This window comes from Novosphingobium guangzhouense (genome assembly GCF_002896965.1).
Taxonomy (GTDB): domain Bacteria; phylum Pseudomonadota; class Alphaproteobacteria; order Sphingomonadales; family Sphingomonadaceae; genus Novosphingobium; species Novosphingobium guangzhouense.
This window is the reverse complement of record NZ_LYMM01000014.1, coordinates 1-55,278: the sequence shown is the minus strand read 5'-3', so window position 1 is coordinate 55,278 and position 55,278 is coordinate 1. Positions and strand designations below refer to the sequence as shown.

The 55,278-nt window shown below is 62.6% G+C and carries 56 protein-coding genes, 1 tRNA gene and 3 pseudogenes (1 of these 60 only partly in view); 39 read left to right on the top strand and 21 right to left on the bottom strand.

Going from position 1 to position 55,278, the window contains the following annotated elements:
- The 19 genes from A8V01_RS04475 to A8V01_RS04385 form a co-directional block, all read left to right on the top strand.
- A protein-coding gene (locus A8V01_RS04475; RefSeq protein ID WP_103094744.1) for a TraE/TraK family type IV conjugative transfer system protein crosses the window boundary here: on the top strand, nt 1-148 show its final stretch. It extends 488 nt beyond the left edge of the window; only the last 148 of its 636 coding nucleotides appear in the window; its start codon lies beyond the left edge, outside the window; the stop codon is at nt 146-148.
- A complete protein-coding gene (locus A8V01_RS04470) occupies nt 132-908 on the top strand; it encodes a type-F conjugative transfer system secretin TraK (protein WP_103094743.1) in 777 nt (258 codons plus the stop codon). The genes A8V01_RS04475 and A8V01_RS04470 overlap by 17 nt, the downstream gene beginning before the upstream one ends.
- Complete coding sequence (locus A8V01_RS04465; protein WP_103094742.1) at nt 905-2,251, top strand: TraB/VirB10 family protein; 1,347 nt, start codon at nt 905-907, stop codon at nt 2,249-2,251. The genes A8V01_RS04470 and A8V01_RS04465 overlap by 4 nt, the downstream gene beginning before the upstream one ends.
- Before the next feature lie 24 nt (nt 2,252-2,275).
- Complete coding sequence (gene traV / locus A8V01_RS04460; RefSeq protein ID WP_103094741.1) at nt 2,276-2,884, top strand: type IV conjugative transfer system lipoprotein TraV; 609 nt, start codon at nt 2,276-2,278, stop codon at nt 2,882-2,884.
- Nucleotides 2,881-5,427, top strand: coding sequence for a TraC family protein (locus tag A8V01_RS04455; RefSeq protein ID WP_103094740.1), 2,547 nt, complete (start codon nt 2,881-2,883; stop codon nt 5,425-5,427). The genes traV and A8V01_RS04455 overlap by 4 nt, the downstream gene beginning before the upstream one ends.
- Nucleotides 5,424-5,753, top strand: a complete 330-nt coding sequence (locus tag A8V01_RS04450) for a hypothetical protein (protein ID WP_103094739.1) — start codon at nt 5,424-5,426, stop codon at nt 5,751-5,753. Before A8V01_RS04455 ends, A8V01_RS04450 begins: the two co-directional genes overlap by 4 nt.
- Nucleotides 5,750-6,103 (top strand): hypothetical protein, encoded by a 354-nt coding sequence (locus A8V01_RS04445; RefSeq protein ID WP_103094738.1) that lies wholly within the window; start codon nt 5,750-5,752, stop codon nt 6,101-6,103. The genes A8V01_RS04450 and A8V01_RS04445 overlap by 4 nt, the downstream gene beginning before the upstream one ends.
- Complete coding sequence (locus tag A8V01_RS04440; protein WP_103094815.1) at nt 6,100-6,336, top strand: hypothetical protein; 237 nt, start codon at nt 6,100-6,102, stop codon at nt 6,334-6,336. The genes A8V01_RS04445 and A8V01_RS04440 overlap by 4 nt, the downstream gene beginning before the upstream one ends.
- Nucleotides 6,337-6,355: 19 nt before the next feature.
- Nucleotides 6,356-6,964 carry a conjugal transfer protein TraW gene (locus A8V01_RS04435; RefSeq protein ID WP_103094737.1) on the top strand — a complete coding sequence of 203 codons (609 nt, stop codon included), beginning with the start codon at nt 6,356-6,358 and terminating at the stop codon, nt 6,962-6,964.
- Nucleotides 6,961-7,974, top strand: a complete 1,014-nt coding sequence (locus tag A8V01_RS04430) for a TraU family protein (protein ID WP_103094736.1) — start codon at nt 6,961-6,963, stop codon at nt 7,972-7,974. Before A8V01_RS04435 ends, A8V01_RS04430 begins: the two co-directional genes overlap by 4 nt.
- A 137-nt stretch (nt 7,975-8,111) precedes the next feature.
- Entirely contained in the window at nt 8,112-8,300 is a 189-nt protein-coding gene (locus A8V01_RS29110; RefSeq protein ID WP_245892322.1) for a hypothetical protein, read from the top strand.
- Nucleotides 8,297-10,228 (top strand): hypothetical protein, encoded by a 1,932-nt coding sequence (locus tag A8V01_RS04420; protein WP_103094734.1) that lies wholly within the window; start codon nt 8,297-8,299, stop codon nt 10,226-10,228. Before A8V01_RS29110 ends, A8V01_RS04420 begins: the two co-directional genes overlap by 4 nt.
- Complete coding sequence (gene traN, locus A8V01_RS04415; protein ID WP_103094733.1) at nt 10,225-11,319, top strand: conjugal transfer protein TraN; 1,095 nt, start codon at nt 10,225-10,227, stop codon at nt 11,317-11,319. Before A8V01_RS04420 ends, traN begins: the two co-directional genes overlap by 4 nt.
- A gap of 37 nt (nt 11,320-11,356) precedes the next feature.
- Nucleotides 11,357-12,181, top strand: coding sequence for a type-F conjugative transfer system pilin assembly protein TrbC (locus tag A8V01_RS04410; RefSeq protein WP_103094814.1), 825 nt, complete (start codon nt 11,357-11,359; stop codon nt 12,179-12,181).
- The gene (locus A8V01_RS04405; RefSeq protein WP_103094732.1) at nt 12,153-12,749 is read left to right on the top strand and encodes a S26 family signal peptidase; all 597 of its coding nucleotides are present in this window, start codon (nt 12,153-12,155) and stop codon (nt 12,747-12,749) included. The genes A8V01_RS04410 and A8V01_RS04405 overlap by 29 nt, the downstream gene beginning before the upstream one ends.
- On the top strand, nt 12,746-13,639 hold the full coding sequence (locus A8V01_RS04400; RefSeq protein WP_103094731.1) for a conjugal transfer protein TraF: 894 nt from the start codon (nt 12,746-12,748) through the stop codon (nt 13,637-13,639). Before A8V01_RS04405 ends, A8V01_RS04400 begins: the two co-directional genes overlap by 4 nt.
- Nucleotides 13,636-14,238 carry a hypothetical protein gene (locus A8V01_RS04395; protein ID WP_103094730.1) on the top strand — a complete coding sequence of 201 codons (603 nt, stop codon included), beginning with the start codon at nt 13,636-13,638 and terminating at the stop codon, nt 14,236-14,238. Before A8V01_RS04400 ends, A8V01_RS04395 begins: the two co-directional genes overlap by 4 nt.
- Nucleotides 14,239-14,284: 46 nt before the next feature.
- Nucleotides 14,285-15,724: a conjugal transfer protein TraH gene (locus A8V01_RS04390; protein ID WP_048939502.1), complete on the top strand. Its 1,440-nt coding sequence runs from the start codon at nt 14,285-14,287 to the stop codon at nt 15,722-15,724.
- Between the two features lie 8 nt (nt 15,725-15,732).
- Complete coding sequence (locus A8V01_RS04385; protein ID WP_103094729.1) at nt 15,733-19,488, top strand: conjugal transfer protein TraG N-terminal domain-containing protein; 3,756 nt, start codon at nt 15,733-15,735, stop codon at nt 19,486-19,488.
- On the opposite strand, the gene A8V01_RS04380 is transcribed toward A8V01_RS04385, so the two are convergent.
- Nucleotides 19,485-19,883: a hypothetical protein gene (locus A8V01_RS04380; protein ID WP_103094728.1), complete on the bottom strand. Its 399-nt coding sequence runs from the start codon at nt 19,881-19,883 to the stop codon at nt 19,485-19,487. The genes A8V01_RS04385 and A8V01_RS04380 overlap by 4 nt on opposite strands.
- Nucleotides 19,884-20,077: 194 nt before the next feature.
- On the opposite strand from A8V01_RS04380, the gene A8V01_RS28465 reads away from it, so the two are divergent.
- Together A8V01_RS28465 and A8V01_RS04375 are read left to right on the top strand one after the other, a co-directional pair.
- Nucleotides 20,078-20,248 (top strand): hypothetical protein, encoded by a 171-nt coding sequence (locus A8V01_RS28465; RefSeq protein ID WP_170065827.1) that lies wholly within the window; start codon nt 20,078-20,080, stop codon nt 20,246-20,248.
- A gap of 269 nt (nt 20,249-20,517) precedes the next feature.
- Nucleotides 20,518-20,874, top strand: a complete 357-nt coding sequence (locus A8V01_RS04375; RefSeq protein ID WP_103094727.1) for a hypothetical protein — start codon at nt 20,518-20,520, stop codon at nt 20,872-20,874.
- Between the two features lie 517 nt (nt 20,875-21,391).
- Here the strand turns inward: A8V01_RS04375 and A8V01_RS04370 are convergent.
- A complete protein-coding gene (locus A8V01_RS04370; protein ID WP_146037180.1) occupies nt 21,392-21,781 on the bottom strand; it encodes a hypothetical protein in 390 nt (129 codons plus the stop codon).
- A 564-nt stretch (nt 21,782-22,345) separates the two neighbouring features.
- On the opposite strand from A8V01_RS04370, the gene A8V01_RS04360 reads away from it, so the two are divergent.
- Both A8V01_RS04360 and A8V01_RS04355 read left to right on the top strand, forming a co-directional pair.
- Nucleotides 22,346-22,675: a hypothetical protein gene (locus tag A8V01_RS04360; protein WP_103094813.1), complete on the top strand. Its 330-nt coding sequence runs from the start codon at nt 22,346-22,348 to the stop codon at nt 22,673-22,675.
- A gap of 309 nt (nt 22,676-22,984) precedes the next feature.
- Entirely contained in the window at nt 22,985-23,407 is a 423-nt protein-coding gene (locus tag A8V01_RS04355; protein WP_103094724.1) for a glycine zipper 2TM domain-containing protein, read from the top strand.
- 501 nt (nt 23,408-23,908) lie between these two features.
- Here A8V01_RS04355 and A8V01_RS04350 read toward each other — a convergent pair.
- Both A8V01_RS04350 and A8V01_RS04345 read right to left on the bottom strand, forming a co-directional pair.
- Entirely contained in the window at nt 23,909-24,724 is an 816-nt protein-coding gene (locus tag A8V01_RS04350) for a transglutaminase-like domain-containing protein (protein ID WP_103094723.1), read from the bottom strand.
- Nucleotides 24,718-25,668: a transglutaminase family protein gene (locus tag A8V01_RS04345; RefSeq protein ID WP_103094722.1), complete on the bottom strand. Its 951-nt coding sequence runs from the start codon at nt 25,666-25,668 to the stop codon at nt 24,718-24,720. Before A8V01_RS04345 ends, A8V01_RS04350 begins: the two co-directional genes overlap by 7 nt.
- Nucleotides 25,669-25,682: 14 nt before the next feature.
- Here A8V01_RS04345 and A8V01_RS04340 point away from each other — a divergent pair, with 14 nt between their 5' ends.
- The 3 genes and pseudogenes from A8V01_RS04340 to A8V01_RS04330 form a co-directional block, all read left to right on the top strand.
- Complete coding sequence (locus A8V01_RS04340; protein WP_103094721.1) at nt 25,683-26,036, top strand: N-formylglutamate amidohydrolase; 354 nt, start codon at nt 25,683-25,685, stop codon at nt 26,034-26,036.
- 36 nt (nt 26,037-26,072) lie between these two features.
- Complete coding sequence (locus tag A8V01_RS04335; RefSeq protein ID WP_103094720.1) at nt 26,073-27,269, top strand: IS256 family transposase; 1,197 nt, start codon at nt 26,073-26,075, stop codon at nt 27,267-27,269.
- A gap of 65 nt (nt 27,270-27,334) precedes the next feature.
- Nucleotides 27,335-27,832 (top strand): annotated as a pseudogene (locus tag A8V01_RS04330) (N-formylglutamate amidohydrolase); the annotation flags it as partial.
- Nucleotides 27,833-27,869: 37 nt separating this feature from the next.
- Here the strand turns inward: A8V01_RS04330 and nhaA are convergent.
- Nucleotides 27,870-29,249, bottom strand: coding sequence for a Na+/H+ antiporter NhaA (gene nhaA / locus A8V01_RS04325; RefSeq protein WP_103094718.1), 1,380 nt, complete (start codon nt 29,247-29,249; stop codon nt 27,870-27,872).
- Nucleotides 29,250-29,552: 303 nt separating this feature from the next.
- On the opposite strand from nhaA, the gene A8V01_RS04320 reads away from it, so the two are divergent.
- A complete protein-coding gene (locus A8V01_RS04320; RefSeq protein ID WP_103094717.1) occupies nt 29,553-29,939 on the top strand; it encodes a response regulator in 387 nt (128 codons plus the stop codon).
- A gap of 16 nt (nt 29,940-29,955) precedes the next feature.
- On the opposite strand, the gene A8V01_RS04315 is transcribed toward A8V01_RS04320, so the two are convergent.
- Genes A8V01_RS04315 through A8V01_RS04305 form a run of 3 tightly spaced genes read right to left on the bottom strand, consistent with a single transcriptional unit; the run spans nt 29,956 to nt 33,400 of the window.
- Nucleotides 29,956-31,098, bottom strand: a complete 1,143-nt coding sequence (locus A8V01_RS04315) for an ATP-binding response regulator (RefSeq protein ID WP_048939554.1) — start codon at nt 31,096-31,098, stop codon at nt 29,956-29,958.
- A gap of 2 nt (nt 31,099-31,100) precedes the next feature.
- A complete protein-coding gene (locus tag A8V01_RS04310; protein WP_004212641.1) occupies nt 31,101-31,526 on the bottom strand; it encodes a response regulator in 426 nt (141 codons plus the stop codon).
- Complete coding sequence (locus tag A8V01_RS04305) at nt 31,523-33,400, bottom strand: sensor histidine kinase (protein WP_159078589.1); 1,878 nt, start codon at nt 33,398-33,400, stop codon at nt 31,523-31,525. The genes A8V01_RS04310 and A8V01_RS04305 overlap by 4 nt, the downstream gene beginning before the upstream one ends.
- 589 nt (nt 33,401-33,989) lie before the next feature.
- Here A8V01_RS04305 and A8V01_RS04300 point away from each other — a divergent pair.
- Complete coding sequence (locus A8V01_RS04300) at nt 33,990-35,192, top strand: mechanosensitive ion channel family protein (RefSeq protein WP_004212638.1); 1,203 nt, start codon at nt 33,990-33,992, stop codon at nt 35,190-35,192.
- 328 nt (nt 35,193-35,520) lie between these two features.
- On the opposite strand, the gene A8V01_RS04295 is transcribed toward A8V01_RS04300, so the two are convergent.
- The 4 genes from A8V01_RS04295 to A8V01_RS04280 form a co-directional block, all read right to left on the bottom strand.
- Entirely contained in the window at nt 35,521-36,048 is a 528-nt protein-coding gene (locus tag A8V01_RS04295; protein ID WP_037491505.1) for an MgtC/SapB family protein, read from the bottom strand.
- Nucleotides 36,041-36,649, bottom strand: coding sequence for a DedA family protein (locus tag A8V01_RS04290; RefSeq protein ID WP_103094716.1), 609 nt, complete (start codon nt 36,647-36,649; stop codon nt 36,041-36,043). Before A8V01_RS04290 ends, A8V01_RS04295 begins: the two co-directional genes overlap by 8 nt.
- A gap of 106 nt (nt 36,650-36,755) precedes the next feature.
- The gene (locus tag A8V01_RS04285; RefSeq protein WP_004212633.1) at nt 36,756-37,052 is read right to left on the bottom strand and encodes a hypothetical protein; all 297 of its coding nucleotides are present in this window, start codon (nt 37,050-37,052) and stop codon (nt 36,756-36,758) included.
- 385 nt (nt 37,053-37,437) lie between these two features.
- Complete coding sequence (locus A8V01_RS04280; protein ID WP_103094812.1) at nt 37,438-38,046, bottom strand: flavodoxin family protein; 609 nt, start codon at nt 38,044-38,046, stop codon at nt 37,438-37,440.
- Nucleotides 38,047-38,152: 106 nt separating this feature from the next.
- Between A8V01_RS04280 and A8V01_RS04275 the strand changes: the two genes are divergently transcribed.
- A complete protein-coding gene (locus tag A8V01_RS04275; RefSeq protein ID WP_103094715.1) occupies nt 38,153-39,004 on the top strand; it encodes an SDR family oxidoreductase in 852 nt (283 codons plus the stop codon).
- A gap of 112 nt (nt 39,005-39,116) precedes the next feature.
- Nucleotides 39,117-39,383, top strand: a complete 267-nt coding sequence (locus A8V01_RS04270; RefSeq protein WP_103094714.1) for a DUF2171 domain-containing protein — start codon at nt 39,117-39,119, stop codon at nt 39,381-39,383.
- Nucleotides 39,384-39,428: 45 nt separating this feature from the next.
- On the opposite strand, the gene A8V01_RS04265 is transcribed toward A8V01_RS04270, so the two are convergent.
- Complete coding sequence (locus A8V01_RS04265; RefSeq protein ID WP_004212627.1) at nt 39,429-39,800, bottom strand: PRC-barrel domain-containing protein; 372 nt, start codon at nt 39,798-39,800, stop codon at nt 39,429-39,431.
- A 172-nt stretch (nt 39,801-39,972) separates the two neighbouring features.
- On the opposite strand from A8V01_RS04265, the pseudogene A8V01_RS29630 reads away from it, so the two are divergent.
- Nucleotides 39,973-40,092 (top strand): annotated as a pseudogene (locus A8V01_RS29630) (DUF6766 family protein); the annotation flags it as partial.
- Nucleotides 40,093-40,601: 509 nt separating this feature from the next.
- On the opposite strand, the gene A8V01_RS04260 reads toward A8V01_RS29630, so the two are convergent.
- Complete coding sequence (locus tag A8V01_RS04260) at nt 40,602-41,690, bottom strand: IS110 family RNA-guided transposase (RefSeq protein ID WP_103094713.1); 1,089 nt, start codon at nt 41,688-41,690, stop codon at nt 40,602-40,604.
- A gap of 166 nt (nt 41,691-41,856) precedes the next feature.
- On the opposite strand from A8V01_RS04260, the gene A8V01_RS04255 reads away from it, so the two are divergent.
- The gene (locus tag A8V01_RS04255; protein WP_004212625.1) at nt 41,857-42,144 is read left to right on the top strand and encodes a hypothetical protein; all 288 of its coding nucleotides are present in this window, start codon (nt 41,857-41,859) and stop codon (nt 42,142-42,144) included.
- 547 nt (nt 42,145-42,691) lie between these two features.
- Here the strand turns inward: A8V01_RS04255 and A8V01_RS04250 are convergent.
- Entirely contained in the window at nt 42,692-43,084 is a 393-nt protein-coding gene (locus tag A8V01_RS04250) for a hypothetical protein (protein WP_004212624.1), read from the bottom strand.
- 592 nt (nt 43,085-43,676) lie between these two features.
- Between A8V01_RS04250 and A8V01_RS28055 the strand changes: the two genes are divergently transcribed.
- Nucleotides 43,677-43,865 carry a hypothetical protein gene (locus A8V01_RS28055; RefSeq protein WP_146037179.1) on the top strand — a complete coding sequence of 63 codons (189 nt, stop codon included), beginning with the start codon at nt 43,677-43,679 and terminating at the stop codon, nt 43,863-43,865.
- A 196-nt stretch (nt 43,866-44,061) separates the two neighbouring features.
- On the opposite strand, the gene A8V01_RS04245 is transcribed toward A8V01_RS28055, so the two are convergent.
- Together A8V01_RS04245 and A8V01_RS04240 are read right to left on the bottom strand one after the other, a co-directional pair.
- The gene (locus A8V01_RS04245) at nt 44,062-45,063 is read right to left on the bottom strand and encodes an FUSC family protein (protein ID WP_170065826.1); all 1,002 of its coding nucleotides are present in this window, start codon (nt 45,061-45,063) and stop codon (nt 44,062-44,064) included.
- 265 nt (nt 45,064-45,328) lie between these two features.
- Complete coding sequence (locus A8V01_RS04240) at nt 45,329-46,552, bottom strand: HEPN domain-containing protein (protein ID WP_103094711.1); 1,224 nt, start codon at nt 46,550-46,552, stop codon at nt 45,329-45,331.
- A gap of 462 nt (nt 46,553-47,014) precedes the next feature.
- Here A8V01_RS04240 and ku point away from each other — a divergent pair, with 462 nt between their 5' ends.
- Together ku and A8V01_RS04230 are read left to right on the top strand one after the other, a co-directional pair.
- The gene (gene ku, locus A8V01_RS04235) at nt 47,015-47,917 is read left to right on the top strand and encodes a non-homologous end joining protein Ku (protein ID WP_103094710.1); all 903 of its coding nucleotides are present in this window, start codon (nt 47,015-47,017) and stop codon (nt 47,915-47,917) included.
- A gap of 3 nt (nt 47,918-47,920) precedes the next feature.
- Nucleotides 47,921-48,178, top strand: a complete 258-nt coding sequence (locus A8V01_RS04230) for a hypothetical protein (RefSeq protein ID WP_103094709.1) — start codon at nt 47,921-47,923, stop codon at nt 48,176-48,178.
- Nucleotides 48,179-48,182: 4 nt separating this feature from the next.
- Here A8V01_RS04230 and A8V01_RS04225 read toward each other — a convergent pair whose 3' ends face one another.
- On the bottom strand, nt 48,183-48,395 hold the full coding sequence (locus A8V01_RS04225; protein WP_103094708.1) for a KTSC domain-containing protein: 213 nt from the start codon (nt 48,393-48,395) through the stop codon (nt 48,183-48,185).
- A 148-nt stretch (nt 48,396-48,543) separates the two neighbouring features.
- On the opposite strand from A8V01_RS04225, the gene A8V01_RS04220 reads away from it, so the two are divergent.
- Genes A8V01_RS04220 through xth form a run of 3 tightly spaced genes read left to right on the top strand, consistent with a single transcriptional unit; the run spans nt 48,544 to nt 52,849 of the window.
- Nucleotides 48,544-49,485 (top strand): GNAT family N-acetyltransferase, encoded by a 942-nt coding sequence (locus A8V01_RS04220; protein ID WP_103094811.1) that lies wholly within the window; start codon nt 48,544-48,546, stop codon nt 49,483-49,485.
- A gap of 20 nt (nt 49,486-49,505) precedes the next feature.
- Nucleotides 49,506-52,025, top strand: coding sequence for a DNA ligase D (gene ligD, locus A8V01_RS04215; protein ID WP_103094707.1), 2,520 nt, complete (start codon nt 49,506-49,508; stop codon nt 52,023-52,025).
- Entirely contained in the window at nt 52,022-52,849 is an 828-nt protein-coding gene (gene xth, locus A8V01_RS04210) for an exodeoxyribonuclease III (protein ID WP_103094706.1), read from the top strand. The genes ligD and xth overlap by 4 nt, the downstream gene beginning before the upstream one ends.
- Before the next feature lie 71 nt (nt 52,850-52,920).
- Here xth and A8V01_RS04205 read toward each other — a convergent pair whose 3' ends face one another.
- Nucleotides 52,921-53,184, bottom strand: a complete 264-nt coding sequence (locus A8V01_RS04205) for a DksA/TraR family C4-type zinc finger protein (protein ID WP_004212606.1) — start codon at nt 53,182-53,184, stop codon at nt 52,921-52,923.
- A gap of 255 nt (nt 53,185-53,439) precedes the next feature.
- On the opposite strand from A8V01_RS04205, the pseudogene A8V01_RS29105 reads away from it, so the two are divergent.
- Nucleotides 53,440-54,492 (top strand): annotated as a pseudogene (locus tag A8V01_RS29105) (recombinase family protein); the annotation flags it as partial.
- A gap of 294 nt (nt 54,493-54,786) precedes the next feature.
- On the opposite strand, the gene A8V01_RS29100 reads toward A8V01_RS29105, so the two are convergent.
- Both A8V01_RS29100 and A8V01_RS04195 read right to left on the bottom strand, forming a co-directional pair.
- The gene (locus A8V01_RS29100; protein WP_245892320.1) at nt 54,787-54,984 is read right to left on the bottom strand and encodes a hypothetical protein; all 198 of its coding nucleotides are present in this window, start codon (nt 54,982-54,984) and stop codon (nt 54,787-54,789) included.
- 172 nt (nt 54,985-55,156) lie between these two features.
- Nucleotides 55,157-55,233: transfer RNA gene (locus A8V01_RS04195), tRNA-Met, on the bottom strand.
- Nucleotides 55,234-55,278 lie beyond the last annotated feature (45 nt).

Genomic DNA, 55,278 nt, shown 5'->3' with positions numbered 1-55,278 from the left:
GATTCTCGTGCCGGTCGAGAAAGTCCGCGTCATCGGCGGGGTGATCCGCAAATTCCGGGGCATTCTGCGGATCGGTTACCGGATCGAGAATGGCCGCTTCTGGCTGACCCGTCTTTCCGAGGAACAGTTCGATGCTGAAACACGCTGACCCCTGCGCGTCGCTGCGCCGCGCCCCGATGCTTTGCCTGCTGCTCCTGGCAGCGCCGGCATCGGCACAGGGTATCCAGGCTCTGCCGGACCAAACCAGCCATATCCGGCTCTCCAACCGCGACATCAATCATGTCGTGTGCGAAGGCGGCGAGATCGAGGACGTCAAGTTCTCGGCCGAGAAGGGGCTCGCCGTCGAGAAGGGCGGCGGCGACGCCTGGATCAAGTTCCTGACCCGCGAGGTCGACGATGCCGGCCAGGTCACGCGGACCTATGTGACCCAGCCTGCGGAATTCTTCGTCACCTGCAACGGCGCGACCTATCCGCTTTATGCCGAGCCCGCCGAGATCCCGGCGCAGACCGTGCTGCTTGTGCCCGGCGCGCGCCAGCGCGCGCAGGCGAACAGCGACCTGCTCGCCGCGCTCGCCGACGAGGACCGCGCGGTTTCGGTGACGATGGCGCTCCTCGACGATCATGTCCCGGCGACCTTCAGTGAGGTCGCGCCATCGGGCGTGGCGATACGGCTTGCGTCTCTGCCCGCCCTTTCGCTGACCGAGCAGCGCCGGATCGCCATCGAAGGCACCGGGCTCTCCGCGTCGGAATATCGGCTCCAGGCCGCCGCGCCGATCGTGCTCGACGAACGCCAGCTGGTCGATGCCAATCTCGGTGAGCGTATCTTCGCGATCACCCTCGACCGGGTGCGCCTGGCGGCCGGAGAAACCGCCCGCCTCGTGGTCGTACGCCGGGGAGCGGTCCAATGAACGGGCCGGACGACAGGGCGGCGGGCGCGCCGGATAAACACTCGGCCTACCAGGCGCACCTGGCCGAACAGGCCGTGCGCGAAGGCGAGGATGCGCTGGCCCGTGCCGGGATTGGCACAGCTTTTGGTCTCCCCAACTGGAAAACACAGTGGGAACGGCTGTCCGCGAAGCAGAAGCTGCGCGCGCGCCAGCTCGCGGTCGCCGCCGCCGTCGGTGCGCTCGGCTTCGCGCTCTACATGGCCTCGGGCCGTAAGGAAGAGGTGAAGAGCGCCGATCCCGCCGCCTCGCTCAACATGGGCGCGGGCCTACGCGGCGACAGCCTCGAGGTGAAGCTGCGCGGCGACCTCAAGAAAGTGCTCGACGGCCAGCAACTGCTCGGAGACCGCGTCAGCGCCATCGAGGAAGGCAAGGTGGTTCCCGGCAGCAAGTCGCCTACGGCTTCCCAGGGCAGCGATGGCGATCTGCCGCCCGCGCTGCCGGACACCGTCCCGGCCCTGCCCTATCCGCCCGAGACCGGCGACATTTCCGCGGACGCCGACAAATTGCCCGCACCGCCGACCGGTCCCGTATCTGTGGCGCCGCCCGCCCCGCCGGTCGAGAAGACGATCGGCGCGATCGGCTCGGCGACGGGTGCGATCGTAAGCACGGGCGGGCCACAAGGCGCGGCCGATGCCTCGGTCTCGTCCAAAAAAAAGAATCGGACGATCTATTTACCGCCTGGTTTCATGAAGGCGCGGCTACTGACCGGGATCGACGCGCTGGCGAGCCGGGACGCGACGAGCAATCCGGAGCCGATCATCGCGAGGGTCCAGGCGCCCGCAGTCCTGCCCAATGAGGTCAAGGCGAACCTTGCCGGCTGCTTCGTCATCGGCAACGCCACCGGCAGCCTCGCCAAGGAGCGGGTGGAAATCCAGCTCGTCTCGCTGTCCTGCGTCGATTTCGACGAGCATTCGGTGGTCGATCAGCCCGTCAAAGGCTTCTTCGTCGACACCGACGGCAAGAAAGGCCTCTCGGGCAAGGTTGTGACCCGCGCCGGCGCCACGCTCGCCCGTGCCTTCATCGCCGGCACCATCAGCGGCATTTCGCAATCGGTCGAGAGCACGTTCGGCAGCACGTCGACCTCCGCGCTGGGCTCGGTGCGCACTCTCGATGCCGCGGACGCCGCCAAGACCGGCATCGCCGGGGGACTGTCCAAGTCCTCGGACAAGCTCACCGATTTCTATCTCGATCTCGCCCGGCAGGCAGGCCCCATCGTCGAGGTCGGCGCCGCCAAGGACGTCGTCGTGGTGATCCAGGAGGGCGTCACCCTCGAGATCAAACCCGGCGCCGCCGCCAAATTCTGACCCTCGCCAACCGGAGACAGGAACATGACCATGCTACGTCCCGCATTGCTGGCTCTCCCCTTCCCCCTCATTGGCCTGTCCCTATCGGGCTGCGCGGCGGTCGGCTCGGTGATGTCGCCCTACAGCGAGAAGTTCTCCTGCAAGAACAGCGACCATGGCCAGTGCATCCATCCCGACCAGGCCTATGCCGACGCGCTGGCCGGAAGATCTTCCAAGTCCGATCCGGCCGTCACCAACGATCGCAAGCTGCTTCGGACCGGAAAAGCGTCAGGGGCAGCTGAGCCTAAGCGCCGCGATGCGAAGATCCCTGCCCTTGCCGAACCCGCTGCCACCAACATCGGCGCAGTGGTCGAGAGCCCGTCCTCGCCGATGCTGCGGCCCTCGCGAACGGTGCGCACGCTGATCCTGCCCTATGCGGACAAACAGCGGCCGGGTCGCCTCTACATGCCGCGCTACATCTATTCGATCGTCGACAGGCCCGCATGGGTCGTCGGCGACTATCTCGTCGAACCCGGCGGCCGGGTTCCCGCGCCGCCGGTGCTGCGCACCACGCGCGAAAGCGTCCCGGCAGGAAGCACTGAGCCGGCCGCCGGTGCACGCCACGACGCCCTCGAACCGGAGAGCCGGCCATGAGCGCGCGGGATGCCAGGGGCGGTCTCAGCTACCGGCGCCTGCGCGCGGCGGTGACGCGCGATGCCTATTCCGACTTCCTGCCGATGCTGGCCTGGGTCGAGGAGGAAGAGGCGTTCCTGTGCATCGACGATGGCTGGGGCCAGGCCTGGGAGCTCGTACCCGCCGCCTACATGTTCGCCCATGTCCAGCAGGCGCTGCTCGGACTGCTCAACATCCACTTCCCCGAAGGGACGGTGCTGCAGCTCATCACCTTCGCCGATCCGCTGATCGATCCCGCGCTCGATGCTTACCTCGACCTCAAGGTCCGGCCTGATCCACTGGTGCAGGCCTCGGCGCGGCGGACCGCAGACTATTTGCGCGCCGGCACCCGCGGGCTCGACTCCCTGCACGGTATCCCGGTGCGTGACTTTCGCCTGTTCCTCGCGGTGAAGACGCGGGTGAAGCTGGGCGCCGATCTGCGCCGGCAGGTCGAGGAGCAACTGGCGAAGATGGGCATCCGCCGCCTGCCGCCATCCGAGCTTGTCAGTTTCTACCGGCGGATCTTCAACGGCGTGTTCGCGTCTGCGCCCGGTGTGTTCCTGCAGGACGGCGTCGGCGACATGCCCGCGCCCTCGGTGGCGCGCCAGATCATCGAGGCGGGGCCCGACCTCTTTTTCGAGGGGCCGGAAGTTTTCCTCGGCAACCAGGTCGCACGTTGCCTGACGCCCAAGGCGCCCGCGCGGCGCATCACCGCCGAGCGCGCCAACCGGCTGATGGGCGGGATGCGCGGGAGCGCCGAAGACAGCGACCAGATCGGTGGGCCGTTCCTCTCCTGTCTCTCGGTATTGTTCGACCATTCGCAATTCGAGATCCACAAGCGCGCGCAGATCCTTTCCGCGCAGAAGGCAGCGGGCAGCTTCGCGGTCGAGGTCGGCAAGCAGATCGAGGAGATCGGCTGGATCCTCGACGAGGCCTCGAACAGCCGGTTCGTCTCGGTGATCCCGACCATGTGGGTGCTGGGCCGTGACCGGGCGCAGGCGCGCGACATGGCCGCGCGCGCCAAGCGACTGTGGGAGTCCGAACCGCTACCCTTCATGGTCCAGGAGGAGAGCTATCTGCTGCCGGTGCTGCTCGCCGCCAGCCTGCCCTTCGGGCTCTATCCTGAAAAGCGCACCATGAAACTGCTTGAGCGCGACTTCCGGATGCCGGTGAAGGCGGCCACGCTGATGGCGCCGGTCCAGACCGATTTTCGCGGGGGCGGTCGCCCGGCGCTGCTTTACGTCGGCCGCAAGGGCCAGCTTATCACGCTCGATCTCTTCGATCCCAGGATCAACAACTACAACTTTATCGTCTCGGCCGAGTCCGGCGCGGGCAAGAGCTTCCTGCTCAACAACCTGTGCCAGCAATATTACGCGCAAGGCGCGCTCATCCGCATCATCGATATCGGCGGCAGCTATCGCAAGCTCTGCACCCTGTGCCGTGGCCGCTACATCGACATCGGCGAGGAACGGCTTGTCCTCAACCCCTTCGACATGGGGCTCGCGCTCGATGGCGAAGACAAGCAGTCGGCGATCGCCATGGCGGTCGCGATCGTCGCGGAAATGGCCAATGCCGCCACCCGCAAGCCGGTCACCACCTCGCAGTGGAACCTGCTGAAGTCCGCCGTGCAGTGGACCGTCAATGGCGGGCGCGGCGAGGACGGCATCGATGCGGTGCGCGAGTGGCTGGGGCGCTATCCCGAGAACGCTGTCTCCGACCTCGACCGCGTCGAGCATCTCGTGCCCGTCGCGCGCGAGCTCGCCTTCAACCTGCGCGATTTCGGGTCGGGGGGCGCCTACGGCCATTTCTTCAACGGCCCATCGACCTTCGATATCCGCAGCGACGAGTTCGTCGTGCTCGAGCTCGAACGGCTCAAGGCACTGCCGGACCTTTTCAACGTCATCGTCATGGTCGTGGTCAACGCCGTCACCCAGGAGCTATATCTCTCCGATCGCGACCGTCCCCGCTTCGTCCTGTGCGACGAGGCCGCCCAGTTCATGACCCGCAGCGACGGGCAGGATCTCTCGCGGCTCGCCGAGGCCTTCGGTCAGGGGTATCGCCGGGCACGCAAATACCAGGGCAGCTTCGGCATCGTCCTTCAGAGCATGAACGATCTGACGCTGTTCGGCGGCACCGGCCAGGTGATCCTCGAGAACGCAGCGACGAAGTTCCTGCTGCAGGGCTCGACCTACGACAAGGCGGTCGACAACAAGATCCTCGATTATTCGGGCTTCGTCCTCGATCTCCTCAAATCGGTCCGCAACGCCAAGCCGAACTATTCCGAAGTGTTCATAGATTCGCCGCTTGGCCTCGGCATTGCGCGACTGGTGGTCGATCCCTTCAGCTACTGGATCAACACATCGGCGCCGGGCGAGGTCGCGGCTTTCGAAGCACTGCTGCGCGCCGGGCGCAGCCCGCTGGAAGCGGTGTGCGAACTCGCCGGCGTCGAACCCATGCAGATCCTGGGTGACACCGGCCGGCAGGGGCACCAGTGGGATGGCCAATCGGATGGGGCCTCGGCATGACACGCCCACCCTCCCCGCATCCCGACCAGCTGCTGCTCGACTGGGAGCAGGACCCGGCCGTGCAGGCCGCCATCGAAGCGCGCGTCGCCCAGCGAGCAGAAGCGGCCGCCTTTCGCTGGCGGTTGCGGCTCGTCGCTATCGAAACTTTCATGATGGGCGCATTGGTGACGATCGCCGGCATCGCGCTGCAGCAGCCCGTTCTGCCCGCGCTGCGCGCCGGGATCATCGTCGCAGCCGCCTGCTTTTCGAGCGGAATGCTGCTGATCGGTCTTTCCGGCGCCTGTGGAAAGCTGGTGTCGCACTTGCGGCGGTGGAGGGCACGATGAGCGCGAAGGGCGATCCAGCCCGCGATCTTCGCGACCTTCTCGCCTGTGCGCGAAGCCTGGAGAACCAGGTGATAGGCATGGAAGCGGTGGCAAGCGCCATCGTGACGGTGATCGCAGCGGAACGGCGCTATGCGCGGCTGAACTGCTTCAATCTTCTGGGTGTCAGCATCGCGAACGCGTCGCTTCTGGCCTTTGCCCTCGCCGGAACCCTCGATGCTCCGTTCCAGGGCGCCGTCGCGATCGGCGTGATCGCCGGCCTTGGCGCGGCGAGTTCCGGTCTGATCCTTGTCCCCTGGCACGAGACGGGCAGGTGCCTCGAGGCGCTGGTCCGGCGATGGAGGCAGCGGTGAACGGTATCTTCTCCTCGACACCGGCCCCTGGGCCTATCCGCCTGCTGGTCGGCAGCCAGGGCCTGCTGCTGGTGCAGTCCTCGATCGCCTGGCAGCTGCCCTCCGTGCCCGATCGGTTCCGTCTGCTCGTCGTAGTCACCGCGATCATTGCGACTGCAGCGCTGATCAGTGCTGCGATCGGCGAGGATCGCAATGGCGGCCAGCCTGGATGGAGGCGTCGCCATGGTCGCTAGTTCTGCATGTCGTCATGCAATGCGCACATTGGTATCGCTTGCCGCTATCGTCGCGACCCCAACGGCCGTCCTGGCCGCGACCAGCACCATCGGTCGCACCTGGCCAATCGCCGAACCCGATGCGCTGAGCGAGATCGAGGGCCAGGCCGCGCGCGTTCCCGATATGACGACGGCCTTCGGCCCGCGCGAGCGCTGGTCGGCGATGAAGGCGGCGTCGCTCGGAATTTCCCGCGCGGATCGGACCCGCACGGTGGTCCCTTTCTATACGCTCGACCAGGGTATCCGCTTGCCAGAGGGCAAGCTGCTCTATGCAAAGGGCTACAGCTTCAATCCGCTCGCCTACGTGTCGCTGCCCCAGCGGCTGATCGTCGTGCATCCGCGCGAGCTTGACTGGGCGCTGCGCACCACAAAGCCCGCCGACTTCATCCTGCTCGCAGCCGACAGCCCCGGCGATGCCGATGCGATCACGCTCGGCGAACGCCATGGCCGCGCGCTGTTCCTGCTCGAGGAGCGCGTCAAGGCGCGGCTCGGCCTGACCGTCGCGCCGGTGATCGTCGCGCAGGACGGCCAGAAGCTCGTGCTTACCGAAGTCGACAGGCGCAAAACCGACCGGAGTGCAGTGCGATGAAACTATTGTCGCTTCGCAGATTGCTCGCGCTGGGTTGCGGCTTTGCCGCACTGGCGGTCGCGGCTCCCGCCCATGCCTCCAAATGCGAAGCGGGCACGGTGTTCAACCCGATCACCAAGGTGCGCTGGAACTGCATCTTCCCGATCACCATCGGCGGCGTGAAGGTCGGCCCCAGCGAACCGCTCGGCAAGGCGCTCGACGCCCAGTCGGCCTCCAAGCCGCTCTGCGCCTGTCGCAAGGGCGTGACCTTCTGGTTCGGGGTGAAGGTCAGTTTCTGGTCGCCGAACAGGATGATCGACGTGGTGACCGAGCCAGGCTGCATGATGGCGCTCGGCGCGGACATCATGCCGACCGGAGGCAAGCTGCAGGGGAGCCAGAGCAGCCTCGCCGACGGCACCAACACGCGCAAAATGTTCGCGCAGATGCACTACTACATCTCGCCGGTCTGGAAGATGCTCGACATGTTCACCGACCTGCCGTGCATCGAGGACGACGGCTTCGACGTCGCCCTCATCACCGAAGTTCTGCCAACCTGGCAATCGGCGACGCTCGCCGCGATCATCCAGCCCGAGGCGATCCTGTTCGGCAATCCGGCCGCGGGGCTTGCCTGCATGGCCGACAGCGCCGCCGCAGCCGCGGGCAAGGTCGTCGATCCGCTGTTCTGGTGCATGGGTTCGTGGGGCGCGACTTATCCGGTTGCGGGCGACATTCATTTCGGGGACAGCGTCGAGGCCTGGGCGGGTCTTGCCGCGCGCGGCCTCTTCATGATGGGGAGGCTCGGCGCGCTCACAATCAGTTCGGCCGACGGCTGCTCCTTCATCCCCCAACCGGTGTGGACCAAGAGCCGCTACAAGTTCCAGCTGATGGAGCCGGTCAAGGGCGGCAGCTGCGTCAATGTCGGCCGGCCCGGCGCGCTCTGGACCAGCGCAAAGCACGCGCCCGGCAAGGACAACGCCCAGTTCATGCTCTTTGAAAAGACGATCTGCTGCGCCGGGGTATCGACGCCGTGAGCAGGTCGCCTTCCGACAACCGCGTGAAAACGCCCGGGATCAGCCGGTGGCCTGCCCGTCAGCCCATCACACCCGGCGTTTCCATCGCGGCCAGACCGGCGCCGTTTCCCCCCTGCGGCGGCGGTCGGGCGGTCGGCGTGGCCTTGGATACAGACGATGGACAGGCGGTGCTCCCCTCCTCGCCGTCTGTCGTCGCGGCCACGCTGACCGTCTTCGAGGGGCAGGCCGTGTTCAGGGCCGAGAGGCCGCTCACCGACGGCGGTGTCCTGCTGTTCCGTTTGCGGCGCGGATCGCGCAGGCTGGCGCCAGGCGAGATCCAGCCATGAAGACGCGTGCCCTCTCCCTCGCCATGGTGCTCGGCCTGTCCGTGCCGCTGTACGCGCAGACGCCGGAGGACCGCGCCCGCGCCGCGGCCGCCGCCGCGCGCGCCAAAAGCGCGGACAGCGATGCACTGCTCGACAACTACGTGACGCCGGGGATGGCGGGCCGGAGCATCACCACGATAGACTCCTCCAAAGCGTTCACGCCCGATCTCGCCTGCCAGAAGACCGCGACCTATCTGGAACTGCTTGCGCAGCCGAATGCCACCGGCGATATCGGCACACTCAGCATTTCGCGGGACAGCGATCTCGACGGCAGCTTCGACGAGGCGCTGATGGTACCCGTAGTGACTTCGGGCATCTGCGCCAACGGGATCATCTCCTGCACGCCGGGGACGTGGGATGCCTGCCGGTTCTTCCGCTGGGACACCGCGACGTCCGGGTCTCTCAAGCTCAGCGAAGTCGAGCTGACCGAGCTTGCCGGCTGTTACTGCGTCAACAACAGCTGCGGCAACAACCTGGTGTGGGGCAACATCGCCTCGGTGCTGACGGACCTCGGGGGCGGCGTGGTCGGCGCGCTCACCACTGCGGACGCGCGCATCGCCATTTCGCAAGCGTCGATCGATGGGCCGGTCATCCGCTACACCGGCGCCCAGACGACCTCGTGCACAGCGCAGTCCGCTGTCGGCGCCACCGCGTACAAGAGCAATCCGGGCGCCATCTCGAGCGACGCCTCCGCCGCCGCCCAGGCGAGCAGCGTATTCCAGGCACTCGCCGCCTCCTCGACCGGCACCGGCACGTCCGAAGTCAGCCGCAGTTGCACCATTACCCGGCAGATCACCCAGGATGAAATCACCATCGAGAAGATCATCGACCGGGTCGCGGGTGGCTATGCGACCTCCGTGACGGGCAGCGATGCCGTCACCTTTCTCATGGGCTCGCCGTCCGACAACAGTCTTTCGGGCGGATCCTGCTCGATCTTCGATTTCCATATGACGCTGCGGGTCAAGGACAGCGACCGCCTGCGCCAGGTGCTGCTCACCCGTTTCGGCGCCGACGACTGGGCGCAGATCCGTGTCGACGGCGAACTGCTGGGTTCCGGGCCGCAGACCTGGACCGGGACGGGATTGCCGCCGGGCAAGTGCGAGAAGAAGGGCGCGTTCTACCTGAACCCCGCGCTCGATCTGACCTCGCGGATGACACAAGGCGACCATGACATCTGGCTGCGCGTCGCAGTGGCCGAAGGCGGCGAAGCCTATGCCGCGATCGATGCCAGCGTCGATACCGGCTGCAAGACGAGCGAGCAGCTTGTAGATACCTGTTCCGGCTATGGGGCAAACGAGGCCTGCCGGCTGCAGGATGAAGTGGTCGACGGCGTCACGACGTTTCGCAGCGGGGTCAACACCGGCCTATCCCCGCTGCCGCAGACGCGGGTGTTCGGAACCGGCGCCTGCACCGCGCAGGTCGCTCGCGATTTCTTCCTGCGCGAGCGGACTTACCGATGCACCATCGATCTGGGAGCGGCGGCCGAGCCCGATCTCTCGCGCGGCGCCTATATCATCGATCACTCGGCCGAGACCCTGCTCGCCGATCGCATCGCGAACGCCGACGGCAGCTACAGCCTCACCACCCGCAGCTTCTCCATGCCCGATCGCGGCAGCGTCAGCGCCTGCGAGCCGATCTGCAAGACCCGCAAGGCGGAAGGGAACACGGCAGTCGCCCCCGATGGCGTGACCGGTTCGAAGCAGACCGATCCGACAGGCTGGGACTATTACTACCGCACCTGCCAGGACAGCAACGTCTGCCCGGCCGGGGACGGCGAGGAGCTCGTCCAGGGCTGCGGCTGTCTCGATGATTTTCCCGAAGCGGCAGTGATGATGCAAACGGTGCGCCTCGGCGGGGCGGACATGGTCTGCACGAGCACCGTGCGATGAGTGCCGTGCGGTCCCACCTTGCAGCGGCCATGCTGTTCATGACCGGCGTGCTGGTGTTCCCGGCGAGCGCCGTCGCCCAGCAGCTTTGCGCCGTTGATCTCGACGGCAACGGCGATGCGGCCGACGAAGGCGAGACGGCCACCTGCCATCTGACCGCTTCGGGTGGATGGATGTGCCCGATCGGCCAAACGACGTGCGAGGCGGACACGGCAGGTGCGCTTCACTGCCCGCTCGGCGATCAATATGCCTGCGAGGTTCCCGCGAGCGGCGGCGCAGCCGCCTGCTCTGCCAACCCTTGCATCGACACCGGTGCCAATCCCGTCGTCGAGGAAGCGGCGCTCGACGATCCCGGGGTCGAGGCCGATGGCGAAGTCGATGCCGACGGCAATTGCCTGGGGACGATCGAGATATTTTCGGGCCGCGCCGCGCGCTGCCGTCCCGCAGGTCTCAGCACCACATTCCAGAACTGCTGCAAGGACAAGGGCAAGATCGTCAAGGACGGCATGGGCGGTTCGATCTCGTCGATCTCGACCAAGATCGCCGTCGCCAAGGGCGTCTTCACGGGGCTCAAAGCGGCCTACACCGCCTTCAAGGCGGGGGCGACGGCAAGCCAGGCAGCAAGTGCGGGGGCGAACGCGATCATCGTCGGCATCGATCCCACCTCGATCGCGATCAGCCTTGCCGTCAATTTCATGATCGAGGTGCTGCTGCAGGGCTGCGACCAGGAGGACATGGAAGTGGGCATGCTGCGCGGCTCGGGGATGTGCCATGAGGTCGGCAGCTATTGCTCCTCGAAGATCCTGGGCATCTGCGTGCAGAAGGCGAAAGGCCACTGCTGCTTCAACACCAAACTCGGCCGCATCATCCAGGAACAGGGGCGCCCGCAGCTCAAGAGCTTCGCCGCGAAGGGCTGGGGCACGGCGAAGAAGCCTTACTGCCGCGGCTTCACGGCGGAAGAATTCCAGGCGCTCGATTTTAGCAAGATGGATCTCTCGGAATATTACGAGGAGATCGAAGCGCGTGCCCAGAGCGAAATCCAGATCGACATGAAGGACAAGATCGATGCCTATATGCAGACGATCAGCAACTAGGCGCGCCCTCCTCGTGGCTTGCCTCGCCTGTGTCCCCATAGGGGCAGGTGCAAGCGAGCCGCCGGCCGCGACCGGGCAGGCACAGCCGGAGAACGCCCGCACGCGGATCCAGGAACAGGGCGCGGAAGCGATGGAGCGCCTCAAGCGCGCAGCCGGCAAGGTGAAGGCCACCGCGGTCCCCTCGCCCGTTCTGCGCGCGAAGCCTGACGCCGCGACACAGCGCCGCGCTTTCGAAGGTATCCAACGCCGCAAGACGGATCCTGCCATGGTCAAACGGGCGGAAGCGGATGTCGCGGCGGCGCGCGAAGCGCTCGCCGCCGAGCGGGAAGCTGCCAGTCGCCGCGTCGCCCAGGCGTTGGGACTGGAACAGCCCGAAGCCGCAGCGCTGGCCGGCGTGGTCTCCGCTGGTAGTGAGAAGCGCTGGGTGCCGGTGCTGTTCGTGTCGTCCGCGATGCCGGTTGCGACGCTGCGGACGTATGCGGGCCAACTTGCGCGCGTCGGCGGGGTCATGGCGTTTCGGGGGATGCCAGGCGGAATGCGGCAGGTCGCGCCGATGGCGAAACTGTCGGCGGCGATCCTGCGCATAGACCCGGGCTGCGACGGTCCCGCCTGCGCCATGCGCGATGTGCAGCTGATCGTCGATCCGCTGGTCTTCCGCCAGCATGGCGTCACGCGGGTACCCGCGCTGGCGATGGTGCCCGGCGATCCCACCCAGCCCTATTGCGAGCGCGACGAAGTGCTCCTGCGCGCGCCGCATCTCGTGTTCGGCGACGCGGCGCTTACCGGGCTGCTCGAGGAATATGGCCGCCTCAGCGGCGGAGAGGAGGTGCGGAATGCTCTCGCTCGCCTGGCGCGCCGGTAAGCGGCTCTGGCGCGAGGCCATGGATCTGCCGCTGCGCGCCGCCGTGGCGCTCGGCGCCAGTGGCCTTGGCCAGCCGGCGCGCCCCGCGCAGCTGTTCAAGGCTTACGGTATCGTCCTCCCGATCGGTCTCTTCGCCTGGTGGGCGATGCCGCACATGACGCTGGTGATGACCCCGTCGATCGATGCCTGGGTGGTGCATCGCGCGCCCGGCCCTATCGGGCGCGGCGATCTCGTATCGTTCATGCTGTCGGACCCGGTGGCGGGTCCAAGGCCCGTCCATGTCACCAAATATGCGCTGTGCATGCCGGGCGAGCCGATCGTCATGATCGAGAAGGCTGGTCGCCTCGGGCAGCCCGGCAATGGCTGGTACTATTGCAACGGCCGCCTGATGGGCGTCAGCAAGCCGGTCGGCCGCGGCGGCAAGGCGCTGACGCACTGGCACCCGGGCATCACGCACATTCCCGAGGGCATGATCTTCGTCGGATCGCAGCATCCCGATGGATACGACAGCCGCTATTACGGGCCGGTCGCGATCGATCGTCTGACGCGGATGGAGAAGCTACTGTGAGACGGCGGCTTGCCCTTGCCGCCCTGTTGCTGCCCACCCAGGCGGTGCTGGCGCAAGCGTCCGGCGGCGCAGGCGCGCAGAGCGGCACCCACGGCTACTGGTGGTATGAGGCGCCGCCCGAGGTGGAGAAGGCCAAGGAGGGGAAGGCTGATCCGGACGCGCTGGTGAAACCGATGATCCCGCCGATGGCGGAACTGGCGACCTGGACGCCGCCGAAGATCCGCACGCTGATCGAGCAGCAGCGCGACTATGCCGCAACCGTCCTTACCGTCGAGGCCGTATCGGACTTCTGGCGGCTGCAGGACTTCGCGCGGCGCAAGGCCCGCGCCTTCGCGGGCGTTACCCAGCTCGCCATGCTCACGCATCCCGAGCTCAATGCGAGGGCGGCGAACCCGATGGTCGGCGAAGCACGCGATGTGCTCGGCGCGCAGAAGGACCAGCTGCGCCGGCAGTATCTGCGCGCCAAGGCGGGAGAATTCGCGCTGGTGATGTTCGCGCGCGCGTCCTGCGGCTACTGCCGTGTGCAGTGGCCGATCGTCCAGCGCTTCCAGGACGAGATGGGCTGGCAGGTGAGCCTCATGGATCTCGACCGCAAGCCTGAGCTTGGGCAGCGCTTCGGGGTCGAGGTGACACCGACGACCATGGTCATTCGCCGGAACAGCGCGCAGCGCATGGTCATCGCCGCCGGCGTCGAGACATACCCCAACATCGTGCAGATGGCCTACCAGGCGGTGCGGCTGTTGAGCGGCGATATCCGGCCCGAGCAGTGGCTGACCGCCGCGGGTGAGGAAGACGGCTTCTTCGATGCGCTCGCCAATGGGCCGGTCTCCTCGACCGATCCGCGCGTGATCGGCGGCGATCTTATCGATGTGCGGGAGCCTAAACTATGAGGCTGCGCGTGCGCCTTGGATACGCCCTGCTGATCACCGCAGGATTTTGCGCGGCGAACCCGGCTTCAGCACAGCAGACGGGGACCAGGGACGTCGCCAGGCGGGCCGCCATTCACCCGGTATCGACCGCCGCCGACATGCGACAGTGGCTATCGCGCGCTCCGGTCACACACGCCTTTCCCCCCGACTTCGAAACCATGCTACGTGGCCAGGCCTCGCTCTATGTGATCGAGATGAGCACCGCGCCCGGTTGCCTGCCCTGCGCCGATCTGTGGTCGAAGCTGCTCGCATTCCGCGCCCGCTATGGCTGGCAGGTGCGGACCATCGGCGCCGAGGAGGCGATGCTGCGCTCGGGGCGCCTGGGGCTCCCCTGGGTCGGCAGCCCGGTCGCATGGGTCCGCGCTGCCACGGACCCGAACCGCATGGTGCCCATCGCCATCGGCACGGACCATGCACCGAATATCGCGCGTAACGCCTGGCTCGCGGCCCGGATGCTGACCGGGGCGCGGACCGCCGTCAGCGTACGCGCCATGTCCAAATTCACCGGGATCGTCGGCGTGAGGGCGCCGGCCTCCTCTTCCAACCCGAAGGGACGCTGATCATGGCGGGGCCGCGTCACCTTTCCACCTCACCGGGATGCCCGCCATGGAATGTAATCCACGCCGCCTGAACCGTCGCGCTCCTGCCTTAGTACTCTTCCTGGTGGTCGCGTCGTGCGGCCAAGCGGTTCCCGCCCATGCGCAGAGCTGGGCAGAAAGCTGGTTCGACAATGTCACCTACACATCGCCCGGAAGTTTCGAGGACCAGACCCGCGGCTACGTGACCGCGGGCGGGATGTCGGGCCGGGTCGATGTCCATGACGACTATCTCATGAGCCTGACGCTCCCCAAGGTGAAGGCGGGCTGCGGCGGCATCGACATGTTCCTCGGCGGTATGTCGTTCCTCGATCCGGAATATCTCGTCGAGAAGCTGGAGACGATCCTCCAGGCCGCGCCCGCAGTCGCCTTCCAGTATCTGCTGGAAACCCTCGACGAGAAGATGGGGAATATAATTTCAAAGATGGAGGCCGCGACCAATTACCTGAACTCGATCCAGGTGAACGACTGCCGTCTTGCCAACCGCATGGTTCAGATCGCCAAGGGCGACGACAACATGTCGGGGATCCTCGAGGAGATGACCGGCTACAAGTCGATCCGCGAGGGCTATGCCAACAGCTGGCAGCAGAGCCGCGAGAAGATCCAGGCGAACAAGGGCAATCCGACCGAGGACCTGAAGGACGCGCTCGAGAATTGCCCGGCGGAGGTCACCGAGATCTTCAAGACCGGCTCGCTCCTCGCGCATGCCGCCGCCCGAGTCGGCGCTTCGGACTGGGCGGGCGTCATGCGGGCCCGGGTCGGCGACGTCTACATGCGCTGGGATGCGAACGACAAGGTGCCGGTGTTCTCGGCCATTCCCGCCTGCCCGCACCAGGACACCGAAAGCGCGGACGATTTCCTGACCGGCCGCGTGCCGACCCGTGCGCTCAACATTCCCGCCACCGCCTCGGACTGTTCGGTGAACGGCAGCGGGCGCGGCGCGCTGGTGCTGGCGCGCGAGAAGATGGAATCGGTCGCCGCGAAGATCCGCACCCGCTCGGCGCTGACGAGCGAGGAGAAGCAGTTTGTCGCCAACGTGCGGACCCTGCCAGTCTATCGCCTGCTTGAATGGGGCGTCCGCCAGGGCCTGACCGACAGCGTGATCGCCGACACCGACGAACTGGTCGCCCTCACCCTCGCCTACCAGATGCTCAACGACTTGACCCGTTCGATCGACTTCGCCCTCCAGAACGCCGAGCGCGGCGTCACCACGGCGGGCGCGGCCGATGCCGAGAACACGAACGTGTGCCAGACGCGGATTCTCACCAAGGGTATCGAGCAGCTTCGCGAACTCCGGGACGAGGTGCTGCGCCAGCGCGCGCAGATGCGCCAGTCCTACATGGCCGCGATGAACCAGGCGAACCTCTCCGCGAGCTATGCCGGGGTCCTGCGCCAGCGCGACCGCGACGCCCGCGATGCCGCGGGCGCCAACGCCAATCGTAACCGGTGAGGTCCGTCATGCGCTCCCTCCTTCGCCTGCTGATTGCCCTCGCCGGCTCGCTTGTCGCGACGCCCGCGCTGGCGATCGATTCCAGCTATTACACCTGGGACGGCTTTTCCGAGACCGTCGATGCGTTTCACCTGATCGCGATGATCTTCGGCGATCCGCGCTACGAGACGCTGGTGGTGATCATCGCGGTGGCGGGCATCGCCTTCGGCGCGGTGATCGCCAGCATCCGGGGCTCGGGCATGGGGCTCGTCGCCTTTGGCTTCCAGATGCTGGTCGGCATCGGCCTGTTCGCCGGGTTGATCGCCACTACCGGCACGGTCCATGTCTACGACCGAGTTCGCAACGCCTACCAGCCGGTGGGCGATGTCCCCAATCTCATCGTGCTGGTCGCGGGCGTCACCAATCTGATGGAGCGGGCGCTTGCCGAGACGATCGACGACAACACCACCGAACCCAACGCCAAGCTGGAGTTCGGAGCAGGTGGTCACGCGTTCGACCTCTTCCTGAACGCGGTGTCTCCGCGTAGCCCGATGGTCGACACCTTCCTCGATGCGACGGTGAAGGACTATGTGCGCCAGTGCTATCCGGTGGCGCGCGTCTCCCCGGCCTACGGCGTCGACGACGACCAGCTCTTCCGGACCTCGACCGACCTTCCCGCCTCTTTCGCAGCGATGGCCGGGCCGGCAACCTTCTCGACCGTGTTCACGGCGAGCGACAAGGCGGGAACGACAGTGAGCTGCGAGGCGGCATGGAACCACATTTCCGAGCGTCTGTCGGATTCCACGCTGCTCGATGCCTACAGCGACCAGGTCTGCGCGCGCACCGGCTTCGACGTGACCCAGACGGCCCAGCGCGATCGCTGCCGCCAGCAGATCGACGGCCTGGGCGATATGATGCTGGGGCAAGCGATGAACCGGCAGAAGTTCCTCACCAACATCCTGCTCGGCCAGACCGTGGGCGACGTCCTGTTCGAGGATTCGCCGGCGGCGACCGCACGGGTGATGGCCAACCGCGCGATCGAGTCCAACGGGCTCGCCACGCTCTCGACCGCCAACGAGTGGATGCCGACCATCCGCGCCTCGGTCTTCGCGATCATGCTGATGATGATGCCGATCGCGCTGCTCTTCATCCTGACGCCGATCAACCTCAGGGTCGCGAGTTTCGCGCTCGGCCTCTTCGTCTTCGTCGCGCTGTGGGGCGTGATCGATGCCGGCATCTACCAGCTGACCCTCGGCCGCGCGATGGACGTTCTGGCCGAACTGCGCGCGACCAGTGTCGCCGCCGACAGCTGGATTCTCGCGCCTTCGGCGGCGATGAAAGCACTCGCGATCTTCGGCTCGTTCCGTACAGCAGCCGCTGGCCTGGCGGGCGCGTTCGTGTTCACGGTCTTCCGCTTCTCGGGCAACATGTTCACCGCCTTCACCTCGGGCATGCTCGGGGTCCAGGGCCAGGGCAGCATGGCAGCGGCGACGGTCGGGACCAGCGAGGGCTACGCCTCGGCGCTTGAAGCGCAGGCGTCGGCGAGCGGCACGGCTGCGCGGCGATCGGCGTCCTCCGGGTTCGGCGACTTCGGCGAGCGCAGCAGTTTCGGTCTCGACCGGGCATTCGGCTCCTCCGGCACCGTGCTCGGCGAACAGGGCGGCGGCGCGAGCGGGACTGCCGCGTTTGGGCTTGGCCGGACCGACGCCGCGCGCGAACTGGGTGGCCTCGCCCCTGCCCTCGCCGGGCGGGACCTCAGCGATCCGGCGACGGCCCACGCGGTTCGCGCCAATGCCGCGACATCGGCCATCCATAACTTCGCCCAGGGCGATGCCTTGCGCAAGCTTGGCACGACGTATTTCGGGGAAGGACAGCCCGGCGAGCGGGCCTTTGCCGCCTTCGCGCAGAACATGGTGCAGTGGAAGGCCTTCGGCGACAGCCAAGCCTACGAGATGATGCAGTCGGGCGCACAGCGGCACTTTGAGCGCAGCGGCTATGACGCGAAGGATGCGGCGCTAAAGGCCTCCACCGTGATCGGGCAGGCAGGCGCCGATCCGACCTTCGCCAAGCTGACCGCCAATGCGTTCGACCAGGAGCAGATGCTGCGCAATGACCTGACCGCAGCTGAGACGCAGATCGGGGCGATGGAGGGCCGACGCGACTATGCGGGGAACCGGGTCGCCGCCGTCGAGCGCGGCAATGTCGCGACCGAGCAGGCGCATCGCACCGGCGGCAACCAGGGTCAGCGCCAGGCTGCGGGTATGCTCGGCCTCTCCGTAACCGAGACCAGCCGTCGCATCGGCTTCATCAATGCTCTCTCGGGCGAGGCGCGATCGACCGCGATCAGCCAACTTTCCCGCGCGACCGGGCGGAGCGAAGCGCAAGTGCTGCGCGCGCTGGAAAGTTACAATGCCGCGGTCCAGGTCGGCACGGCCGATGGCGCGAGTGCCGAGGCGGCGCGTGAAGGCACCAGCGTCTATGGGCGCACGCGGGAGGCTGCGGGCTACGACTTCGCCGAGCGGTCGGGCAAGCTCGACGCCCAGCGCGAGATCGGGCCCGACGGGGTGCGCAGCAATGCGCAGATCGGAGAGCAGCGGCGGCAGGCGGATAATGCCGGCTTTGCCGAAGGGGCTGCGGCGGCCGGAGCATCGGTTCGGGAAGCTGCGCGTCTCGATGCCTTCATCCGCGCGCTGGCCGGTACCGCTGGCAACCAGGTCGACATGGCCGAGGGCGGCGCGGAAGGTATCGCCGATCGTGCGCGCAACGAGCGCCTGACCGGGATCGTCGAGCGGGAGCGCCTCACCCGCACCCAGGCGCTGCTGCGCGCGCATGGTGTCGCAATGTCGAAGCGCCAGATCGCCATGGACCAGAATGGCGATGTCAGTCTCAACCTGACACCCGAACTCGCGGCGCAGATGTGGCGCGGCGGTCTCATCAACGAAAGCCAGCTCGGCGCCATCGCCAATGGCGGGCATGCGCGCTTCAGTTTCGCGCACAACGATCTGCTCGTCTCGAGCAGCACCGGGTTCAGCCGGTCCGCGCGCAATGACACCAGCACGCGCTTCGAGGCCGGCAAACAGGCCGGCCCCGACACGATCGAGCATTTCCTTGGCAGTGGCCCGGAGGGTCAGGCTGCCATGGCCAACTGGCTTCGCGGCGGGTTCGAAATGGATCGGCGGGGCAACTGGAGGCTAAAGCCCCAGGTGGCCGATACGCTGGAACGCGACGTCACCGCGATCATCGCGCAGACGGGATGGCAAAGGTCGCTTTCCCGAAACGCAGACCATCAGACGTCAAACACTGAGAGCGTATCTGGGGATCTCTCAGCAACGGCGAGCAGAGGCGTAAGCAGTGGCGGCAAAGCCAAGGACAAGGGCAAGGACGATAATTCGGGAAGTTCCGGAAACGCCGTGGGATCGCTAAGTGGCAAGGTGGGAATGGATATCTCCGATCGAGGCGCTGCAACCGTTTCGGCACAGTCATCGATGGACATTGTCAACTACGACGTTCGTGAGGTGATCGCGTCCGCAGAGAAGGCCGCGGCCCGTTCGGGACGTCCTGAGGAGACATTTGCAAAAGGATTGAGCGACGGAGTTCTCGGCAATCAGGGACTTCGAAATCGTTACCTAGAGCAAGCAGATTCCGGCCGCGGTACTATGCAGCTTACCGCCCCACTCACGTCGATGGAACAATCATCGATTCTGAGTTCGGGTCGATTGTTGATGGATCGAGATCATGGCCCTGCGGACGGAGATCCGACGTTTAAAGAGCGTCGAGATCCCTAATGTTTATCTTTCATCAGGCCGATATGTCTGTGGTAGATGCTCCCAGATCGTATATCAAACGGATCTGTATAGGGATCGATCATAGGTTTTTGCGACGGTGGCCCCGACATAATCACCCATTCCCCACAGGCAACCTTGGCCTTGAGGAAGCCATATCCCAGGACAGCAGCCACCGTGACTGGGTTGAACACAAAGATCAGCAACACCATCGTGTTAGCGAGATAGATGTTCAGCCGATCGAAGGGGGTGGCCATCATCAGTTCGAGGCCGATCCAGTAGAGCAGCGCCAGAGCCATGTAGAGCTTGGCATACCAGGGGCGCCAGAACCAGTCGGCCGCGCGCGGCGATGGCGGGGGCGCCTCTTCTGCCGGTTCGACGTGATCAACATCCTGCATGTGCAGAGCCTTTCCGAAGAGGAGAATAGCACAGGCTCCCACAGCAGAGAAACCTGGCGCGGTGGGTCGAGGGAAAAGACGATGCGAACCATCGCCGCCTTTACCCACCTTCCCTCCCTTCCTCTCCACCCTCCCCGCCGACGCTCACCGATCGTTTTCCAGGCGAGACGGCCGCTGCCGTCCTGGAGGTCACCGTGACGAAGCGGAAGCGGCGCGATCCCGAGCCTTGCCCTGCTCTGTCGCCGCGAGCCGAGGCTGCCATCATGCGTCTGGCGGAGCTTCTTGGCCGCCAGATCGCGCGGGAACTGCATGAAGAGCAGAACCGGCAGAGGGAACAGAAGGATGATCCGGCAAGACAGCCGTAGTGATGGCACGCTATCAGCATGAGGAGTTTATCCGGTCTTCGGGAATCTCGTCGGAAGACGCGGATGGGCCGGGCCGTGCAGCTGCATTGAGCGCTTGTTTCACCCGCTTCAGCGACGAATGGCTCCGCGGCGTACTGACTCCCGACGCTATAAACAGTATGGGCCCGCTTCGCGTATGATCCTCGCAGATGAGTGCCGTTTGGCATGGATGCCTCCCGGCGCGACATATTGCCGGCGCGGATATGGTACGGATATTTTGAGTAGCTGAAGTGAAGGCAGTTCACGGCAACATCGATGGCCCTCTCGCGCTCGACGAGGATATCGCACTCTACGGCAGGATTTCCGGGGGCGCGACAGTTCGCAGCGGCAAGCGATTCATCCTCCATGGCACGATCGCCGGCGATTTGCGGGTGGAGAAAGATGCCCGCGCCGTGGTGCGCGGAACCGTCGCCGGGCGCATCTACAACGACGGCGGACGGGTGGAACTGTTCGGCATGGCCGATGCCATCGCGAGCAATTCACACGATGGCGTCACCATCATCGATCCTGCTGCACACGTCCTTGGCGGCGGGAAACATCGTTCGGCCGCCTTTCGACGATCGGGAACGAGGCACTTACCGCTATAACGGCGGCGCGTGAGGGCGGTTTTTCCGATGGCCCCATAGCTAATCAATGCGGGATTGCCGCGCCCAAGGCATTGGAGCCAACGACGTTCTTATTTATCGAACGCCCTCATGCAAAATCTGATGTTGCACCAGGTTCTGAACGAGCGCAGCCAATCCACAGCCTTTTTGGGCATCCTCTCCTGACTTTTAAAGGCTGGCCCTGGCGGCCAGCTTCTTTTTCGCATGATGTTTCAGGACGTCGTGCCGAGAACCATGCCCCGCCGCATGGCAACGTTCGCAGCAAGGACGAACGTGGTCAACATGCTATGTTCGACTGCACATACCATGGTCCGACCTTGCAATATTGTAACGCGATTTGACGGCCCAAATGAGTTATTCACTGGCAGCGACCCGAAGGACGCCACCGGTGAGGCGGCGCTCAAGACTGGAGCCTTCCGGGAGTGTCCATGCGGAAGGCTCAATTTTTTCGCTCGAGGTCCGGGCGTGCGGAGTAGATGGCGCGATTTTGTGGCGCCACCTAGTTAGGCTCGGTCTCAGAACCATTCTCTTCATCGGCAAGGCGATGGAGATCCTGCTCGATGGTTTGCAGGATCGGCACGATGATTTCCTCGACGTCCTGATCGCGCAACGCCTCACGAGCCAGTTGCACCTTGACGATCGCCGCTTCGATATTCGGCGCCGGGAGGGATAGCAGAGTCTGGACTGCAGACTCGTAGGGGACGGCGAAACTGGCATCGGTTCGTTCCCATTCGTGTACCCTCGCACAGGCTTTATCATAGTCTTCGGGGGTGAGATTAGGATCAGGACAGGGCGTGCTCGCCCGCCACTCGGTGAAGGCATGGCGGCTCTTCCGAAATTGCTCTATCGCCGCGAGCCACGTCGCGACCATGTCGTCTCGCGATGTCATCCTCAAAGTCCCCGTACCAGTTGCAGGCGCGGCGCACGATAATCGATTTGCCTGGTCGCATACAAATCGGCCCTCTGCGCCGATCGCATCGGCTGTCCACGAGATAGCGACGGGCCTGGGAGATCGGTGTTGCAAGACTGCGGAGTCAGAGGTGGATTTTTGCCGGAAGGTGACCGGATTACTGTTGGCTGGCGGGCGGCAGGGAAGCGGAGCTGAATAGAGCCAGCTTCGGCGCGTGTCCCACAACATTCCGCCTACCTATTTCGACATCACCCGTCTTTATCCCCCGGAGAGGCCGCGCTAAATCGACCTGATGGATTATCGCGTCAGACTCATACCTCGCCTCCATCCTGTCGATGCCAAGGGACAGCCCGGCCCAGATGCTCCTGTCTTCGAAATCGCCTTTCCCGAAGCGTCGATCCAGACGCTGCGCGGCCGCGCCGAGAGGATCACCGGTCAGCGCAGCGCCAGGATCATCGCCGGCGATACGTCTTGTGATGGTGCGCCCCTGTGCTGAACGGGAATATCGACTGGTTTCGTCTCACAGATTTTACGGAGCAGGGCATGGTTCTCATGATCGACGGCAACCCTTGCGAAGTGCCCTGGGATGCCGTCCAGGGGATCAGCGCGGGCCGTGTTCGCATGGACAACGAAATGTGGCATCTGGCTCTGGCGGCGGACATCGACAGGCAAGGCAGCGCGCGCCTTGTCATTGTCACCGAGGCGGATCGGATCTGGGCAAGGTTCACGCAGATTCTGCCGCAGGTTTTTCCCTGCGTTCCGAGCGTGACGACATGGGGACCGCAGGCGCTGACAGCTTCGGAGCCGGTTTCGCTGTATGATCGGCCATCGGATCTTCCGCGTATGCGGGGTACCGAAACGCGCTTGCAGTAGGCGGGCATGGTCGTATTTCCAGCCTTATGCCCCGCCGTTCCTGGATTATCGACAGCGTCCCGGTTCGGACCTCTCTGCTTTAGGCCAGGAACGCCTCATGGGATGTCTCGCCTGAATCCGTCGAGGGAAGACGCCAACAGAGGTAGACAAAGACCGCGTGCAAACAGTGATTTGCCTGGAGCGCCGTTCAAGCGACTTTTCCTGCACTAGGCACGATTCATCTCGCTGGCGGGCAACCCTTGATCCCATCGGATGGTTACTCCAGTCGGGTCGACATCGATATCCTCGTGAGAAAGAAGGAGCCGAAAGATGAAGTATCTGGCAGGAATTCTCGGTTCGCTCGCAGCGACCACATTGGCTGTCACGGCCATTCCCGCAGAGGCGCAACATTCCAACAATCGTGATCGACGCAGTGAGGTTAGCCGCACTCGCGGTGATAGCCGGCACGAATGGCGCGGCGACAAGGATCGGAACTGGGATCCGGCCCAGAGCTACCACCGCGGCAATTACAAGGATCGGCGTCTTAGTCGAAATGACCGGGTCTATCGAGGCCGCGACGGACGGGCCTATTGTCGTCGTTCGGATGGCACGACCGGTCTTGTCGTGGGCGCATTGGGCGGCGCAGCTCTCGCGAAGCTGATCGGTGGCAACACTCTGGGCACCCTGGCCGGCGGAGCTGGCGGCGCCCTCGTCGGCCGACAGATTGACAGGGGCGAAGTGAAATGCCGTTAATGTCGTGATCGGGAGATCGGGAAGCAGGGGCGTGCGCGCCCCGGCTTCCGTTCCCATGAGCGCGCTGCGCTATACCGGCGATGCGGCCGCGCGATAGTCGAAGCCATGAATGCGGGCCTCAAGAATGGAGACGACGGCCGGTGAAGCTCAACTCTCCCGGCCCCTCCGGGAGCCTGTCGCTCGATTTGACTGGACCGACAGACGCCGCCAAGCATCGGGCGCAAATTGCACTCTGACGAGAAGGCGGCGATCCGCTGCATTTCTTTTGACCGAATTCGGCGATCCCCTGACTGTAGCCGCCTGCGATCTATTACAGAATAAAAAGCCGCAGGGCTTATCGGCAGCCTGCGGGGTTCAAGTAAAGGTCTCCCTCCTACTTCGCCCGCGACACGCCTAAGTTTTGCCCCACTTGTCTGGCCCAGCCAGGTTTTGAAAATCGCAGCCGGAGTGTGACAGATTTTCTCATTTTTCAGAGAGGGTATGCCGTTTAGAGCGTGACGATCATCCCATTGTTGAGGTCTCTTCAGTTCGGACTTCGAAGTGCTGCAGTATCGCCGGCCCAAATGCGGTCGTCAAAGCGACATCGGTTGCGTCGCGGCCGCGCGCCATCAAGATTCGACCTATGCGGCGCTGGTTGTGCCGCGCATCATAAACGTACCAGCCACCATTGATATACACTTCAAACCAGGCGCTGAAGTCCATCGGTGCATCGACCGGGGGGACCCCGATATCGCCGAGATAGCCTGTACAGTAGCGAGCAGGGATATTCATACACCGGCAAAGGGTGATGGCGAGATGGGCGAAATCTCTGCACACGCCCTGACGCTCCTGATAACCGTTCCAGGCCGTCTTGTCCGATCGGGCGTAATGGTAGCCAAACTCAATATGGTTATGAACGAAATCGACAATCGCCTGCACACGCTCACGAGCCGACATAGGTTGGCCAAAATTGCTCCACGCCACCGTCATCAGGCGATCGGTCTCGCAGTAACGACTGCTCAGGAGAAACGGGATCACGTGATCTGGCAGATCCTCGACTGCGCTTTGCGGGCCATCAGGCGCCTCCTCATCGGGCTCACCCTCATCTTCGATCACGAAGTCGCATGAGAGGGACACTTCGCCGAGCGGAAGCGTGAGCCTGGTAGCTACGTTGCCGAATGCATCTTCGAATTGATAAAGTGGTATGTCCGGACTTGCCAGGAGTCGTTGCGGAGTGCGTAAATCCTGGTGGCGTGAAGGGTGAACGCTGAGCAATGCCACCATCGCGGTTCTCGCCTGCGTTTCGAACCGAATGTCATATCCGCAGCGGATCAGCATCTCTGTGACCTTTCCGAAGGGCCGGCAAGCCGGCTGTTGACGGCGCCATCGCCGCGGGAGTGAGAGGGGGAATGCTCAGTACGATGAACGTCTACTTCAACGTCCATTCCCAGGTAGCTGGAGGGGAGCCCGAACCAGGTTCCCGACAGGGGGATCGCTTGATAAGGATCGCGCGCGACCGCAACGCGGACCAGCCCCCGATTGCCCACGATGCCGTTGGTCGGGTCGAATTCAACCCAACCTGATCCGGGCAGGAAGATGCGGACCCAGGCGTGCGTATTTCCGCCACCGACCACTCCCTCCGAGCGCGAGGGATTATAGACATAGCCCGAGACGAAGCGCGCGGCGAAGCCCAGCGCGCGCACCGCCTCGATCATCAACACGGCAAAGTCACGGCAGGTGCCCTGTCGCTTGGCAAGTGTCTCCGTCGGCGTCTGGGTTCCCTTTTCATGTCGAGGTACATAGGTGAAATCCCGTTTGATACTGGTCGCGATGGAAGTCAGGAGCGCAACTGTTTCGGTGTTGCCATCGTTCTTGACGAAGGCGCGCGCCCAATTGTCCACGGTTCGCTCGGGATCGAGATGCTGGCGCTCGATCGAGCGTAGCAGGTCGGGCATATCCTCTGCCGAATAGGTGAAAGGAAAGAGGCGAGCGTAAGGTTCGACATCGACCTGTTGCTGAGCCAGCGGTGCGTGTTCCAGAGTGGTCTCACTGATGACCAGCAGTTTCTCCGTGCGGCGATCGAAAGCCGCCACCGCCACCGAATTCCCGAAAACGTCGTGCAGCCACCGCAGTCCGGTGGGCTCCGGCTCGATCACGAGACGCGCCGATAGCAAATGCTGGTCAAATCCTTCACGCGGTCGCATCATGATCCGATGTTCACCGAGCGATACGGGCTGCTGATAGCGATACAGCGTGGAATGATGGATGGTCAGCAGCGGCATGGGAGTAACTCCTGATGGCCGCGCTGGAGGCGGATAGCCTGCTTGGACCCGACGATCCGGCGCCATTCGAAGTGTACAACGCGGGCGGCGCCTCACCGTTCCTCCTGCTCGGCGATCACGCGGGCACAGCGATACTGGCTTCGCTCAAAAGTCTCGGGTTAGGCCCGGAGGATCGAGGCCGTCACATCGCGCTGGACATCGGCGTCGAGGGACTGGGCCAAGTGCTTGCGCGCGAGCTGGATTGTCCGTTCCTGCGTCAAATCTATTCGCGACTGGTTATCGACTGCAATCGCCATAGCGGGTCGTGTCCCGCGGGGTGGTGTAGAAAGGTTTCCCTGAGAGGGTGGCCACCGTCGATCTTCTGGTAGGGTTCGGATGCGAACTCGAACCTGGAGAAGAAGACGATGACCGACGACAGAATGGCCCTTGTCGAGCTGATTGAGCAAGGGGCTGATAGCGATTTGGTGCGTGAGATGCTGGCTTTCGCCGCGGAGCGCATGATGGATCTGGAGATCGAGGCGAAGACGGGCGTGCCTTGCGGATCACGCAGCCCGGAGCGGCTGAACCACCGCAACGGCTACCGCGAGCGCAGTTGGGATACGCGAGCTGGCCGGATTGATCTGGCAATCCCGAAGCTGCGCAAAGGCAGTTACTTCCCGAGCTTCTTGGAGCCACGCCGCACCGCCGAGAAGGCCTTGGCGGCAGTGATCCAGGAAGCCTACGTCCACGGCGTTTCGACCCGTTCGGTCGACGATCTGGTCAAGGCGATGGGCGCCAGCGGTGTTTCAAAGAGCCAGGTCAGCCGTTTGGTTGCCGAGATCGACGAGCGGGTGAACGCTTTCCTCACGCGACCCATTGAAGGTGAGTGGCCCTATCTATGGATCGACGCCACCTACCTCAAAGAACGCGAGGGCGGACGGATTGTCTCGACGGCGGCGATAATCGCGGTGGGCGTCAACACCGATGGCCGGCGCGAGGTTCTGGGCGTAGCCACCGGCCCGTCCGAAGCCGAACCCTTCTGGAAAGCCTTCCTGCGCTCGCTGGCGGATCGCGGCCTGCGAGGTGTGAAGCTGGTCATCTCCGACGATCACAAAGGACTGCGCGCCGCGGCCAGCAAGGTATTTGCCGCAACCCAGCAGCGCTGCCGGGTGCACTGGATGCGCAACGCGTTTGCCCATGCCGCGCCGAAACAACGACCCGCTGTCATTGCCATGATCAAGACCATCTTCGCGCAGGAAACGGCCGAGGCAGCGCACCAGCAGTGGGACCAAGTTGCTGATGCCCTGCGCGAGAAGTTTCCAAAGCTGGCCGACATGATGGACGCATCACGCGAAGACGTGCTCGCCTACATGGCCTTCCCCAAGGATCATTGGGCGCAGATCGCGTCCACCAACCCGCTGGAAAGAGTCAACAAGGAGATCAAGCGAAGGGCCGACGTGATCGGCATATTCCCGAATGACGCTGCCGTCGTTCGTCTCGTCGGAGCGCTCATGCTGGAGCAGAACGATGAGTGGGCGGTATCGCGCCGCTACATGACACTGGAAACTCTCGGCTCGGTGAGCCATAACCCTATTGTCAGCTTGCCAGCACTGGCCGCCTGACCTGAACCTGATCCTGCCGTAGATCGACGGTTCCTACACCACCCCGCGGGACACGACCCCATAGCGAACGGGCCGACGCAGTTCCGGAGATATCCGACCGCACCTATATCCCTGGAAACATGAACCTTCCGGACAGCGTCCGGAGGGCCCGGATAGAAAGCATTCACGTGCCCTATCACGCAGCCATTTCAAGAATGCTGGATGATCGTCAGCACCAGGGCCGCGCGACCGTCCTTGTTTCACTTCATAGTTTCACCCCCATCCTGAACGGAAGCGCCCGACCTTGGGACGTCGGCATATTATATTGGCGGGGGCGTACGGACTTCGCGCTTGGGCTACGTGATGCGCTGGCAAGACAAACTGGCATCGTTGTTGGCGACAATGTCCCCTATGCGATGGACGACACAGATTATACGGTCCCGTACCACGCATTCAGCCGCGCCCTGCCCTATGTGGAAATCGAGGTGAAGCAGAGTCTGATCGATGATCCGCAGGGGCAAGCCGTCTGGGCGGCTCGCCTCGGAACTGCGGCCCGCGAAGCGCTGGACAGGATAGCGCTTTAGCTCTGTGCCTAGATTACGAGAACGACCACTAGCATCCCTACCTTTTCGCGGGCACGCTCCTGAATACGGCGTACCCGAACAAACCGGAAAGGACCGAGGCTGCGAATACGCCCAGGGAGGCCTCCTCGAACTGCGTCTCGTCCGTAAAGGCCAGTTCGGCGATGAAGAGGGATATGGTAAAGCCGATGCCGGCAACGCCCCCGATACCAAGGATCATTCTCCAGGTCAGCCCTTCCGGCAAGCGAGCGAGATGCAGCCGACACGCGAGCCAGGTCGCGAAGAGAAAGCCTGCCGGTTTGCCGACCGCCAGACCGGCGATGATGCCGATCGCCAGGTTTGAATGCAGAATGTCACTCAGCAGGTCTGGGGAGAAATGTATCCGCAGGTTGGAAAGAGCAAATAGCGGCAAGACCACATAAGAGACCCACGGCGTCAATATCCGGATCAGCCTGGCCGCGGCTTCATCGGTAGCCGCTGCCATCTCGTGGACGTAGCCCAGGTTTTTCTGAGCGGACAGATGATGAGTATCCTCTTCATCCGGATCGTCGGCGCGTGCGGCCGCAGCCTCGGCTTTCTTGATCTCGTCGATGGGTCGCTGGACATGCGCTGCAAAGCGCCGCTCTGAAAGGCGCGAGTTTGTCGGAAGCAGCAGACCAATAGCGACACCGGCTATCGTGGGATGAACCCCCGATCCCAATATGCCGATCCAAACCACGATGCCCAGAAAGACATAAAGGATTGGAGTGACCCAGTTAAGGCGCAGGAACAGGATTATGCCAAGATATGCGGCTCCTGCCAGTGCGAGAAACCAGGGTTGAAGTGTAGCGGTGTAGGCAAAGGCTATAACTAGCAGGCCAAACACATCGTCGATCGCTGCGAAGGCGAGCAACGTGGCGCGAAGCGATGGCGGCAAGGAGGTCGCGAACATACCGACGATCGCCAGGCTGAACGCCGTATCCATCGCCGCTACCGTTCCCCAGCCATGCTGCGCTTGGGTACCAAGGTTGAAGGCAAGGTAAACAGCCACCGGAACAACGAGACCACCTATCGCACCAACGACAGGGAGGGCCGCGGTCCGAACTGAAGACAATGACCCTTTCACGAACTCACGCTTCACCTCTGTTCCGATTATGAGGAAAAACAGCGGCATCAACGCGTCATTGATCCATCCCGACAGGGGTTTAGCTATTGCCCAGCCATCATAGGTCAGCCTCAGGGGGGCGTCCCAGATGTGCGCGTATGTTGAACCCCAAGCGGTATTGATCAGCACGAGTGCGGCGATCGACGCGATCAGCAGCGGGCCGCCGGATACCTCGCCGATAACGAAGAACGGTTCAAACTTCCTAAGGATAGCAGCCGCGGGCGAGTGATGGGCCCTGGCGGCGATGCGGCCCGACTGACGAGGGGGCAAACTCATTTGCCGTTCCTGGAGTCGGTAAAATCGCCGGGCATGTCTCATCCAACCCGACCAAAGCGAAATCGTTGCAAAATGCTGTCGGGCAGAGGCAAGTTAGATGTCCGGTAAGCAGGAAGGTGCCAGTAGGATTGCCGGCGCTCGGCGGACTATGCGATCGTGCCATGGGATATTCCGGTTCGCCGCATGATCGGCAAAGCCTTGCGTGACTATTTCACGCAGCGAACTATTCGAGCAATGCCGACTGTCTGATTAACACTCTGTTTCCACCGGGAACGATGTCGCCGAATTTTGATTTTATGCGGTATGAGGGAAGACGCTGCCCATCCGATCTGCCGAGAGGAGATTCTGGTCGTTGATGATGAGCCGCTGCTCAGAATGGTTTTGGTGGATTTGTTCGAGGATGCAGGCTTCCGGGTGGAGGAAGCGGGCGATGCTGGCGAAGCACTTGAACTATTGAAAGCGCATCCTTCCATCCGCATTGTCGTGACTGACATTCAGATGCCCGGATCAATGGACGGCCTGCGCCTCGCGAACTATATCCATGATGCATATCCGCCAATCGCGCTAATCGTGTGCTCGGGCGCGATATCACCTGATGGAGGCGCGCTGCCGCAGTCCGCCATCTTCATGCCCAAACCGGTCGATCACGCCGTTTTGCTACGCACGGTGAGCAAAATGTTGTCTGCGTAACGAGGCTAAGCTCCTGCTATTGCTTAGATAAGCCTTCGAAAACTAGCGAAAAGGCGGTTCCTTCGCCCACTTTGCTGGCGACTTCCATCCTTGCCCCCATCCGTTCGACAAGGTCGCGGCAGAGCAGTAGTCCCAGCCCGCTCCCCTTCTCTCCCGCAGTCCCTGGCGTCGTGACGCGGCGATCGATGCGGAAGAGATTGTCGATGGCCTGCTGCGACATTCCTACGCCGGAATCCCGAACATGGATAACGAACCGCCCGTCGGTTCCTTTCTCGCAGGCGATGGTGATGCCGCCCCCTGCTGGCGTAAACTTGATCGAATTGCCGACCAGGTTGCGCAGCACCGTCGCGAGCATGTCGCGATGGGCACGGACCATCCCGCCGCCACAATCGAATGACACCGATACGCCCTTCTCTTCAGCCGTGTGGCGGCACACACTCGTCGCTTCCTGTGCGATAGCAGCCACATCGACCATCTCGAGTTCGACATTGCCGCTATCCATCTGGAGCTGTGCCCAGTCGAAAAGGCTTTCCATCAGGGCGTGTGCCTGCACTGCCGCCTCCTGCACGGCCTGCGCACGGATTTGAACCTTCGCGGGATCCTTTTGCGCGGCGGTCCGGCTCAAAGAGTCCGAGAGACCAATGATTGCCTGGAAGGGATTGCGCAGATCATGCGCGATGATCGAAAGCAGCAAGGCCTTCTGACGATTGAGCGCATCGAGAGCGAGGGATTTTTCCTCGGCTTCCCGCTTCGCCTGCTCGAGTTCCGCCAGAAAGGCGCGCCTTGCCTTGGCATAGCGGATTGCACGCGCAAGGCCCGATGGGTTGAGCTCCGCCTTGCTCAAATGATCGAGCGCCCCCGCTCGCATCAGATCGAGGGCCGTCTCGGGGTTGGTCTCGCCGGTAAGGATCAGAACGGCATTGATACCGCACCCTGGAGCGAGCAAAGCCCCCAGCACATCGAAGGCATCGGCATCGGGCAAGCGATAATCGAGCAGGACGCAGTCGAAGGCTTTCTCGCCTGCGAGCGCTAGTCCTTCGGCAGCGTTTGCTGCCTCCGTCAGAACCCAAGTGAGGTCAGAGGCCGACAGCGCCCGCCGGACGGCCTGGCGATCGACTTCATCGTCATCGATAAGGAGGATGTGGGTCTGGGTCGGCATCGTCAGCGCGGAAACTCAACGATTCTCCAATAATGTTCAAGCAGTGATACGGCTTCCATAAAGGTGTTTGCCGGGTCCTGCTTGACGATGTAGCCCGCGACATTGTGCCCATAGGCGCGCGCCTTGTCTTCGTCCGCCTTGGAGGTGGTGATCATGAACACCACAGAGCCTTTCAGCTCCTCATCCGCCCGAATGGCTTCCAGGAATTCGATGCCGTTCATCCGGGGCATGTTGAGGTCGAGCAGGATGAGGTGAGGCTTGGGCAGCTTTTCCTGGCCGTTTTCGCCCCGCAGCACTTCCAGTGCCTCGATGCCGTCACGAGCCACTGTGATCGGGTTGGCGATCCGGCTTTTGGCGAACGCGCGCTTTAGGCCTTGCACATCGACCTCGTCATCTTCGACGAGCAACAGATTGACGGTTGGATTCATGCTCGAGATTCCTTGGAGATAGCGGGCCAGGTGAAATGCACGGTGAGGCCGCGGGCCTCATTCTCGCTCAACCACACCTGTCCGGATTGCCGTTCGACGAGCTTCCTTACAATCGCAAGCCCCATTCCGCTACCTTCCACTTCATCCCTTGGCTTGAGGGTCTGGAACATACCGAACACCCGTTCGCGGAACTGTTCGGGTATCCCTGCCCCATTATCGCTGACGGTGAACTCGTACATGTTGCCCACAGATGCCGCCTTAACCTGGATAAGGCCATGGGCCGGATCCGGGTGATGCTTTACCGCGTTTCCTATGAGGTTCTGCAGCGTCTGGGTGAGCGCGGCTTGCGCGGTTACCAGCGTAGGCAAACTCGCGTCCGCCTCGATCCGAAAGCCCTCCGGCGGGCTGATGAGGGCCGCAAGATCCGAGACCAGCGCCCTCGTATCAACCTCCCGGATCACATTGTCGTCGCGCCCGGCGCGCGAATAGGCGAGCAGATCACTAAGCAGACTCTCGAGCCGACGTACCCGGCTCTTCAGCAAATCCATGTTCGTTCGGGTATCGCCCTCCAGCTTGTCACCCAGGTCCTCCTCGATCCAGCTCGCCAGGTTCTCGATCCCGCGAAGAGGCGCTTTGAGATCGTGTGAGGCGACATAGGCGAACTGCTCGAGCTCGGCATTGGAACGCTGGAGATCATGAGCCTGATGCCGCAGCTTCTGGTCGATTTCCTTTCGATCCGTCACATCGGTAAAGAGCGCGACGACCCCAAGGATACGGCCGCTATTGGCGCGGTGGGGACGGAAGTAACCCTCGAAATCCCTCGGCGACGCGGCATCGGGCAGCTGGAAGGCAAACCGAACTTCCTCCCCGCTGAGTGCCGTCTGGAGTTCGTCGCCAGCGCCTGGGAACGTCTTTTGAGGAAACAATTGATCCAGATTTCGGCCCGAAACATGAGCTACGTCCTCCGCCGTAACGCTGAAGCGGCGCGCAAACTCCTCATTCAGAAAGCCGATGGATCTGTCCGCCTCGATATAAGCGATCATCGCCGGCATGGTATCCGCGGTCACCCGCAGGACCGACGTGCGGTCGAGTTCGATGAGGCTGTCTTTGAACACCGCGACGGCACGCGCCATGGCGCCAACCTCATTGCGGTGGTTGAGGCTTGGGATGGATACCGACGTGTCACGCGCGACAAGCCTCCGCATCGTTTCCGCCAAACCCACAAGGGGACGAGCTATGTACCGGCTGAGGGCTACTGCGACCCCCAGACTGATCAACAATGTCAGGACCAACGAAGCCCACAGGGTGAACCGCGCGGTTTCTTCCGCGCGCGCAACCAGGCGGGTCTGGACAACCAGCGAATCCTGTTCGCGCTGTTCGATAGTGGCGAGCCGTGCGCGGAAGGTGTCGAACATGGCCTTGCCCTGCCCGTCTGCTTCGATCGAACGGGCGTGATCGCGCGCCGTGGGATAGGCCATGTCCCTGATGATGACGGCGCCCACCTGACGCTGCCAGTTTCGCGCCGCTTGTTCGGCTTCTTCAAGCGCATCCAACTGAGGTTGGTTCGTGGCCAGCAGAACCTTCAGCTCCGCGATACTATGGTCGAAGTTGCGTCGCCCCTCTTCATAGGGCTGCAGACTTGTCCGACGTCCGGTCAGCAAATAGCCTCGCGCGCCGGTCTCCTGGTTGAGCATCTCGTTCTTGATGGCGCTCAGTCCGACAATGATCTGCGAAGAGCGGAAGCGCGACGCCGTCGCAGAATGCAATTGGGACAAGGTGATAAGGACGCCTCCGCTGCCGACGAGCGCAATGAGGGCGATCATCGCGATTGCGAAACCGAAAGTTCGATTCAGACTGTAGGTGTTCTCTCGCATCGCCCTTCGCATACCCAGCCTGTGGGAAAATAACAGCAACAGTTTTTAGGGTTTGGTTGGGCGCCAGACTCTGAGTACGAGCCGGTGACGATTCCAGGGATCCCGCTCGGCATTGCGGGCTTTTCTCCCCGTCGGCGGCGCGCGACGACCACCGAATCGATTACATTCATCAGCGGGTTGAGGACCGTCGAGCCCCGGCAATGCCTCGCCAGCAGCGTGACGATCTCCCTCATCGACGTTAGTGCGCCGCCCAGAACAGGCAGATAGGCCGAACGCAGGTAGTTGTCGTTTGCGCTCATCCATGACGATGGTCACGGTGCCCATGATCATGATCGTGATGCTCGTGTGCCCGTGGTGATGATAGCGGTAGGGCGCTGACGATGTTCAAGATTAGGCCAATCGCCGCCGCTACGGTCGCATTCCCGAAAGCGTGAGGGACTTCATCACTCGATACGGGAACAAACTCGGGGTCAGTCCATTTTAGAGGCCCGCGCCGACACTTTGCGCGCCTGTCGTGCAAGCGTCGCCAATCCGCCGGTTCGGGTCGCCATCCGCAACCGCGCCACAGACGCAGGATCATGTGCATACGATGAGCGTAATCCAGATTATCGCCGCAGCCACGCCCGCTGCAACTTCCCCAGCTCTCGCAAGAACCGCCATCCCGGACGTATCCACGCAAATTCGCGACCTGTCGCGATCGACGGTTTCGTGGTTCCAGGCGTACTGGCTGCAGATCATCATCGCATTGGCCATCGCCGTCGCCATCGTCTCCGCGCTCTACGCCCTGCGCGGGCTTGGCGCGCGTCTGTGCCGAAAGGAGCGCGGGCGGGGCGACTGGCGTACCATCGTCGGCCGGGCCATCACCAAGACCACCAACTACTTCATCATCATGGTCGCCATCCGTGCGGTGGACGGATACGCGCAGACGCCTCCGATGCTCGACAAGCTGGTAACGTTCCTGTTCACCCTGGCTGCGGTGATGCAAGGCGCGATCTGGGCGCGCGAGTTCATCCTCGGCGCGATAGAGCACAAGACCTCGGCCGAGCATTTCAAGGGCGAGGCGATCATTAATGCCATGGGCCTCATCCGCCTGTTGGTCAGCGTGGTGGTCTTCGCGGTGGCGGCCGTGGTGCTGCTCGACAACATCGGCGTAAACGTTACCGGCCTCGTCGCGGGTCTGGGCGTCGGCGGTATCGCCATAGGTCTGGCTGCGCAGGGTATCTTCGCCGACCTGTTCGCCGCGCTGGCGATCATCTTCGACCGACCGTTTTCCAAGGGCGACCAGATCAGCTTCGACAATTCGTCGGGCACGATCGAGGCGATCGGTCTCAAGTCCACGCGCATCCGCGCCTATACGGGCGAACTGCGGATCATCTCCAACAAGAACCTGCTCGACAAGGAAATCCTGAACGTCAGCGGGCGTGATCATATCCGTTTGCCGTTCACCATCGGCGTCGCCTACGAGACCCCGCCCGAGACGCTCGCGCGCATTCCCGGCATCCTGACCGAACTTGTCGAGGCGGAAGGCGGTAAGGCGGCAAGGGCCGGGTTCGAGAGCTTCGGCGCTAGTTCGCTCGATTTCAGCCTGCTGGTCGACGTGCCGGGCAAGGACTGGGGCGTGGCGCATCCGCTGCGCGACCGGCTGATGGTGGCGGTCGTGCAAAGGTTCGCCCAGGAGGGGATTTCCATTCCTTATCCCACGCAAACGACGTTCACCGCCGCCCCTGACGGAAAGCTGATCATGCCCTATCCGAGCCCCACGTCATCTGACGACGACGCAAGGGCGCTGTAGGCCCTTCGTCGAAGCCCCGCATGCGTTTCTGCGGAAATTGGCCAGATGGAGGCGGAAATGTAGCTTTCCCGCCATATAGCAGCGGGCCCTGCGGGCCCGAACTGCACAGTCTGCTCCTAAGGACTCCTCTTAACCGGCAGCACGGGCTGGCCGTTAGCCCTGCCGTCCTGGCCGATTTATGGGTGGGTTCTGGGCCGCGTGTGGCGCACGCTGCCGTGGCATCGCTCGCGTTATGACCAATTCCATGTACCTGCATTAGGTCGGATTCCAGGGGGCGAAACCCAGTCAGGGCTCGAAGCCTTGTGCTATGGTGCTCCTCAAGGCGGCTCTACTTTTCCTCCTCGCCAAGCTGACCGGGTGGAGGAGAGGGAACGACAGAGCCACGCCGGTTCGGCATCTGCACCGATTTCTGGCTATCTGGCGATCCGCCATTTTTTGGCAGCATGCGTTCAACGAAGGTCGCAGCGACCAGGAGTAGGACGGCGAGGGCCGTACCTGCCAGCACAAGAATATACTGCCCAGCACCGGCGGTTATGCCGACAGCCGCAGCCATCCAGAGACTGGCCGCCGTTGTCATGTTTCGTACATCGCCCCCGCGCACAAAGATCAAGCCTCCGGCGATAAAGCCGATAGCTTGTGCAAGCCCTTGTATGACGCGAACAGGGTCGCCCTCCCCATGGTGTTCCACGAGTTCCAGGGCAGACAAGGTAAGCATCCCTGAGCTCAGCGCGACTAGACCATGTGTTCGCAGGCCTGCATCATGGCCGTGGCGTTCGCGTTCGAACCCCAGCACGAGGCCCAGAAGCGTCGCGAGCCCGAGCCTCATGAGGGTGACGGAGAGATCGTCCTCAAGCATTTTCGACACTCGGCTTAAAGGTGATGACGCGATAAACGTAGTACAGCAGCACTGCTGCCATGATCGTGAGGCCAGCAGGCCCAAGATAACGATCGACGGCCGAAAATTGTCGGCCGAGGAAGTATCCGGCTCCTGCAAGAAGGCTGTTCCACACAGCCGATCCCAGCGTGGTCAAGATGAGAAACCTTGGAAAAGGAGTGCCGAACACGCCAGCCGGAATCGAGATCAGCGTGCGCAGACCAGGAATGATGTGAGCGACGGGAATGGCCCAGGAACCGTGCCGATCAAACCAAGCATCAACGTGGTCGATTTCGTTAGCCGACAAGGTAAGCCAGCGTCCGTGGCGGTCAGCCAGCTTTTTCAATCGCCGTTCACCACATTTTCCTGCCAGCCACCACCAGAAGGCGGCGCCAGTGACCGTCCCTATCGTGCCGCATATGATGACAAGTATGATGTTGAGGCCGCCGTCGGCGGCAGTGTAGCCGGCCAGGGGCATGATCCCTTCAGAGGGTATGGGAGGAAAGACATTCTCAAGCAGCATGAGCAGGCCGATGGCCCAGTACCCCATCCGCTCGACAATATCTGTGATCCATTCCGTCATACACGCCTATCCCGAAAATTAAGATTTGCAGTGCGTCACCAGGACACCCCAGCGTCATGCACGCCACTCACATTCGTGTGCAGCGCCATCATCTTGTGGGTCGACATCAGGCATTTCCCTTGCGTCGGCGGGTTTCCCAGCCCTTTTTCGCGGCCGCAGAGCGCTTTTCCGCGCTCTGACTCGATCCGCCCTTGCGGCCACCTTTGCGCGAACTTTCGTGGTTTTCTTTCTTGCCGCGGCCAGAGCCAGATTTCTTTCCGCCGCCGGACTCCTTGTTGACCGTCGCCCAGGCGCGCCTCTCTGCCTCCTCCTTGCCTACGCCGCGATCCTCATAGCCCTCTTCGATATGCTCGGCCTTGCGCTTCTGCTTGTCGGTGTAGCTCGACTTGTCTCCGCGAGGCATGATCCTTCTCCTTGTCGGTTGCCACCGCCAATCCCTTGAACGCGGCAGCAGCCAATTCGTCCCGATCTGTTTCGATCGGCTCGCCGCAATTTCTTGGTGGTCAGAAATCGCGCTTTGGCGCGATCTTCGCCAGATCGACGCGCGCTTCGAATGCATGCGCCTGAGCATTTCGAAGGTAAATCTGCCGCTGCCCGGCCCGTATTCCACGAGAACCTCGATGTTAGACCAGTTCAACGGGGCCAGCATACGGCGCACCATTCGGGCGCTTGCGGGAAAGGCCGAGCCGACCATTGACGGATGCCGGACGAACTCCCCTGCGGCAATCCATCCTGTATCTTTCACGAAAGCTTTCTCCCTGGAAGCTGATCAGAACGAGAATTTTGGCTCAGCCGGGATAGGGATTTTTCTGCAGCAAGCCGGCCAGACGGGCGGCGTTGCCAGCCACCATCTTTGCAGTTTCCGTCACCTTTTCCGGCGTCGTCGCCAAATCCTTGAAATCCGTGGACCCCATCGCCTCGCCGACCCAGTAGCATGCCGCGACCGCTGGAATGGTCCAGCCTACATCGTTCAGGGCCTGGAAAAGCTGGGCGGATGAAAAATGCGCGCCGTCCTCGTTGCCAACGATCGCCGCCACCGCGACTTTTCCATAGCTGGGCATGCGGCCCTGATCGTCCGTCTCCGAGAGAAACGCGTCCATCCGTTCGAGCACGCGCTTGGCGACGCTGGATATCTGCCCCATCCAGATCGGGCCGCCGAAGACGAGGATGTCGTGCGCCAGTATTTTCTCGCGCAGCGCAGGCCAGGCATCGCCGTCCCCTTCGTCGGATGTTACTCCGGCTCTGATATCGAGCGCTGCCGCCCGCACTGTCTCGGTAATCGTAACCTGACAGTCGGAAAATGCCTGTTTCAACACCGCGATCATGGTGTCGGTTGAGCTGGCTTCCTTCGCGTTGCTCTTAAGGGTGCAATTGAGAGCCAGGGCCTTGAGTGCCATCAATCGTCTCCTTTGGTGTCGACTGACGCAGGCGTGCGATCATCCGTTCACTGACAGGAGAACTCATCGGCAAGAAAAGGGTTCTGTCTCCAAAGGAGATGCCGCAATGACCGAGACCGCCCAGATGATCCACGAAGATGCGCTTCCCGGGCATGAAAGCAAACTCGAGCCAAAGCCCGAGTGGCAGCCTCGCTATAAGGGGGCTGAGCGTCTCAAGGACAAGGTTGCGATCATCACCGGCGCCGACAGTGGCATCGGGCGCGCCGTGGCGGCACTTTATGCCCGTGAAGGCGCTGACATCGCCATAGTCTATCTGCTCGAGGACGACGATGCCGCCGAAACGAAGCGGATCGTCGAGGCCGAAGGACGCAAGGCGATCACCATCCGCGGCGATATCGGCGAGAAGGATTTCAGCGAGGAGATCGTACGCAAGACGCTCGATGCATTCGGCAGGATCGACATTCTCGTCAACAATGCCGGCGAGCAGCATCCCGATGAGGACATCACGGACATAACCGAGGAACAGCTGCGCCGAACCTTCCAGACCAATATCTTTGGCATGTTCTTCCTGACGCAGGCCGCGCGCCCGCACCTCAAGCCGGGCGCGGCGATCGTCAACTGCACGAGCGTCACCATGTACCAGGGCAGCAAGGATCTGCTCGACTATAGCTCGACCAAGGGTGCGATCACGGCCTTTACTCGGTCATTGTCGGAAAATCTGGTCGGCGATGGCATTCGCGTGAATGCGGTCGCACCGGGACCGATCTGGACCCCGCTCAACCCATGCGGCGGCGCAAAACCTGAGAAGCTGGAGCATTTTGGCGAGAGCACGCCCATGGGTCGGCCGGGCCAGCCCAATGAAGTCGCCCCGGCCTTCCTGTTTCTCGCCTGCGAGGATTCCAGCTACATGTCCGGGCAGGTGCTCCATCCAAATGGCGGGATCATTGTGAACGGCTAGATCGCTTCTGCCGCTCGACGGGACATAGCGCAAACCAACTGCCCGGCGACGGGAAAATCGAGCCCGGCCTGGCAAATGGGTACAGAAATTTCACCAGATGAAAGGAACTGAGATGACGGACCTGAGCCAAATCAAGGAGCATATGGAGATCATCGGCGCAGATGGCGTTCATATCGGCACTGTCGACAAGGTCGAGGGCGATCGGATCAAGATGACGAAAGCCGACAGCGGCTCGCACTCCGATCATCACCATTATTTTTCAGGAGGATTGGTGGCCGCTGTCGAAGGCAATCAGGTACGTCTGTCTGCAGCCGGATCGGCAGCCGTTCTGCTGGAAAAGGAGGAAGGTGGCGAGGCGCTCAGCGACAAGTCGTCATAAGCGCGAAAAAGTAGCCGGCCCTACGGGCCGGCCACTTCTGTCCGATCAATAGGGGTAGTCGACGCCGTAATGGCCATATACCTCTCGCCCGTAGTTGCGATCGAAAGCCGGCTCGCTGTCGCCTGCATAGCGGGGCGCCTGTTCCAGCACGCTCTTGTCGAGATTGACGACATAGCCTCCCTGATCGGTATCATAGGTCAGCACGTCCCAGGGTAGCGGATAATAATCGCTCCCCAGCCCGAACAGGCCGCCGAACTGAAGTACGGCATATTCCACCTTGCCCGAGCGCTTTTCGACCATGAAATTGTAGATAGAGCCGAGCTTTTCGCGCTGGGCGTTGTAGACGGTGGTGCCCTCAACCTTGTTCGAGGCGATTAGCCGATTGGTTTCGTCCGTGGCAATATCGGTCTGTGCCATGACATCTCTCCTTCCATGGGATGAATGATCAAGGCGAACGCGACAGAGGGAAAGGTGTATCCCGCCTCGTGATACCTGATCGTCGGACTGCCCGTAAAAGCTGCTCAACCGCTTCCCAGACTTCCTCGTCAATTGGCGTCGCCTGTAAAAAGCTTGCCGAAGGGTCTTCGAAAACTGGGAGAGCGAATTTCTCTCGACCGCGGTCCTACTCATACTTTCCCTATTCTTCCGCCAAGGTGAAGCACCAGTATCCAAGCAGATTGCCGCTCCAGATGCCCAAACCGGCGAGTGACGAGGCTGGCCGGCTGAAAACCTGCTACGCCTCTGAGAACCATTTTCGCGGGCGGACTGTAGTCCTCAGGATTTTCCCCGGCATCGCCCTGAAGGGCGCTCGGATCATCTGCCAGCCGGCTGTTCTTTTATCTCGGCCGTCCTATTTGGGTCCGAGATTTTGCAAGTTTTCGCCATCGCCATTCCTCCTTTGTAGCAAGTAATCGCCCTCTATTCGATGTCAGCCGGCACCTATCTGCGAAGTGGTCGAGGTCTGATACGCCGCGCAGTCCTCCGTGCTCGTCGATGGCGTGATCGATCCGCATTACAGCGGTGTGCGAACCATCGCGGCACATGTCGCTATCGGATGTACGGGGCACCAACACAGGCAATCGCGCGTGATCCGACGAAGCCGGCCACAGGCGAGATATCGTGCTTCCCGTTGTCCAGGTCTGTATCATTCCTCTGCCGCTTGCGCGGACCTCCGTAAGCTGATCGGCCGTCAGTGGGCCGATAAGAGAAAGCGGTTGTTCATGACTGCGCGATGCTCAGACGCTGCACCTTGGCCGCATTCCAGGCGGCGACATCGTGCGCTGACGCGTCCGGATCGCCGGTGTAGAAAGTGCCATCCCGCCACATCGCGTGCATGATGACGGCGAGCTTGCGGGCAACCGCGACCCGCGCCTTGGCGTGGCACTTCGTCTTCGCCAGCTTCAGCCCCCAGGTCTTGACCGTATCGCGCCCTTTGAAGCGGGTGAGCATGGCCGACGCTGCCTCGTAGAGCGCGCGACGGACATCAGGATCGCCTGCCTTGCTGATGCGTCCCTGCACGTCGATCGACGTTCCCGACTGCCATCGCTTTGCAGTCAGACCGAAGTAGGCAGCGACGTTGCGCGAGCGGCGAAAGCGGGCGGGATCGTCGATCGCGCTGCTGAAACTGAGCGCCGTGACCGGGCCGACACCAGGGATCTCCATGAAGCGGCGACAGAGTTCGTCGCGCATGGCTATCTGCACCACCAGCTTGTTGAGTATGAGGTACTCCGCCCACAACGCAGCACGGGCGCGGAGCATGCATTCCATCACGCCAGCTGCCATCGGATCGCCGGCGATCGCTTCCCGGACGGCCTTCTCCATGCTGCCACGGCCGACCTTGCCAAGCTTGATGCCGAACACCTTCAGCGAGTGCCGGACTGCATTTTCCAGATCGAGAAACTTGCGCTTGAGGTTCCGTCGCTGGACCAGCAGCAGGCGTATCCGGTAGCAGTTTTCCGACTTGATGTGCGCCTGGCGGAACCAGCCGGTGCGCATGATGTGTGCGATGCCCAGTGCGTCGGCGGCGTCCGTCTTGTTGCGCTGGGCCGACAGCGCTGCACGCACATGGCGGGTTTCCAGACAGACTGCCGGAATGCCGATCGCGAGCAGGCCGGCATGCAGCCAGGGCGACAGCGAGCCAGCCTCATGGCCAACGCGACGCAGGCGGCCAGCATATCGGCGAAGCGCTTCGCCGATCGCCGCTGGATCGGTTTCCACTGCGGTTTGCAGCACAACCGTCCCGTCATCGCCCACGACACAGATGGCTGTTTCTTCGACCGACACGTCCAGGCCTGCAAAATATTCCATCACACGACTCCTGCGCTTCCGTTTGACCGGAGCAGGAGTGTCGCTGCTGATCGGAGCCAGGCAATCCACCGATGGTGAGCCGTCAGAATGCTCACCAAATACAGCGGCAACCCTTCTCCCTTTTCGTGCGTTACGCATACTACGACCGAAACCAGGAGGTGATCGAATGCGCAAACGAGAGAAAGTAGCCGACCTCATTGCCGGTCAGAATGGACGCCAGCGCCGCAAACAGCTCTTTCGCTCGCTCGAGGATACCGCAGCTCGCGCCGTTGTCACCGCGACGGTGACTTTCGCGGTCGGTTGGGTGCTGAAGCGCATGTTCGAAAAATCGGTCAAGCAGGCGGCGAAAGAGGGCGCCCAGGACGGCGTCGACCAACAGGTCGCGCAAAATCCAGATCTCGCAAAAGCAGGCATTTCCGGCACCGCCGCGTCGCAGAGCACTGCAGATACTTGATGCCGGTACCGACAGGATGACCAAATGGCCCCGATCGTTTTATCGGGAGCACCGTCTTACTGTTGGGGAGCAACTAGACACCACAGGTATTTTGCTGGCGTTATTTCGGCTGCTCGCCATCGGTTCCATCAATGCCCGAACATGGTGCTCATATGCTCGCGGGCATCGGCATCATATTGACGTTGAGATAATACAGATCGCCCCACCGATTGTCAGCACAACGATCGCCCAGGCGAGAAGGAACGCAAGGAGGGTCCAGCGTCCATCCGATTGGGCTGCTCGACTGGGATGATTGCGGCGCGCAGTGGATTTGCTCCCCAGCTTTTCAGCCAAGGCAGCGCAGGTGAGTGCATCTACATAATCCTCGGATTCATCCTCCTCGGCCTTTCCTTCGGACAGTCCTCAAGGCCGGTGAATAGCAGCTTTCACCCAAGCATCGTTACACCGGCGCAGGCAGAAAAGCGACTGCGTCGTGGTTTATCGGCGCCAGCTTTGCGCCGCTCGCTGCGCTGTTTCTTGCTGCGAGCCCGCAGGCCGGTGTTCCGTCCTAGTGGCGCGTCGGCTGCGCTGACGGCGCTTCCAAGAACTCGGCGAAAGCCGAATCATCGCCCAGGGCGTACAGTCGCAGCGGATCGTCCGGCGTCATGCGACCGGCCTGCACCTCACGCCCGGTCACATCACGAAGTCGGCTACGGTCCAGCACGCCATCGAGAAGGCTTTCGGCCCGCAAGAACATCCAAATCTGGCTTTGCCGATGAGCGGCAAAAGCGTGGAGATCGCCCCCCGTTTCTTCGAGATGCACCGCCACTAAGTCACAGACAAGATTGAAGATCCGCATGAGGCCAATTCGGCTCTCCTCATCGGTGATGGCCTCGTGCAACTGCAGAACCTCGTCACGGAATGCGGCAAGCGGAATAGCGTCGCCCTCATTGTAAGCCATGAGGCGATTCCAAAGATCTGTGACACGCTGATCCATCATCCTGCCTTCCGTCCGTTTTAGCGATGAAGCCTTTCTCATCACCGCTGCGGGGGCTGTGCAGCATTGTCAGGGTACGCCGCCCTCAGCCTGATCCCCCTAATGGGATGCCTTGAGGCACAAGCCTATGCAAGGCGGAAAGAAAGTTCTCTTTCAGCTCAAAGCAGGCGATCTCTTTCCTGGGCCTCGACAAGGCCGTTCTTACAGTCTTTCTCGTTCCGATCCGAGGCATTTCGGCTTCGGTGCGTGGCGGCCGATCTTGGGCCACAAGCCGCGTCACGGATGTTGTTACGCCCTGCCAGGCCCCCGAAAGAGGGGCTGCCGCCTGGCAGGATACAGCCGTTATTCTCTCCACTGCGGTCGATAGGAGCGTTGAAACGCTATCCTGAAGCCGTACAGCTTCCCAACGCTGTGGTTGGGCATACCGGGCATTCCAAGGCGCGCACCTTGTGTCGGTATGTGGGAGAATGAAGGACGTGGGCACTTAGCAATCGATGCCACCTATATCGGGCGGCAGTTCTGCACAGCAATCCCTACAGGACGCAAAGCAAGCCCTATGTCCAACTCGGCACCATGGGCGAACTATGGGTCGGCTGTCCTTCCTCCGGCGCGCCCGCGATCTTGGGTCTCGCTCGATCAGGTTCGCGCGCTGCTGGGCATTTCCGGCATCGACAGGATCGCCAGGGAGAATCTTCTGGACGTGACTGTAAGCTGGCTGGCCTTACTGCGCTTGGCAAGGAGCTGAGGCTGCGATCGATTTCTGCGATGGCGGGCTCGTTGCAGTGTCCCGTATCACCGACGCACCAGGACCGGCACTGTCAGCCTGAGACTGCAGCGGTTTGCCGTTCTTGGTTAAACGCTGCGGCCTTCCTTATGGGAGCGGGTATGGCCAGAGCGCGACCGCCCCGCTCGAATGGTGATCGCATGAATTTGCAGCAGATTCATTCGTTGTCATCGGCGTTGCGCTGACCCGGCAATCGGCGCGGTGCGATCATTGCCCCGGCCAGGGCGACAGCGCCACCGATCAGCGTTGCGAGCAATCGGTCGGTTTCCGCGCCTTTGATCTCTCCGCCCGCCAGCGCGATCATCAATATGACGCTCATGGTGATGGCCGCGCTCAGAACCGCGTAACGCGCTTTCTGGAACCCGAACGCACAACCAGCGGACAACACAGCAGCACCCGCCAGCGGAAGCGGTACCGCAGCCAGCAGATGCAGCACTATCGTCGCAAGAACAATGCCGGCGACCGTGCCGCCAATTCGCTCGATGCCACGTACACCGGTATCGCGTAGCCCCGGCTTGAGAACGACCATAGCGGTCAGGGCAGCCCAGTAGCCATGCTCGACACCTGCCTTGTCCGCGGCGACTTTTGCGATGGTGATACACAGCGCCGCTCGAAGCGCGTGGAGCAGCATTTCCTGTCGGGTCGCCCGATCGCTGCGCGCTTCCGGAATTTCTTTTCCCTCGCCGATCACTCCCACCATCAATCCGACCGCTGCGATCTGGATCGCAGACCCACCCGCCACCAACACAGCCCGGCGCAGACCATCGAGCACGCTTCCGGGGAAGTGCAGCGCCAGCAGAAAGGCAATGATGATCTGGAGCCAGACCCACCACAAATCGATGTCGCGGCTGATCAACGCACCGCAAAGGCCTCCCATCAGGGCTGTCGCCGCCAGTGTCACATATGGATCGTTGCCAAGGATCGTGCCGATAAAGGCGACAAGTGTCATGCCGATTCCAGCCAGCGTCATCGCGGCCCATCGATTATGAAACACTCGCTTGGTCGCCCCGAAGCCGACCGAGAACGCCGCACCCGCTGCGATGGAGGCCGGCATCGCGGCGCCGGCACTCACACCGCCCACAAGCAACAGGGCGAACCCTGGCATCGCCAACAAAGCACTATGCGTGTTGAATCGAAATATATCTTTGAACTGAGGCATCAATCGGGGCGCCCTCCTGCAGGACACTCCTATCGTGATGATCTCGCGCTTGCCACATGCGCATGCGGACGAGAGCGGCATGTGCGACATGCATTGCCGTTTCATCACTGCCGGCTACGGCTTGCGACATGCCACGAAGCTGCCAGCAGGGTTCTCCCGTCGAGGAGCCCTTCACATCCTCGGTAATTCGGGACCTTGGGCGGTGCATTTCAATGCAGTGCGGCGCGCGGTCCACTCCGGGACTTTCCTTTCGCAGAACGCTTCCTCAACCGGTATCGGCGGGTAACCCTTCATAGCCTGTCACCAACCCTACGGACCGGATCAACGCGCAGACCGTCCCCACAATCTCGTCAGGCGGCACCGCCGCCCCTACGGCCCGCGCCAGCTCCGGGGTTCTGCCCTGGCTGTGATAGCGAGAGAGCGGGCCAATCAACCGCATCAGATCTGGCGAGGGCTCGGGCAACCCGTTCCTCAAGGCGTCCAGCAAGGCATGCTCGAGATCGAGGCCGATTTGCCGGCGGATCAAGTGGTCGTGGTAGCCTGCCTTCAAAAGGATCGTCTTGAGCCCAAACTCGGTAGCATAGGCGGCATGGCGGACGAGGACATCAAGCCCGTATTTCGGCAGGGTCTCCTCCGCTGTCTCCAGGAAATACAGGGCGTGACGGTAATGAGACACCGCCAGAATCCGGTCGAAGTCCTGGGGGCGGTGATAGAGGTTGAGGTTGTGGGATGGGTGATTGCGCGCTCCGGGACGAAGCGAATGCGGGAGGGCATCGTCCCCGATGCACCCGAGCAATTTCCCAAAGGCCTGAGCGAGGTGCATCTCTTCTTTAGCTGAGCTGCGTGTGCACTTCGCCAGTCCCTTGACCGTGCCCAGCCCATGGCGCCGGTACCAGGCGAAGGCAGAATGCTGCGGTTCGGGCAGCCTCATGGCAGCGGCCGTAATCCTGTCAAAACGCGCCTGCGCCTTTGGCTCCCGCGGTCCATCCATTGCGCGGTCGTAGAGAACGATGCCCGTGTCATAGCGATCCGTCAGGAAGTGGTTGTCTTCAACGCGGAACCGTTTGGGCTCATCGATGGTGAAGATGGACAACGTGATCGTCGCCAGGTGATCCACTTCCGCTTTAATGATATGTCGGGCCTCATCCAGATGGCGTGCCCTTCCCTTATTGAACTCGGGATCGACGAATGCCCAGAGTTCGAATTTGGAGAGTTCAAGTTGGTGCTTGTCGATCTTTTGCGGATCGGCGTTGTCGCCCACGAGCATGAGCCAGTAGAGCGAGCCGTACCCGAACGCACGTTCCTGCCCGTCATCGAGACAGGCACATAATATCCGCGTCGTGCGCTCGATCGCTATTCGGTCGTGGGGACATAGATGCATGACGCGCGGCGGAACGCGCTGTCGCAGCTTTTCGAATTCCTCGACAGTGACGTGATCGCCCGTACGGCCCGATAGGGAAGGTGCATCGTCTCCACGGCTTTCGTGCATGGGAATCTCCATCCCGCATCCATGGCGGATGAGGCGGAAGTGCCGAGGCGGATGCGGTGACGATCCCGAACTCCCGCGCACTGGACGCGGGAGCCGCCGGGACTGCTAACACGCAAATGACATGCGCCGCCGTCTTTCACCCGAAGGTTTGGACATGCACGGCGGCATCCCGGAAAACAGAGTTTCCCGAGCTTCCTTGGCCATTTGCGGGATTAGCAGTCCCGGCCCTGCCCTTTTCGCAGCGCCCTCGCCTTCTAGCACTCAATCATAGGGAAGCAAAGTTTGCTGATGCCGTTCCTTATCCCGACCAGCGAGCCGCTGATCGCGGGCTAGCGACAGCCCCATGCACCGGTCATCGACACCTTTGCCTGGTGCGGCGACGTAGATTACGCGGCGATGCAGATTGCGCGGGAACGAGCCGAAGGCATTAGGGATTAGGAGAATCTGCGAAGGAGAGGATCGATGGCTGCACGTCCCTATTGGAAAGGTCAGATCCGACTGGCGCTGGTCTCCATTCCCGTTGAAATCTATTCGGCGACGAGGAGCGGCGCCACGATCGCGTTCAACCAGATTCATGAGCCCTCGGGCCAGCGGATCAAGTATGAAAAGGTCGTGCCGGGGATCGGCCCGGTCGACGTCGATGAGATCGTCAAGGGCTTCGAATATGCCAAGGGCGAATATGTCCTGCTCGACGACGACGAGATCGAGGGGGTCAAACTGGAGAGCAAGAAGACGCTCGAGTTGACCCAGTTCGTCGATAGCCATGACATCGACGCGATCTATTTCGAGAAGCCCTATTATGTCGTGCCGGCCGACGATCTCGCCGAGGAGGCCTTCATCGTCCTGCGCGAGGCGCTCCGACGCACCCGCAAGATCGGCCTCGGCCAGCTCGCTATGCGCGGACGGGAATATGTCGTCAGCATAAAAGCTTGCGGGCGCGGCATGGTGATGGAGACACTGCGATACGCCGATGAGGTCAATAAGGCGACGAGCTATTTCCGCGAGATCGGCGATACCGATCCGGACGAGGAATTGCTCGACCTCGCCACCACCTTGATCGACAAGAAGACCGGCAAGTTCGATGCGAGGGAGTTTCACGATCGCTATGCCGACGCGCTCAAGGAGCTGATCGAGCGCAAGAAGAAGGGCAAAACGCTTAACATCGAGAGCGATGACAAGGGCAGCGATTCGCGTGGTTCCAACGTCGTCGACCTGATGGCCGCGCTCAAGAACTCGCTCGGCTCATCGGGTGGTGGCTCGTCCAAGGCGGCGGCAAAGAAGACCAGCAAGGCTGCCGCGAAACCGGCCGCCAAGAAGGCTGCGGCCAAGCCGGCCACGAAACCGGCTGCGCGCAAGCGGGCCTGATCCGTGGCGGACAGATCAGACTCGGTAGCGGCGACCGTCGACGACGATGCAGCGTTTGCCGAAGGCGCCATCACGCTGTGGGCCAATCTGCTGACGTTGATCGGCACGCACTTGCGAGAAACCGGCACACCCCGCCAGGAAGTGCTCGACATGCTCACCATGCTTCATGAGACCAATGAGGAGACGATCCGGTCGCCGCGCGCGCGGGCCGTCGCTTCTCGCCATCTGATGTCGGTTTATCGTGCCCTTGGCGAAGCCTGAGCGATCAGGCGTTCGGCCCGAAGCGCCGCCGTTCGGGATCGCGTGCGTAGCGAAAACGGTCCTTGATCAGCTCATTGAAGAAGCTTCCGGCCGAAGCCGCATGGCAGAAGCCCTCGAAGGTCTCGGCCGGCACGTCATAATAGAGATATGTGCCAGTATCGCGAAACGAGATCGACAGGATGCCGAGATCGTCATCGAAGCCGATGCGATCGATCATAGCGGACTGAGAGAAGCGGTGCGCGCGCATATCTGGAGAACTGCGTATCGTTGCGTGTCGTTCCGGGCGTCGCGTCATCTGGAACCCATAAGATGCCGAGGCGATCCTGCCGCACTTGCAAATGCTGGCATGGCAGGCTCGTCGTAAGATGGCAGAGGTCAGCGACGACGAGCTCCGCGAGATGGCGCAGCACCGGGGGCTGAGACTGGTCAAATCGCGGCGGCGCAAGCCCGGCACCGGCGACTTCGGGAAATATGGCCTGACCGATGCGGGCGGCAAGGCGCTGCTCGGTATCGGCGACGATGGCCTGACCGCGAGCGCCGACGACATTCAGGACTATCTGCGTAGCAGCGAGCAAAGCACATGGAAGCAGTCGGCCGACGCGACGCCCGACCGACCTGCCCCCAGAGACAAACCCCGCCCGGCCGAGCCCGAGGAGGACGAGGAACCCATCCGCCGCCGGGCAAAACCGGTGTTACGAGATCGTCCGGCGCCGCGTAGACGAGAAGAGCCAGGTCCGGCACGGAAACCTTCCAAGAAGGCGCGTCCGCAGCCTTCACTCCGGCTCGTCCCGAAAGCTGAGCCAGCGCCCCAGCCCGATCCCGAGCCTTTGCCCGCACCCGAACCGGAGTTGCGTATTCGCGCTGTCACCGCGAACGATGCTGGTTCGCTGGCGGCGCTTCTCGGCCAGCTCAGCGGCGTATCGCTCGGTAGCAGGGAGGTCGCAGACAATCTCGCGGCAGCCCGAAAGGCGAAGGCCGGCATGGTGGTCGCCGAGCTGGGCGATATCGTCGGCTGCTGCGGATGGGCGGTTGTAGCGACTGTCCACCGCGGCCCGATCGGGCGCGTGACAGTGCTCATAGTCGACAAGCGCCATCGTCGTCGCGGCGTCGGAACGGCGATGGTGGCGGCCGCCGAGACCGCACTGGCGAAGGCCGGCTGCCGTCAAATCGAGGCGATGAGCGACATCACGATCGACAACAGCCACAATTTCTTCCGCTCTCTGAAGTTCGAACAGGCAAGCTATCGCTTCGTCCGCACGATCGGCGAATGGGCGAGCGGGGAACGAGTGCACCACCGTACGAATTAACGGGGTGATCGGAAATCAATATGGCCAGAGCCTCGAGAGCGAACAACACTTCGGCCGACGAGCGCCTCGCAAGATATCGCGAGAAGCGCGACTTTGACCGTACGGCCGAGCCGTCGGGCGCAACCGAGCCGACGAGCGGCAACGGGTTCGTCGTCCAAAAGCATGCGGCGTCACGCCTCCACTATGATTTCCGCCTCGAACTGGACGGCACGCTGGTGAGCTGGGCGGTCACTCGCGGGCCGAGCAGCAATCCCGACGACAAGCGCCTCGCGGTCCGCACCGAGGATCACCCGCTCGACTATGCCCGGTTCGAAGGCACGATCCCCAAGGGCGAATATGGCGGCGGCACGGTGATGCTGTGGGACAATGGCACCTGGGAATCGATCCCCGGCAAGGATCCTCGCCAGACGCTGCCCGAAGGTCACCTCCATTTCATTCTTCACGGCCGGCGGATGCAGGGTGAGTGGATCCTCTTTCGTCTGAAGCCGCGCGGCAAGGAAAAGGGCGAGAACTGGATTTTGCGAAAGGTGCAGGATGAATTCGCCGGCGGCTCAGACGATCTGATCGGCACCCATCTTACCAGCGTCGATACGGGGCGCACGATGGAGGAGATTGCAGCGGGCAAGGCTGTGCGCAAGCGCAAGGCGGGCGCCAAAGCGTCACCTGCGGCGGCCGGCAATTCCAGAACGCCCGCCGCCGCGCCCGCCCGCCGCAAGAAATCTGGCCTATTGCCGCCGTTTCAGCCGGTGCAGCTGGCCGCGCTCGTCGATCATGTCCCACCGGGCGATCGCTGGCTGCACGAACTCAAATATGACGGCTATCGAACGCTCCTCGCGATCGGTGGCGGCGAAGGGCGCGCCTATACGCGCTCGGGTCTCGACTGGTCCGATCGGTTCGCCGGGCTGATCACCGACGCGTTGAAGCTGAACGTCGGCAGCGCGCTGATCGATGGCGAGGCGGTGGTGACCCTTCCCGACGGCCGTACCAGCTTTCAGGCCCTGCAGGCGGCGCTCAAAAGCGATCCTGACGCGATCGACTATTTCGCCTTCGACCTGCTTGAACTGGACGGCGAGGATCTGACCCGGTCGCCGCTGATCGAGCGAAAGGAGAAGCTGGCGGCGCTGATCGGCGAAGCCAAAGGGCGCATCCGCTATTCCGATCACATCGTCGGCAATGGCGAGAAGCTGCTAGCCAGCTTCTGCGGCGCCGGCCTCGAAGGGGTGATCTCGAAGCGCGCCGACGCGCGATACAGCGGCTCGCGCTCGGGCACTTGGCTCAAGACCAAGTGTATCCGCCGGCAGGAGTTCGTCATTGTCGGCTGGACGCCCTCGGATAAGCAGCGCGGGTTCCGCTCGCTGCTGCTCGGCGTCAACGAGAATGGGAAGCTGCGCTATGCCGGCAAGGCCGGGACCGGCTTTACCGCCGATGAGATCGAGCGGCTCATGGAAATCATGGCGCCGCTCGCGCGCAAAGGCCCGACCGTCGACGCGCCCCGCGCCGCTGTTCGCGGCGCGCATTGGATCGAACCCAGGCTTGTGGCCGAGATCGCCTTTGTCGAGTTCACCGACGAAGGCGTGCTGCGTCATCCGAGCTATCTTGGGCTTCGCGAGGACAAGAAGCCCGAAGCCGTCGTGCTGGAGACCGAGACACCGGTTGCCATCGCGACCACCCCGGCCCGCAGCAGCGTCAAGATCAGCAATCGCGAGCGGGTGATCTTTCCGGAAGGCAAGCTCACCAAAGGCCAGCTCGCCGATTATTATGAGATCGTCGCGCCGATCATGCTGCCTTGGGCCGGCAGCAGGCCGATCAGCCTCGTACGCTGTCCGCAGGGTCGATCGAAGAAATGCTTCTTCCAGAAACATGACGCCGGCAGCTTTGGCGACGACGTCAAACAAGTCGGCATCCGCGAGAAGGACGGCCATGACGAACCCTATCTGTTCGTCGATACGCCCGCCGGCCTGCTCACCTGCGTCCAGATGGGCACGATCGAGTTTCATGGCTGGGGCGCGCGGATCGAGGATGTCGAGAAGGCTGATCGCCTGGTTTTCGATCTCGATCCCGACGAGGGACTGGATTTCCAGGATGTCGTCTCGGCGGCGTTCCATGTGCAGGACGTGCTCGCTCAGATGGGTCTCACGACCTTCCCGATGGTCACCGGGGGCAAGGGCGTCCATGTCATCGCGCCGCTCACGCCCTCGGCCGAATGGCCGGTAGTAAAGGACTTCGCACATCGCTTTGCTTTGGCGCTCGCCCAGGCCGAGCCGGGCCGCTTCACCGCCGCGATGGCCAAGGCGAAGCGCACGGGCAGAATCTTCATCGACTATCTGCGCAATCAGCGCGGCGCGACCGCAGTCATGCCCTATAGCGCGCGGACACGCGAATATGCGCCGATCGCGGTTCCGCTGACCTGGGAGGAACTGCGCGATCTCGACAAGCCATCGCACTGGCATATCGGCGATGGAGCGGAGATGGTGAAGCGCGCGGCGTCGAAGAACCTTGCCCATTGGGGGCGCGCCGATCAGATCCTTCCCGACCTGTGATCATCGCAACCTACAATGTGAATGGGGTCAATGGCCGCTTGCCGGTGCTGCTGCGTTGGCTGGCCGAACGCCAGCCCGACATCGTCGTCCTGCAGGAATTGAAGGCGCCGCAGGAGAAATTCCCGCTGCGAGCGATCCGCGATCTTGGCTATGATGCGATCTGGCACGGGCAAAAGAGCTGGAACGGCGTCGCCATCCTCAGCCGTGTCGGCGAGATTCACGAAACCCGCCGGGGTTTGCCCGGCGATCCCGATGACAGTCACATCCGCTATATCGAGGCGGCGGTCAACGGAATCCTGATCGGCGGCCTCTATCTACCCAACGGCAATCCCAGACCCGGCCCCAAGTTCGACTATAAGCTCCGTTGGTTCGAGCGCCTGATCGCGCATGCTGCGGGGCTGCTTGAAACCGGCCTGCCGGTGATGCTCGCCGGGGATTTCAACGTCATGCCGACCGAACTGGACGTCTACAAACCCGAGCGCTGGCTCGACGACGCGCTGTTCGTGCCCGAGGTGCGCGCGGCTTATTTCCGGCTGCTCGACCAGGGCTGGGCCGACGCATTGCGCATCCTCCACCCGGGCGAGACGATCTACACATTCTGGGACTATTTTCGGAACGCCTACGCCCGCAACGCCGGTCTCCGGATCGATCATCTGCTGCTCAGTCCGGTGCTCACCGACCGGCTCACCGACGCGCAGGTGGACCGCCACGTGCGCGGCTGGGAAAAGACCAGCGACCACGCACCGGTCTGGATCGAAATTGCCGGCAAGCCGGTACGCCGCCGGAAGTCCGCATCGGCAAGGAAGAACGATGCGATGTCGTGATATTAGAGGCTTTTCCCTGAACGATTTTCCCCGAGTGCGCTGAATGACGGGTTTGAACCGTACCGACAGGTCTATCGTAGCTGGCTGTCCTTGCTCCCGCGCCGGTTGATCCCGACAGCGCGCATATTCGCATCCCGCTTCGCCTGGCACGCAACGCAGGTCCGCGTACCCGGCAAGGCGGCGCGGCGAGCCTGCGGAATGTCCTCGCCGCAATCGTCGCATTCGTCGCTACCTTCGCCCGTCGGCATCATGCCTCGGGCTCGCAAGACAGCATCGGTCACCGTATCATCGATCTGATCCTGTACGGCGCCATCGCGCGCCCATCCGTTCGCCATGTCGGATTCCTCGATCAAGTAATTGCGACCCCCCTAGATAGGGAGCGACATAAGCGATTACAAAGATGCACTCGAATGCGAGCGGTACCCGCCTATGAAATCTTTGTCCGCCAATGAGGAACGTCGCCATGGATCATTCTGAAGCCTAGGCTATCTTGTCCTCGTGAGCTGCAGGAATGCTCCACTGCCTAAATGCGGGCCGCCCAATTTGGCAGGTAACGAGCATCATGTTAATTTCTCCGCGAGGAGAACGATATGACCCGCGTCGCCCTTTATGCCCGCTATTCCGACGACAAGCAGAGTGCTGCCTCGATCGAGGATCAGTTCCTAATATGCCGGGAGCAGGCGAAGCGTGAAGGCTGGCATGTTATAGGCAGCTACAAGGACGCTGCGATCTCCGGCGCCAGCGTTATCCTGCGCCCCGGCATTCAGGCCCTCGTTCAGGACGCACAGATGGGCCGGTTCGATGTTCTGCTCGCGGAGGCGTTGGATCGCGTATCCCGCGATCAAGCCGACGTTGCAACGCTCTACAAGCACCTGCAATTCGCTGGCGTGAAGATCGTCACGCTGGCTGAAGGCGAGGTGTCCGAGCTACATGTCGGCCTTAAGGGCACCATGAATGCCCTGTTCCTCAAGGACCTTGCGAAGAAGACCCATCGTGGCCTGCGCGGACGCGTCGAGAAAGGCAAGTCTGGTGGTGGCCTGTGCTACGGCTATGACGTTGTTCGCCGCTTCTCCAGCGAAGGCGAGGCAGTCCATGGCGAGCGCAGCATCAATGCCGTCGAAGCCGAGGTGGTGCGTCAGGTCTTCCGGCAGTTCGCCAACGGACTCAGCCCTCAGGCGATTGCGCGACGCTTGAATGAAGCAGGCATACCCGCGCCGACCGGCACACTTTGGACGTCGACGACGATCCGGGGGCACGCAAAGCGTGGGACCGGTCTGCTTAACAACGAGCTCTATATCGGGAAGCTGGTCTGGAACCGGCTTCGCTATCTCAAGAATCCTCAGACCGGCAAGCGCGTGTCACGGATCAATCCGCAATCGGAATGGATCGTCACCGACGTCCCCGATCTACGGATCGTCGATGAGGAACTGTGGCAGGCAGCCAAGGCAAGACAGGAAGATATAGCGGTCCAGTATGCCGGCGTGATCGAAGCGACGCGCGCGGCACACAACAAACTGAACCGAACCCGTCGGCCGAGGAGCCTTCTCTCCGGCCTCGTTTACTGCGGATGCTGCGGCGGGTCTTATACCCTTCGCGGGCAGGGGCGGTTTGCGTGTTCGAACCATATCGACACGAGAAGCTGTTCGAACGGGCATAGCATCTCTCGTGAGAAACTGGAGGCGCGGGTTCTCGATGGCCTCCGCGATCGGATGATGAGCCCCGAAGTGGCCGCCAAGGCCATTCGCACCTGCGTAGAGGAGACCAATCGTCTGAACCGCGAGCGCCGGGCAACCGACACGGCAGATCGCGCTGAACTCGAGAAGGTTTTGAAAGCGATCAAGGGCGTTCTGGACATAGTGGAAGAAGGCAAGGGAACACGCACCCTCGTCGACCGCCTTCTCGATCTGGAAGCACAGGAGGACACCATCCGCGCCCGTCTAGCTGCCGCGCCGGCTGATGTTCCGGATATCCATCCCAACATCGCCGAGATTTATCGCGGCAAGGTCGAGCGCCTGGCAGACGCCCTGGTCTGTCCCGAAGAGCGCGAAGAGGCCGCCGACGCCCTGCGCGGGCTCATCGAGCGCGTCGTCCTGACGCCGGGCACCAGGCGCGGCGAAGTCAACGCTATGCTGCATGGTGAATTCGGTACCATCCTGGATTGGCTGGAGCGGCAGCAATCCGCCAAAAACGATACCGCCCCCGGCGCTGGTGCGTCGGAGGTGTCCGGTATGTCGGTATCGGTGGTTGCGGGAGGGCGATCCAACCGTGACCGACAAACGCCAGGAAAATCTGGTTTGTCGGTATCGGTGGTTGCGGGGGTAGGATTTGAACCTACGACCTTCAGGTTATGAGCCTGACGAGCTACCGGGCTGCTCCACCCCGCGTCACCGTATTTTTTTGCGTCGTTTGATGGACGCAAAAAGGGCCCT

Coding starts and splice junctions, on each gene's coding strand:
- A8V01_RS04315 (WP_048939554.1), bottom strand. CDS start 31,098: ATGCCGACCCAGACCCACATCCTCCTTATCGATGACGATGAAGTCGAT.
- traV (WP_103094741.1), top strand. CDS start 2,276: ATGACCATGCTACGTCCCGCATTGCTGGCTCTCCCCTTCCCCCTCATT.
- A8V01_RS04205 (WP_004212606.1), bottom strand. CDS start 53,184: ATGGCGAACGGATGGGCGCGCGATGGCGCCGTACAGGATCAGATCGAT.
- A8V01_RS04320 (WP_103094717.1), top strand. CDS start 29,553: ATGAGGGAAGACGCTGCCCATCCGATCTGCCGAGAGGAGATTCTGGTC.
- A8V01_RS04420 (WP_103094734.1), top strand. CDS start 8,297: ATGAAGACGCGTGCCCTCTCCCTCGCCATGGTGCTCGGCCTGTCCGTG.
- A8V01_RS04340 (WP_103094721.1), top strand. CDS start 25,683: ATGGCCGCGCTGGAGGCGGATAGCCTGCTTGGACCCGACGATCCGGCG.
- ligD (WP_103094707.1), top strand. CDS start 49,506: ATGGCCAGAGCCTCGAGAGCGAACAACACTTCGGCCGACGAGCGCCTC.
- A8V01_RS04245 (WP_170065826.1), bottom strand. CDS start 45,063: ATGCCTCAGTTCAAAGATATATTTCGATTCAACACGCATAGTGCTTTG.
- A8V01_RS04275 (WP_103094715.1), top strand. CDS start 38,153: ATGACCGAGACCGCCCAGATGATCCACGAAGATGCGCTTCCCGGGCAT.
- A8V01_RS04295 (WP_037491505.1), bottom strand. CDS start 36,048: ATGCTTGAGGACGATCTCTCCGTCACCCTCATGAGGCTCGGGCTCGCG.
- A8V01_RS04270 (WP_103094714.1), top strand. CDS start 39,117: ATGACGGACCTGAGCCAAATCAAGGAGCATATGGAGATCATCGGCGCA.
- A8V01_RS04445 (WP_103094738.1), top strand. CDS start 5,750: ATGAGCGCGAAGGGCGATCCAGCCCGCGATCTTCGCGACCTTCTCGCC.
- traN (WP_103094733.1), top strand. CDS start 10,225: ATGAGTGCCGTGCGGTCCCACCTTGCAGCGGCCATGCTGTTCATGACC.
- A8V01_RS04395 (WP_103094730.1), top strand. CDS start 13,636: ATGAGGCTGCGCGTGCGCCTTGGATACGCCCTGCTGATCACCGCAGGA.
- A8V01_RS28055 (WP_146037179.1), top strand. CDS start 43,677: ATGTCCAACTCGGCACCATGGGCGAACTATGGGTCGGCTGTCCTTCCT.
- A8V01_RS04385 (WP_103094729.1), top strand. CDS start 15,733: ATGCGCTCCCTCCTTCGCCTGCTGATTGCCCTCGCCGGCTCGCTTGTC.
- A8V01_RS04380 (WP_103094728.1), bottom strand. CDS start 19,883: ATGCAGGATGTTGATCACGTCGAACCGGCAGAAGAGGCGCCCCCGCCA.
- A8V01_RS04335 (WP_103094720.1), top strand. CDS start 26,073: ATGACCGACGACAGAATGGCCCTTGTCGAGCTGATTGAGCAAGGGGCT.
- A8V01_RS04280 (WP_103094812.1), bottom strand. CDS start 38,046: ATGGCACTCAAGGCCCTGGCTCTCAATTGCACCCTTAAGAGCAACGCG.
- A8V01_RS04405 (WP_103094732.1), top strand. CDS start 12,153: ATGCTCTCGCTCGCCTGGCGCGCCGGTAAGCGGCTCTGGCGCGAGGCC.
- nhaA (WP_103094718.1), bottom strand. CDS start 29,249: ATGAGTTTGCCCCCTCGTCAGTCGGGCCGCATCGCCGCCAGGGCCCAT.
- A8V01_RS04255 (WP_004212625.1), top strand. CDS start 41,857: ATGCGCAAACGAGAGAAAGTAGCCGACCTCATTGCCGGTCAGAATGGA.
- A8V01_RS04225 (WP_103094708.1), bottom strand. CDS start 48,395: ATGATCGATCGCATCGGCTTCGATGACGATCTCGGCATCCTGTCGATC.
- A8V01_RS04250 (WP_004212624.1), bottom strand. CDS start 43,084: ATGGCTTACAATGAGGGCGACGCTATTCCGCTTGCCGCATTCCGTGAC.
- A8V01_RS04465 (WP_103094742.1), top strand. CDS start 905: ATGAACGGGCCGGACGACAGGGCGGCGGGCGCGCCGGATAAACACTCG.
- A8V01_RS04310 (WP_004212641.1), bottom strand. CDS start 31,526: ATGAATCCAACCGTCAATCTGTTGCTCGTCGAAGATGACGAGGTCGAT.
- A8V01_RS04285 (WP_004212633.1), bottom strand. CDS start 37,052: ATGCCTCGCGGAGACAAGTCGAGCTACACCGACAAGCAGAAGCGCAAG.
- A8V01_RS04300 (WP_004212638.1), top strand. CDS start 33,990: ATGAGCGTAATCCAGATTATCGCCGCAGCCACGCCCGCTGCAACTTCC.
- A8V01_RS04390 (WP_048939502.1), top strand. CDS start 14,285: ATGGAATGTAATCCACGCCGCCTGAACCGTCGCGCTCCTGCCTTAGTA.
- A8V01_RS04260 (WP_103094713.1), bottom strand. CDS start 41,690: ATGGAATATTTTGCAGGCCTGGACGTGTCGGTCGAAGAAACAGCCATC.
- A8V01_RS04240 (WP_103094711.1), bottom strand. CDS start 46,552: ATGCACGAAAGCCGTGGAGACGATGCACCTTCCCTATCGGGCCGTACG.
- A8V01_RS04455 (WP_103094740.1), top strand. CDS start 2,881: ATGAGCGCGCGGGATGCCAGGGGCGGTCTCAGCTACCGGCGCCTGCGC.
- A8V01_RS04305 (WP_159078589.1), bottom strand. CDS start 33,400: ATGCGAGAGAACACCTACAGTCTGAATCGAACTTTCGGTTTCGCAATC.
- A8V01_RS04350 (WP_103094723.1), bottom strand. CDS start 24,724: ATGCTGATCCGCTGCGGATATGACATTCGGTTCGAAACGCAGGCGAGA.
- A8V01_RS04220 (WP_103094811.1), top strand. CDS start 48,544: ATGGCAGAGGTCAGCGACGACGAGCTCCGCGAGATGGCGCAGCACCGG.
- A8V01_RS04435 (WP_103094737.1), top strand. CDS start 6,356: ATGCGCACATTGGTATCGCTTGCCGCTATCGTCGCGACCCCAACGGCC.
- A8V01_RS04265 (WP_004212627.1), bottom strand. CDS start 39,800: ATGGCACAGACCGATATTGCCACGGACGAAACCAATCGGCTAATCGCC.
- A8V01_RS04370 (WP_146037180.1), bottom strand. CDS start 21,781: ATGACATCGCGAGACGACATGGTCGCGACGTGGCTCGCGGCGATAGAG.
- A8V01_RS04345 (WP_103094722.1), bottom strand. CDS start 25,668: ATGCCGCTGCTGACCATCCATCATTCCACGCTGTATCGCTATCAGCAG.
- A8V01_RS04450 (WP_103094739.1), top strand. CDS start 5,424: ATGACACGCCCACCCTCCCCGCATCCCGACCAGCTGCTGCTCGACTGG.
- A8V01_RS04360 (WP_103094813.1), top strand. CDS start 22,346: ATGGTTCTCATGATCGACGGCAACCCTTGCGAAGTGCCCTGGGATGCC.
- A8V01_RS04290 (WP_103094716.1), bottom strand. CDS start 36,649: ATGACGGAATGGATCACAGATATTGTCGAGCGGATGGGGTACTGGGCC.
- ku (WP_103094710.1), top strand. CDS start 47,015: ATGGCTGCACGTCCCTATTGGAAAGGTCAGATCCGACTGGCGCTGGTC.
- A8V01_RS04470 (WP_103094743.1), top strand. CDS start 132: ATGCTGAAACACGCTGACCCCTGCGCGTCGCTGCGCCGCGCCCCGATG.
- A8V01_RS04430 (WP_103094736.1), top strand. CDS start 6,961: ATGAAACTATTGTCGCTTCGCAGATTGCTCGCGCTGGGTTGCGGCTTT.
- A8V01_RS04355 (WP_103094724.1), top strand. CDS start 22,985: ATGAAGTATCTGGCAGGAATTCTCGGTTCGCTCGCAGCGACCACATTG.
- A8V01_RS29100 (WP_245892320.1), bottom strand. CDS start 54,984: ATGCAGCATAGCGTTGACTTCGCCGCGCCTGGTGCCCGGCGTCAGGAC.